Origin of the sequence: Mesorhizobium sp. M1322, assembly GCF_040318085.1 — a bacterium.
In the GTDB taxonomy this organism is placed as follows: Bacteria; Pseudomonadota; Alphaproteobacteria; order Rhizobiales; family Rhizobiaceae; genus Mesorhizobium.
On the sequence record NZ_JAMYLP010000022.1, the window covers coordinates 1 to 57,671 of the forward strand.

The 57,671-nt window shown below is 62.3% G+C and carries 48 protein-coding genes and 4 pseudogenes (1 of these 52 running past the window's edge); 36 read left to right on the top strand and 16 right to left on the bottom strand.

What is annotated here, in order from left to right; translation table 11 throughout:
* Positions 1-381 (top strand): annotated as a pseudogene (locus NKH12_RS11170) (integrase); the annotation flags it as partial.
* Positions 382-622: 241 nt separating this feature from the next.
* On the opposite strand, the gene hemJ reads toward NKH12_RS11170, so the two are convergent.
* A complete protein-coding gene (gene hemJ / locus NKH12_RS11175) occupies positions 623-1,171 on the bottom strand; it encodes a protoporphyrinogen oxidase HemJ (RefSeq protein ID WP_502910777.1) in 549 nt (182 codons plus the stop codon).
* Entirely contained in the window at positions 1,168-2,196 is a 1,029-nt protein-coding gene (gene hemE / locus NKH12_RS11180; RefSeq protein WP_352953160.1) for a uroporphyrinogen decarboxylase, read from the bottom strand. Before hemE ends, hemJ begins: the two co-directional genes overlap by 4 nt.
* Positions 2,197-2,942: 746 nt before the next feature.
* On the opposite strand from hemE, the gene NKH12_RS11185 reads away from it, so the two are divergent.
* The 5 genes from NKH12_RS11185 to dnaQ all read left to right on the top strand — a co-directional run bounded on the left by NKH12_RS11185 (position 2,943) and on the right by dnaQ (position 6,927).
* Positions 2,943-3,764 carry a pyruvate, water dikinase regulatory protein gene (locus NKH12_RS11185; protein WP_352953161.1) on the top strand — a complete coding sequence of 274 codons (822 nt, stop codon included), beginning with the start codon at positions 2,943-2,945 and terminating at the stop codon, positions 3,762-3,764.
* Positions 3,765-4,066: 302 nt separating this feature from the next.
* A complete protein-coding gene (locus NKH12_RS11190; protein ID WP_352953162.1) occupies positions 4,067-4,666 on the top strand; it encodes a Maf-like protein in 600 nt (199 codons plus the stop codon).
* Positions 4,659-5,507 (top strand): shikimate dehydrogenase, encoded by an 849-nt coding sequence (locus NKH12_RS11195; RefSeq protein WP_352953163.1) that lies wholly within the window; start codon positions 4,659-4,661, stop codon positions 5,505-5,507. Before NKH12_RS11190 ends, NKH12_RS11195 begins: the two co-directional genes overlap by 8 nt.
* A gap of 11 nt (positions 5,508-5,518) precedes the next feature.
* Entirely contained in the window at positions 5,519-6,121 is a 603-nt protein-coding gene (coaE, locus tag NKH12_RS11200) for a dephospho-CoA kinase (protein WP_352953164.1), read from the top strand.
* A gap of 86 nt (positions 6,122-6,207) precedes the next feature.
* On the top strand, positions 6,208-6,927 hold the full coding sequence (gene dnaQ, locus NKH12_RS11205) for a DNA polymerase III subunit epsilon (protein WP_352953165.1): 720 nt from the start codon (positions 6,208-6,210) through the stop codon (positions 6,925-6,927).
* A gap of 191 nt (positions 6,928-7,118) precedes the next feature.
* On the opposite strand, the pseudogene NKH12_RS11210 reads toward dnaQ, so the two are convergent.
* The 3 genes and pseudogenes from NKH12_RS11210 to NKH12_RS11220 all read right to left on the bottom strand — a co-directional run bounded on the left by NKH12_RS11210 (position 7,119) and on the right by NKH12_RS11220 (position 8,817).
* Positions 7,119-7,361, bottom strand: a pseudogene (locus tag NKH12_RS11210) (GIY-YIG nuclease family protein).
* 308 nt (positions 7,362-7,669) lie between these two features.
* On the bottom strand, positions 7,670-8,170 hold the full coding sequence (gene secB / locus NKH12_RS11215) for a protein-export chaperone SecB (protein WP_027153623.1): 501 nt from the start codon (positions 8,168-8,170) through the stop codon (positions 7,670-7,672).
* A 146-nt stretch (positions 8,171-8,316) separates the two neighbouring features.
* Complete coding sequence (locus tag NKH12_RS11220) at positions 8,317-8,817, bottom strand: FxsA family protein (protein WP_352953166.1); 501 nt, start codon at positions 8,815-8,817, stop codon at positions 8,317-8,319.
* Positions 8,818-9,016: 199 nt separating this feature from the next.
* Between NKH12_RS11220 and NKH12_RS11225 the strand changes: the two genes are divergently transcribed.
* From NKH12_RS11225 to NKH12_RS11240, 4 genes are read left to right on the top strand one after another with little or no spacing between them, the layout of a single operon-like run.
* On the top strand, positions 9,017-9,718 hold the full coding sequence (locus tag NKH12_RS11225) for a Tim44/TimA family putative adaptor protein (protein ID WP_352953167.1): 702 nt from the start codon (positions 9,017-9,019) through the stop codon (positions 9,716-9,718).
* Between the two features lie 23 nt (positions 9,719-9,741).
* Positions 9,742-10,863 carry a murein transglycosylase A gene (gene mltA / locus NKH12_RS11230; protein ID WP_352953168.1) on the top strand — a complete coding sequence of 374 codons (1,122 nt, stop codon included), beginning with the start codon at positions 9,742-9,744 and terminating at the stop codon, positions 10,861-10,863.
* On the top strand, positions 10,860-11,393 hold the full coding sequence (locus NKH12_RS11235; RefSeq protein ID WP_352953169.1) for a Smr/MutS family protein: 534 nt from the start codon (positions 10,860-10,862) through the stop codon (positions 11,391-11,393). The genes mltA and NKH12_RS11235 overlap by 4 nt, the downstream gene beginning before the upstream one ends.
* A complete protein-coding gene (locus NKH12_RS11240) occupies positions 11,390-11,758 on the top strand; it encodes a helix-turn-helix domain-containing protein (RefSeq protein ID WP_352953170.1) in 369 nt (122 codons plus the stop codon). The genes NKH12_RS11235 and NKH12_RS11240 overlap by 4 nt, the downstream gene beginning before the upstream one ends.
* A 6-nt stretch (positions 11,759-11,764) precedes the next feature.
* On the opposite strand, the gene NKH12_RS11245 is transcribed toward NKH12_RS11240, so the two are convergent.
* The 3 genes from NKH12_RS11245 to NKH12_RS11255 all read right to left on the bottom strand — a co-directional run bounded on the left by NKH12_RS11245 (position 11,765) and on the right by NKH12_RS11255 (position 14,413).
* Positions 11,765-12,379: a transglutaminase-like cysteine peptidase gene (locus NKH12_RS11245; RefSeq protein WP_352953171.1), complete on the bottom strand. Its 615-nt coding sequence runs from the start codon at positions 12,377-12,379 to the stop codon at positions 11,765-11,767.
* Between the two features lie 173 nt (positions 12,380-12,552).
* Positions 12,553-13,830, bottom strand: coding sequence for a polyhydroxyalkanoate depolymerase (locus NKH12_RS11250; RefSeq protein WP_352953172.1), 1,278 nt, complete (start codon positions 13,828-13,830; stop codon positions 12,553-12,555).
* Positions 13,831-14,053: 223 nt separating this feature from the next.
* On the bottom strand, positions 14,054-14,413 hold the full coding sequence (locus NKH12_RS11255; protein ID WP_352953173.1) for a septal ring lytic transglycosylase RlpA family protein: 360 nt from the start codon (positions 14,411-14,413) through the stop codon (positions 14,054-14,056).
* Between the two features lie 301 nt (positions 14,414-14,714).
* Here NKH12_RS11255 and NKH12_RS11260 point away from each other — a divergent pair, with 301 nt between their 5' ends.
* The 10 genes and pseudogenes from NKH12_RS11260 (at position 14,715) to NKH12_RS11305 (ending at position 27,232) form a co-directional block, all read left to right on the top strand.
* On the top strand, positions 14,715-14,900 hold the full coding sequence (locus NKH12_RS11260) for a hypothetical protein (protein WP_352953174.1): 186 nt from the start codon (positions 14,715-14,717) through the stop codon (positions 14,898-14,900).
* Between the two features lie 441 nt (positions 14,901-15,341).
* Positions 15,342-15,792: pseudogene (locus NKH12_RS11265) on the top strand (RrF2 family transcriptional regulator).
* Between the two features lie 37 nt (positions 15,793-15,829).
* Entirely contained in the window at positions 15,830-17,179 is a 1,350-nt protein-coding gene (locus NKH12_RS11270) for an FAD/NAD(P)-binding protein (RefSeq protein WP_352953175.1), read from the top strand.
* Between the two features lie 366 nt (positions 17,180-17,545).
* Positions 17,546-19,006: a pyridoxal-phosphate dependent enzyme gene (locus tag NKH12_RS11275; protein ID WP_502910778.1), complete on the top strand. Its 1,461-nt coding sequence runs from the start codon at positions 17,546-17,548 to the stop codon at positions 19,004-19,006.
* Positions 19,003-20,184, top strand: a complete 1,182-nt coding sequence (locus NKH12_RS11280; protein ID WP_352953176.1) for a cystathionine gamma-synthase — start codon at positions 19,003-19,005, stop codon at positions 20,182-20,184. The genes NKH12_RS11275 and NKH12_RS11280 overlap by 4 nt, the downstream gene beginning before the upstream one ends.
* Positions 20,185-20,586: 402 nt before the next feature.
* Positions 20,587-21,557 (top strand): annotated as a pseudogene (locus tag NKH12_RS11285) (GlxA family transcriptional regulator).
* 294 nt (positions 21,558-21,851) lie between these two features.
* On the top strand, positions 21,852-23,156 hold the full coding sequence (locus tag NKH12_RS11290) for a M24 family metallopeptidase (RefSeq protein WP_352953177.1): 1,305 nt from the start codon (positions 21,852-21,854) through the stop codon (positions 23,154-23,156).
* Between the two features lie 268 nt (positions 23,157-23,424).
* The gene (locus NKH12_RS11295; RefSeq protein ID WP_352953178.1) at positions 23,425-24,105 is read left to right on the top strand and encodes an isochorismatase family protein; all 681 of its coding nucleotides are present in this window, start codon (positions 23,425-23,427) and stop codon (positions 24,103-24,105) included.
* 26 nt (positions 24,106-24,131) lie between these two features.
* Positions 24,132-25,109 (top strand): alpha/beta hydrolase, encoded by a 978-nt coding sequence (locus NKH12_RS11300; protein ID WP_352953179.1) that lies wholly within the window; start codon positions 24,132-24,134, stop codon positions 25,107-25,109.
* A gap of 479 nt (positions 25,110-25,588) precedes the next feature.
* Positions 25,589-27,232: an ABC transporter substrate-binding protein gene (locus NKH12_RS11305; RefSeq protein WP_352953209.1), complete on the top strand. Its 1,644-nt coding sequence runs from the start codon at positions 25,589-25,591 to the stop codon at positions 27,230-27,232.
* A 288-nt stretch (positions 27,233-27,520) separates the two neighbouring features.
* On the opposite strand, the gene NKH12_RS11310 is transcribed toward NKH12_RS11305, so the two are convergent.
* Both NKH12_RS11310 and NKH12_RS11315 read right to left on the bottom strand, forming a co-directional pair.
* Entirely contained in the window at positions 27,521-29,008 is a 1,488-nt protein-coding gene (locus tag NKH12_RS11310) for a pyridoxal phosphate-dependent decarboxylase family protein (RefSeq protein WP_502910780.1), read from the bottom strand.
* Between the two features lie 31 nt (positions 29,009-29,039).
* Entirely contained in the window at positions 29,040-30,128 is a 1,089-nt protein-coding gene (locus NKH12_RS11315; RefSeq protein ID WP_352953181.1) for a PLP-dependent cysteine synthase family protein, read from the bottom strand.
* 241 nt (positions 30,129-30,369) lie between these two features.
* Here NKH12_RS11315 and NKH12_RS11320 point away from each other — a divergent pair, with 241 nt between their 5' ends.
* Positions 30,370-32,442 (top strand): transcriptional regulator, encoded by a 2,073-nt coding sequence (locus NKH12_RS11320; protein WP_352953182.1) that lies wholly within the window; start codon positions 30,370-30,372, stop codon positions 32,440-32,442.
* 62 nt (positions 32,443-32,504) lie between these two features.
* Here the strand turns inward: NKH12_RS11320 and NKH12_RS11325 are convergent, their stop codons facing one another.
* Positions 32,505-32,744 (bottom strand): PA2433 domain-containing protein, encoded by a 240-nt coding sequence (locus tag NKH12_RS11325; RefSeq protein ID WP_352953183.1) that lies wholly within the window; start codon positions 32,742-32,744, stop codon positions 32,505-32,507.
* 588 nt (positions 32,745-33,332) lie between these two features.
* Here NKH12_RS11325 and NKH12_RS11330 point away from each other — a divergent pair.
* From NKH12_RS11330 to NKH12_RS11340, 3 genes are read left to right on the top strand one after another with little or no spacing between them, the layout of a single operon-like run.
* On the top strand, positions 33,333-34,547 hold the full coding sequence (locus NKH12_RS11330; protein WP_352953184.1) for a glycosyltransferase family protein: 1,215 nt from the start codon (positions 33,333-33,335) through the stop codon (positions 34,545-34,547).
* Between the two features lies 1 nt (position 34,548).
* The gene (locus tag NKH12_RS11335) at positions 34,549-35,793 is read left to right on the top strand and encodes a glycosyltransferase (RefSeq protein ID WP_352953185.1); all 1,245 of its coding nucleotides are present in this window, start codon (positions 34,549-34,551) and stop codon (positions 35,791-35,793) included.
* Positions 35,790-36,986: a glycosyltransferase family protein gene (locus NKH12_RS11340; RefSeq protein WP_352953186.1), complete on the top strand. Its 1,197-nt coding sequence runs from the start codon at positions 35,790-35,792 to the stop codon at positions 36,984-36,986. The genes NKH12_RS11335 and NKH12_RS11340 overlap by 4 nt, the downstream gene beginning before the upstream one ends.
* Positions 36,987-37,045: 59 nt before the next feature.
* Here NKH12_RS11340 and NKH12_RS11345 read toward each other — a convergent pair whose 3' ends face one another.
* Entirely contained in the window at positions 37,046-37,720 is a 675-nt protein-coding gene (locus tag NKH12_RS11345) for a class I SAM-dependent methyltransferase (protein ID WP_502910779.1), read from the bottom strand.
* Positions 37,683-38,153, bottom strand: a complete 471-nt coding sequence (locus tag NKH12_RS11350) for a hypothetical protein (RefSeq protein WP_352953187.1) — start codon at positions 38,151-38,153, stop codon at positions 37,683-37,685. The genes NKH12_RS11345 and NKH12_RS11350 overlap by 38 nt, the downstream gene beginning before the upstream one ends.
* A gap of 29 nt (positions 38,154-38,182) precedes the next feature.
* On the opposite strand from NKH12_RS11350, the gene NKH12_RS11355 reads away from it, so the two are divergent.
* The 3 genes from NKH12_RS11355 (at position 38,183) to NKH12_RS11365 (ending at position 42,661) form a co-directional block, all read left to right on the top strand.
* Positions 38,183-40,897 (top strand): ABC transporter transmembrane domain-containing protein, encoded by a 2,715-nt coding sequence (locus tag NKH12_RS11355; RefSeq protein WP_352953188.1) that lies wholly within the window; start codon positions 38,183-38,185, stop codon positions 40,895-40,897.
* Between the two features lie 266 nt (positions 40,898-41,163).
* Complete coding sequence (locus NKH12_RS11360) at positions 41,164-41,613, top strand: cyclic nucleotide-binding domain-containing protein (RefSeq protein WP_352953189.1); 450 nt, start codon at positions 41,164-41,166, stop codon at positions 41,611-41,613.
* A 193-nt stretch (positions 41,614-41,806) separates the two neighbouring features.
* Entirely contained in the window at positions 41,807-42,661 is an 855-nt protein-coding gene (locus tag NKH12_RS11365; RefSeq protein WP_352953190.1) for an MBL fold metallo-hydrolase, read from the top strand.
* Position 42,662: 1 nt separating this feature from the next.
* On the opposite strand, the gene NKH12_RS11370 is transcribed toward NKH12_RS11365, so the two are convergent.
* Positions 42,663-43,427 (bottom strand): polysaccharide deacetylase family protein, encoded by a 765-nt coding sequence (locus NKH12_RS11370; RefSeq protein ID WP_352953191.1) that lies wholly within the window; start codon positions 43,425-43,427, stop codon positions 42,663-42,665.
* On the bottom strand, positions 43,424-44,512 hold the full coding sequence (locus NKH12_RS11375; RefSeq protein WP_352953192.1) for a glycosyltransferase family 4 protein: 1,089 nt from the start codon (positions 44,510-44,512) through the stop codon (positions 43,424-43,426). The genes NKH12_RS11370 and NKH12_RS11375 overlap by 4 nt, the downstream gene beginning before the upstream one ends.
* Positions 44,513-44,586: 74 nt before the next feature.
* Here NKH12_RS11375 and NKH12_RS11380 point away from each other — a divergent pair, with 74 nt between their 5' ends.
* The 8 genes from NKH12_RS11380 to NKH12_RS11415 all read left to right on the top strand — a co-directional run bounded on the left by NKH12_RS11380 (position 44,587) and on the right by NKH12_RS11415 (position 55,505).
* Complete coding sequence (locus NKH12_RS11380) at positions 44,587-45,765, top strand: DUF3095 domain-containing protein (protein ID WP_352953193.1); 1,179 nt, start codon at positions 44,587-44,589, stop codon at positions 45,763-45,765.
* Between the two features lie 111 nt (positions 45,766-45,876).
* Positions 45,877-47,220 (top strand): nucleotide sugar dehydrogenase, encoded by a 1,344-nt coding sequence (locus tag NKH12_RS11385; protein ID WP_352953211.1) that lies wholly within the window; start codon positions 45,877-45,879, stop codon positions 47,218-47,220.
* Between the two features lie 207 nt (positions 47,221-47,427).
* Complete coding sequence (locus NKH12_RS11390) at positions 47,428-48,768, top strand: adenylate/guanylate cyclase domain-containing protein (RefSeq protein ID WP_352953194.1); 1,341 nt, start codon at positions 47,428-47,430, stop codon at positions 48,766-48,768.
* Positions 48,769-48,914: 146 nt separating this feature from the next.
* Positions 48,915-50,810 (top strand): ABC transporter ATP-binding protein, encoded by a 1,896-nt coding sequence (locus NKH12_RS11395; protein ID WP_352953195.1) that lies wholly within the window; start codon positions 48,915-48,917, stop codon positions 50,808-50,810.
* A complete protein-coding gene (locus NKH12_RS11400) occupies positions 50,807-52,705 on the top strand; it encodes an ABC transporter substrate-binding protein (RefSeq protein ID WP_352953196.1) in 1,899 nt (632 codons plus the stop codon). The genes NKH12_RS11395 and NKH12_RS11400 overlap by 4 nt, the downstream gene beginning before the upstream one ends.
* Before the next feature lie 2 nt (positions 52,706-52,707).
* Entirely contained in the window at positions 52,708-53,706 is a 999-nt protein-coding gene (locus NKH12_RS11405; RefSeq protein ID WP_254023574.1) for an ABC transporter permease, read from the top strand.
* Complete coding sequence (locus NKH12_RS11410; protein WP_352953197.1) at positions 53,703-54,884, top strand: ABC transporter permease; 1,182 nt, start codon at positions 53,703-53,705, stop codon at positions 54,882-54,884. Before NKH12_RS11405 ends, NKH12_RS11410 begins: the two co-directional genes overlap by 4 nt.
* 141 nt (positions 54,885-55,025) lie before the next feature.
* Positions 55,026-55,505, top strand: coding sequence for a class I SAM-dependent methyltransferase (locus NKH12_RS11415; protein WP_352953198.1), 480 nt, complete (start codon positions 55,026-55,028; stop codon positions 55,503-55,505).
* A gap of 50 nt (positions 55,506-55,555) precedes the next feature.
* Here NKH12_RS11415 and NKH12_RS11420 read toward each other — a convergent pair whose 3' ends face one another.
* Positions 55,556-56,971 (bottom strand): adenylate/guanylate cyclase domain-containing protein, encoded by a 1,416-nt coding sequence (locus NKH12_RS11420; RefSeq protein ID WP_352953199.1) that lies wholly within the window; start codon positions 56,969-56,971, stop codon positions 55,556-55,558.
* A 204-nt stretch (positions 56,972-57,175) separates the two neighbouring features.
* Between NKH12_RS11420 and NKH12_RS11425 the strand changes: the two genes are divergently transcribed.
* Positions 57,176-57,671 carry the 5' portion of a hypothetical protein gene (locus NKH12_RS11425; protein ID WP_352953200.1) on the top strand. It continues 104 nt past the right edge of the window, so 496 of the gene's 600 nt are visible here — the first part of the coding sequence; its start codon is at positions 57,176-57,178; its stop codon lies off the right edge, out of view.

The window sequence follows — 57,671 nt, forward strand, 5'->3', positions numbered from 1 at the left end:
TTCGAGGCCTTCCGGCATAGCTACAATGAGGAGCGTCCGCATGAGGCGCTGGCCATGGACACCCCGGCGCAGCATTACCGCTCCTCGCCGCGCGCTATGCCCGCGACACCGCCCGAGCCCGACTATCCGGCCGAGGCGGCGGTGCGCAGCGTGCGCCACAATGGCGAGATCAGGTGGAACGGTGGCTTCGTCTACGTTTCCAAGACGCTGGCCGGCGAAGCCGTCGCCGCCACCGAAACCGAGGATGGTCAATGGGCGCTCAGCTTCCATGCCCATCCGCTCGGCATCCTCGACACCAGGCGCATGAAGCTTGTCCGCCGCAGCGCCGCGCCAACCAAACCGCTTGGCGCTGCAGCGGACACTACAGGGGGAAAACTGTAACCCATGTATCCGGTTCAAAGTGTTACCCATCTATCAACTGGACAGGCTCTCATTGATGGTTTCGCCAATTACCAGCGTTGCAGAATGTCCGCCAAGGTTGTCGACAGTCCCTTCTCCCCGTCTCTATACGGGGAGAAGTGCCCGGCAGGGCGATGAGGGGCGGCGCCGACTTCGACAACTGGCGCCCTTTAGCACGAATTGGACAGATCGATTGCCCTGGCCTTTGCGGCCGCACGAAGCGTCAAAACGGCTTCACGATAACCAGCACGACGATGACGATCATCAGCAATGTGGGGAGCTCGTTGACGATCCGCCAGTGCTTCGCGGGCTTTTCGTTGCGATCCTCGGCGAATTTGCGGACCGCGCCGGCCAGATAGCCATGAACGGCGGAGAGCCCGAGCACCGCGGCGATCTTGGCATGCAGCCAGCCGCCCTGAAAACCGAAGCCTTTCCAGGCCAGCCAGAGGCCGAGCACCCAGGTGATGATCATGGCCGGATTGATGATGCCGCGCAGCAGCCGGCGCTCCATCACCTTGAAGGTTTCTGACTGGACGGAGCCTTTCTCAGCATCGGCATGATAGACCAGCAGCCGCGGCAGATAGAGCATGCCCGCCATCCAGGAAATGACGGCGATGACATGGATTGCTTTTGCCCAGGGATAGAAATCATCCGGTCCGAATAGGAACAGAAGTCCGGCCAGGACGAGGAAGATGACGATGGCGATCGCTGCTCGACGCATCGCGCCCGCCCCGCTGTTACCTGCGCTCCCGGTCGTATTCGTGTCGGTCATCGACGTGCCCGCACCAGTTTCACCATCGCCTCGACATGCGCGATCGGCGTCTCCGGCGTGATGCCGTGGCCGAGATTGAAGATCAGCGGCCCATCGCCCAGTGCCTTCAGGATCGCCTCGACGCCGTCGGTAAGCGCCTTGCCGCCAGCCACCAGCCGCAACGGATCGAGATTGCCCTGTACGGCGCCACCGCGCTGCAATTCCTTTGCTGTCGTCAGCGGCACGGTCCAGTCGAGCCCCAGCCCCATCACGCCGGTTTGCTGGCGATAGCGCTGGTAGTGGGCGCCGGCGCCCTTGGGAAAACCGATGATCGGAATGTCGGGGTGCACGGCCCGCACCTGCCTTACGATCTCGGCTACCGGCCTGACGCAGAAGGCCTCGAACGAAACTTCGTCGAGCACGCCGGACCACGAGTCGAAGATCTGCACCACATCGGCGCCGGCTTCGATCTGGCGGATCAGATAGGCGGCCGAGTGATCGACAAGTACGTTCAGCAGCTGCAAGAAAGCCGCCGGCTCGCGATAGGCGAAGAGCCGCGCCGGCGCCTGGTCTGAGGTGCCGTGGCCGGCGATCATATAGGTCGCCACCGTCCACGGCGCGCCGCAGAAGCCGATCAGCGTCGTTTCGTCAGGCAGTTTTGCCCGCAGCCGTCTGACCATCTCATAGACCGGTTCGAGATTCACGTGAAACGTTTCGCCGTCGAGAGCCCTAATCTCCTCCGCAGAGATCGGCGTCAACAGCGGCCCGCGTCCCTCCTCGAAGCGCACATCGCGGCCCAGCGCATGCGGCACGACAAGGATATCGGAAAACAGGATCGATGCATCGAAGCCGAAGCGCTCGATCGGCTGCAGCGTCACCTCCACGGCAAGATCGGGATCGTAGCAAAGATCGAGGAACGACCCGGCCCGCCTGCGTGTTTCCCGATATTCCGGCAGATAGCGGCCGGCCTGGCGCATCATCCAGAGCGGCGGCGGAGACACAGTCTTGCCCTTCAACACGTCCAGCATGATCCGGTTTTCAGGCATTCAGCGCTCGCTTTTCCGGTGTAGTGACCTTCGTCATCCTAGGGCGAAGCAAGGAGCGAAGCGACGCGGCGCAGACCCCGGGATCCATGCCGTGACATCGGAGCGCCGTGGCAGTGCAGAACCTCGATGCCGGCGGACAGAGCAGCTTTAGTTCTGCGCCGCTGCATTCTTCGATTGATGTCACGGCATGGATCCCAGGGTCTGCGCTCCGCTTCGCGTTCGCTCCGCCCTGGGATGACGAAAGCATGGTGACCTGCAAGCAATCGCGAATGTTGGAAATCGGCGGCTGAAGGGCGGTCGGCAGCGAGCTCTCATAATCTCTTCCAGGCCCAGTCAAAGAGTCAAATCCTCCGCCTCTCCAGGCTTCTCTATAATTAAGTATTCTATTTCTAGGAATCTTATGATTCTAAGAGTCTGTTGGTATCGGTGGTTGTCTCCTGTCCCGCTTTGCCCCGGAAAAGGCCAGCCAGCATATTGTCGCGTGCTTCTTCTGCCGGATAGGAGGACTTTGGGGACAGTTGGAAATTTCCGAGTGGAGTCAATGCGTTGCCGCCCGCGCAAAGAAAATGGGCCTGTGGGTAAGGCCGAGTCAAAAAAGCCCGTCCCCGGACTTGTCCCCAGGCGCCCGACGAAGCCGACAGCGCATCGAATTGTGGACAAACTGGCATCTGATACAGTCGCCCCGAACCGGCCGATCTTTCCGGCCGACCTTATCCACATCGGCCCACAGCTTGGAACGTAACCCTGTGAACAAACCCCAGAGCTTCTTTCACCTTCACCTGATTTCCGATGCCACCGGTGAAACGCTGCTGGCGGCCGGCCGCGCGGCCTCGGCGCAATATAAGGATGCGCGCGCCATCGAGCATATCTACCCGCTCATCCGCACCGAAAAGCAGGTGACGAAAGTGTTCGAGGACATCGAGGAGGAGCCGGGCATCATCCTCTATACGGTCGTCGACCAGAAGCTCGCCCGCGGCATCGACGAACGCTGCGCCGCCATGGGCCTGCCTTGCGTCTCAGTGCTGGAACCGGTGCTGACCGTGTTCCAGTCCTATCTCGGCACGCCGGCCGGCCGCCGCGTCGGAGCCCAGCATGTCCTCGACGCCGAATATTTTCGCCGCATCGACGCGCTCAACTTCACCATGGAGCATGATGACGGCCAGCTGCCGGCCAATATGGACGATGCCGACATCGTGCTCGTCGGCATTTCGCGCACCTCGAAGACGCCGACCAGCATCTATTTGGCCAATCGCGGCATCAAGACCGCCAACATCCCCATCGTGCTCGGCGTGCCGGTGCCGGAAAGCCTGGTCAACGCCAAAAGGCCGCTGATCGTCGGGCTGATCGCCACCGCCGAGCGCATCTCGCAGGTCCGCCAGAACCGTATCCTCGGCAACACCAGCGCCTATGAGCCGACCGACTATGTCGACCGCGCCGCGATCTCCGAGGAACTCGCCTACGCCCGCCAGATCTGCACCCGGCATGGCTGGCCGATGATCGACGTCAGCCGCCGCTCGATCGAAGAGACGGCGGCGGCCATCGTTGCCCTACGCGGCAAGACAAGATAACTGAAGTCAGGAAATGGTGAGGTTTTGTCTAGCCGTTCAGCGCTGCAGGCTCGAAGGTCACGGCATGGATCCTAGGGTCTGCGCCGCGTCGCTTCGCTCCTTGCTCGCAACTGCCAATCTCGGACATCTGCGATTGGCCTTACACCACTATGCCTTCGTCATCCTAGGGCGGAGCAGGAGCGAAGCGACGTAGCGGAGACCCTAGGATCCATGCCGTTACTGTCCCCGAGAAGCGCAGCGATCCAGCGACTGTCTGCGCGTCCGTCTCCGATCGGAATCTCAACCAACCTTAGGCGATAAAAATGACCGGAAAAATCATCCTTGCCTCGGGCAGCCCGTTCCGCAAGGCGCTGCTTGTCAATGCCGGCGTGGCGGTCGAGGCGGTTCCGGCGGGAGTCGACGAGCGCGCGCTCGAAGCACCTTTGCAGGGCAGCGGTATCTCGCCGGAGGATGTTGCCCTGGTGCTCGCCGAGGCCAAGGCCACCGAAGTCAGCGAGCGAAAGCCCGGCGCCCTGGTGCTCGGCTGCGACCAGACGCTGTCGCTCGGCGACGAAGTGTTCCACAAGCCGGCCGACATGGAAGCCGCGCGCCGCCATCTTTTGGCGCTGTCGGGAAAGACCCATCAGCTCAACAGCGCCGTGGTGCTGGCCCGCGACGGCGCGGCTCTGTGGCGGCATGTCGGCATCGCCAGCCTGACCATGCGAAAGCTCGACCCGGCCTTCATCGGCCGCCATCTGGCGCGGGTCGGCGCCAAGGCGCTGTCTAGCGTCGGCGCCTACCAGATCGAAGGCGAGGGCATCCAGCTGTTCGAAAGAATAGAAGGCGACTACTTCACCATCGTCGGCCTGCCGCTTCTGCCCGTTCTGGCCAAGCTGCGTGACCTCGGCGCCATCGATGGCTGAGGCCGAAAAAAAGGCCTTCGTCACCGGCCACCCGGTCGCGCATTCCCGGTCGCCGAAGATCCACTCCTATTGGCTGGCGAAATACGGTATAAACGGCAGCTACCGGGCGATCGACGTTGCGCCGGAGGGGTTTGCCGAATTCGTCAAAACGCTCGAGGCGAATGACTACCGTGGCGGCAACGTCACCATCCCGCACAAGGAGGCCGCCTTCGCGCTGGCGACGCGCCGCAACAACGCAGCCGAACAGATCGGCGCCGTCAACACGCTGTGGTTCGAGGGCGAAGAACTGTGCGGCGGCAACACCGACGCCCATGGCTTTGCCGCCAATCTCGACGAGCATGCGCCGGGCTGGGCAGACAATGGCCCGGCCGTGGTGCTCGGCGCCGGCGGCGCCTCCCGTGCAGTCATCCATGCGCTGATTGAGCGCGGCATCGGTGACATCCGCATCGTCAACCGGACACTCGCCCGAGCCGAGGAACTGCGCCACCGCTTCGGCGCCGGTGTTTCCGCCCACGGCACGGCTGCGACCGGCGAGCTGCTGGCCGATGCCGGCCTGCTGGTCAACACGTCAGCGCTCGGCATGCATGGCAATGAAGGCCTGTCCGCCGATCCGGCCAGTCTGCCGGACCATGCCATCGTCACCGACATTGTCTATGTGCCGCTGGAAACGCCGTTGCTGGCCGCAGCCAAGGCGCGGGGCCTGAAGACCGTCGACGGGCTCGGCATGCTTTTGCACCAGGCGGTGCCCGGCTTCGAGCGCTGGTTCGGCATCAGGCCGCAGGTCACTGCCGAATTGCGGCAGATGATCGTCGCCGATCTTGGCGCCCAAGGAATGACTTAGGAGTGAAAGGCATGATCGTGCTCGGCCTCACCGGATCGATCGGCATGGGCAAGTCGACCACGGCGAAGATGTTTGCCGAGGCCGGCGTACCCGTCCACGATTCGGACGAGGCGGTGCATCGCCTCTACTCCGGCAAGGCGGCTCCGCTGGTCGAGGCGGCTTTTCCCGGGACTACAAAATCCGGCTCGGTCGATCGCACCAAGCTGGCCGAGCGAGTGCTCGGCAATGCCGCGGCCTTGAAACGACTGGAAACGATCATCCACCCGCTGGTCCGCGCCGACGCCGACGCCTTCCTGGCCCGCAACCGTGCCGCCGGCGCACCGCTTGTCGTTCTCGATATCCCGCTGCTGTTCGAAACCGGCGGCCGCGACCGGGTCGACAAGGTCGTGGTCGTCACCGCGTCGGTCGAAATCCAGCGCGCCCGGGTGCTGGCGAGGCCGGGTATGAGCGAAGAGAAATTGGCGTCGATCCTGGCCAGGCAGGTTCCCGACGCGGAAAAGCGCAAGAGCGCCGATTTCATCATCGACACCGGACAAGGTTTTGATGCGGCGCGCGCGGCGGTCAATGCGATTGTCGCCGAACTAGCCGGGGATAAGGCCGGCAAGCCTGCTTAACGGCGCTTGCATCCGGCGTAATATGTTGCCAATTTGTTCCCCTCATGATTCGGCTGGAATGACGCCGGAACCAACGGACTGATTCGATGCGCGAGATTATCTTCGACACGGAAACCACCGGCCTCGATTTCCGTGATGACCGCGTCATCGAGCTTGGCTGCATCGAGCTGGTCAATCGGTTCCCGACCGGCCGCACCTTCCACCATTACATCAATCCGCAGGGACGACCGATTCATGCGGAGGCGCAGGCCGTTCATGGCATCAGCGCCGCCGACCTCATGGGAAAGCCGACCTTCAGCGACATCGCCGAGGAATTTCTTGCCTTCATCGAGGGCGCCAAGCTGGTCGCCCACAATGCCACTTTCGATATCGCTTTCCTCAATGTCGAGTTCGGTCGGCTTGGCCACCCGGTCGTTGATCCCGGACTTGTCGTCGACACGCTGGCGCTGGCGCGCCGCAAGCATCCGATGGGCCCCAATTCGCTGGACGCGCTGTGCCGGCGCTACGGCATCGACAATGCCCGTCGCACCAAGCACGGCGCGCTGCTCGATTCGGAATTGCTGGCCGAGGTCTATATCGAGCTCATCGGCGGCAAGCAGGCGGCGCTCATCCTCGACAGCGCCACGGCGCCGGCCGGCGGCAGGAGAAATGTCGACGATATCGACATCAGCATCGGCGCGCGGCCGATAGCGCTGCCGTCTCGTCTGACCGAGGCAGAACGCACCGCGCACGCGAGCATGGTCGGCACCTTAGGCGAAAAGGCGCTCTGGCTGCGCGTCGCCGCGGAAGCGAGTTCCGCGGCATAGCGATTTTGACGGGAGCCGATCGGCAGCGGCGTCGATAGTTTCGTTCGGGAATCGCAGACTTTTGAGATTGGCCGAAAACGACCCCTCCGCTTCGTCATCCTAGGGCGGAGCAAGGAGCGAAGCGACGCGGCGCAGACCCTAGGATCCATGCCGTTACCTTGCGGCAGTGCCCGGCCGACCAGAACCGAGTGCTACCACCCCGTTCCGCGAAAAAGCTCGAACCACTCTGGATTGGTCTTCTCGATCAGGTCGATCTTCTATTGGCGAGGCCAGCGCTTCAGCGACTTCTCGCGCTGGATGGCGTCGCGAATGTCGAAATGTTCTTCGTACCAGACCAGACGCTGCACGCCATAGCAGCTGGTGAAGCGCGAGCCTTCGCCGGATTTGTGCTCCGGCATGCGGCGGCCAAGATCGTTGGTGACGCCGATGTAGATCGTGCCGCGCTTCTAGCTCGCGGTCATATAGGCATAGCCGGTCATGGCGGAAGGGTAGCGAGCGCAGTGGCGCATGCAAGCGCCGTTCTGAGCCGCTGTATTCTTTCGGCTGATGTAACGGCATGGATCCTAGGGTCTGCGCCGGGTCGCTTCGCTCCTTGCTCCGCCCTAGGATGACTAAGTGGAGGGATGCTTCGGCTAATCCTAGAGGTTTGCGACTGCCGATCGGCTTCCAACCTGTCCCGCCGGCACCTCAAACAAAAAACCCGGCGCGAGGCCGGGTCTTTAATGTCTGCTCTACACTCGCCTCAGCTCACCTTGACCTTGCTGGCGGCCTGGTCTTCGGCCAGCTTCTGCTGGAACATCTGCGCGAAATCGATCGGATCGAGCATCAGCGGCGGGAAGCCGCCATTGCGCGTCGCCTCGGCAATGATCTGCCTGGCGAACGGGAACAGCAGCCGCGGGCATTCGATGAACAGCAGCGGCAGCATGTGCTCCTGCGGGAAGCCACTGATGGCGAACACGCCGCCATAGACCAGCTCGACATTGAACAGCACTTCCTTGTCGAAGGACGCCTTGGCGTTCAGCGTCAGATTGACGTCGAACTGCTTGTCCGAAAGCGGATTGGCGTTGACATTGACGTTGATGGCGATGCCGGGAGCCTTGTCGCGGCCGCGCAGAGAGTTCGGCGCGCCGGGGCTTTCGAAGGAAAGGTCCTTCACATATTGGGCAAGCACATTGAGCGAAGGCTGCGTCGCGTCGCCGTTGCCACTGGCCGCGCCGGTCGGCGCGTCGTCTTTGCTGGCCATAAGCCTTTGTCCTTTTGCCTGGGCAGCCTTGCTGACCGGATTGAAATCGGGCGTTCGCTACCATGGTCGGCATGACAAGACAAGGTTTGCTGACCTAGCCGTCCCTGAAGCGTTTGCCGACCTACACGTCCCTGAGGCGTTCCGACCTACTCGTCCTTGAGGCGGCGCCAGGGGGAATTGTGATCGGGGCCGCGGTTGTAATCGTCGCCGCGCGAATAGTCGCTGTCGTCGAGGTCAATGGTCTTGTCGCGTTGCCGGGCCCGGACTCCGCCGGTGCCGAAACTGGTGGCCAGCACGATGCGGCCTTTCAACAGGCGCCAGGCGAGGTCGCGGACCGGCGGCAGGAACAGCAGAATGCCGAAAACGTCGGTGATGAAGCCGGGAATGATGAGCAGGATCGCCGCCAGCACGATCATCGCGCCGTGCGCGAGCTGGCGGCTTGGATCACGTCCGGCGTCCATTTCGGCACGGACCCGGGTCATGACGCCGAAACCCTGGTATCGCAACAACAGCGCGCCGGCGATGCTCGAAGCCAGCACCAGGCCGACCGTCGCGAGCGCGCCGACCTGGCGGCCGACAACGACGAAACCGGCGATCTCCAGCAACGGAAGCGCGAGAATGAACAGAGGAAGCAGCGAAATGCGCAAATCTTGACCGATCGTTACCGTGTTTTGCCGGCCGGCGGGCAATCGCCGCTGGCACTGGACCTTTTAGATAGGTATGGCTGCCTTTAATTTGAATGATTGCAGCTTGCGTTCTATATGCTTTGGATGTTGAACGCTACGCGACCGCAGCCATTGCCTGGCCGGGCGGTCCGGCCGGGGTAGGGATTGATTGGCGGAAGATATGGGATTCTTCGACTTCGGCACGATTTTCTTTCTGGTTGCGGCGGTTGTGATCTTTTTCCAGCTGCGCAATGTGCTCGGCCGCCGTACCGGCAGCGAACGCCCGCCCTTCGATCCCTATACGGCGGGCCGGACGCGCGACGACGCCCAGAAGCCCGAGAATGTGGTCTCGCTGCCGCGCAAGCGAGCGCCGGGAGAGCCGGCAATCGACGCCTATGCGGCGATCGACGCCTTCGCCAAGCCTGCCACCGATCTCAACAAGGGCCTGCGCGCGATCAAGGACAATGACCCGTCATTCGACCCGAAGACCTTCGTCGACGGCGCCAAGATGGCCTATGAGATGATCGTCATGGCCTATGCCGATGGCGACCGCAAGACGCTGAAGAACCTGTTGTCGCGCGAGGTCTATGACGGCTTTGTCGCAGCCATCGGCGACCGTGAGGCGAAATCGGAGAAGATCCAGTCCTCCTTCGTCGGCATCGACAAGGCCGACATCGTTTCCGCCGAGATGAAGGGCAGCGAGGCGCATATCACGCTGCGCATCGTCAGCGAGCTGATTTCGGCGACGCGAGACAAGGCCGGCGCCGTCATCGACGGCGATCCCGAAACCGTCGCTGAGGTCAAGGATGTCTGGACCTTCGCCCGCGATACGCGCTCGCGCGACCCGAACTGGAAGCTCGTCGCCACCGAAGAAGAAGACTGAGCCCGGACCACGGCGAGGCTCCGGTGTCGCTATCTCAGGCGTTCCGCGAAAAATCCTTTGACGATCTGCCCGGCTGGGACGAGGACGACCATCTGGCCGCGTTCGCCGCTTTCCGGCGTTCGGCCTTCCATGCCCTGGTAAAACCCTATCGCTCCGGCAGGCTCGGCGTCGAATTCAAGGCCTTCACCGGAGCCTACGCTGCAGCCCGCACCGTTTCGCCAACGGACCGGCGCCAAGCCCGCGCTTTTTTCGAGCGGCATTTCATCCCGGCGCACATAACGGCCAAAAACGGCGGCGCCGGCCTCGTCACCGGCTTCTATGAACCAGTGGTCGACGCCTCACCGGTGCGAACCGAACGATTTACGGTGCCGCTGCTGTCGCGTCCGGCCAATCTCGTCGACATCGACGACGCCAACCGGCCGCCCGGCATGGATCCCTATCTCGCCTTCGGCCGCGCCACGCCGAACGGACCGGTCGAGTATTTCGACCGCGGCGAGATCGAGCGCGGCGCGTTCATCGGCAACGGTCTGGAAATCGCCTGGCTCGCCGACAAGGTCGACGCCTTCTTCATCCACGTACAGGGTTCTGCGCGGCTCGCTATGACCGACGGTCGGCTTTGCCGCGTCACCTATGCCGCCAAATCCGGCCAGTGCTTTACCGGACCGGGCAAGATCCTGAGTGAGCTAGGCGAAATCCCGCTCGAAGCGGTGACCATGCAGTCGATCCGCGCCTGGTTCAGGGCGCATCCGGAGCGCATCGATGAGATCCTGTGGCGCAACCGCTCTTATATTTTCTTCCGCGAGACTTCCGCCAGCGAGGCGGGGGTCGACGACCCGGAACTCGGCCCGATCGCTGCCGCCAAAGTGCCGCTGACGCCGGGCCGCTCCGTCGCTGTCGACCGTTTGCTGCATACATTCGGCACGCCGTTCTTCATCGACGCGACGTCGCTGACCGCTTTCGACAACAAGCCGTTCCGGCGGCTGATGATCGCGCAGGACACCGGCTCGGCCATCACCGGCCCGGCCCGCGGCGACCTGTTCGCCGGGACGGGAGATGCGGCCGGCGAGATCGCCGGCACTGTCCGTAACCCTGCCGATTTCTACGCCCTGATCCCGCGTCCGCTTGTACCGGGAGCGGGGCGATGACCCGGCGCATCGACAGACTGAGCGAGGACGATCGGGTCCTGTGGAACCTGGTGGCGCGCACCGCCAAGCCGCTGAAGGGCAAGTCCGCCATCGGCATCCCGGATATCGGCCCGGAGATCAGTGATGACACGAAGCCACCGCCGCGTGTCCAGGCCATGGCTCCGGCTGCGGCGGCGAAAGCCAAGACGCAGCATGTTTCGCATCCGCTCGACGAACCGACGCTGGAAAAACTGTCGAAGGGTCGCTTGCCGATCGAAGGCCGCGTCGACCTGCATGGCCTGAGCCAGGACGAAGCCTATTCGCTGCTGTTTTCCTTCCTGCACCGGGCGCATGCCGGCGGCATCCGTTACGTCCTGGTCATCACCGGCAAAGGCTCGTCGTCGGGCGGCGACGGCATCTTGCGGCGCGCCGTGCCAGCCTGGCTGTCGACACCCGCGTTCAGGCCGCTCGTCTCCAGCCACGACCATGCTGCCCGCAACCATGGCGGCTCGGGCGCGCTCTATGTCCGCCTGAGGCGCGCGCGCGGATGACCCCGTTCGGCGAAAAGCTTCGCGCCCTGCGAAGCGAACGTGGCGTCAGTCAGAAGGCGATGGCCGCGGCGATCGGCGTCAGCGCCGCCTATCTGTCGGCGCTGGAGCATGGTCGCCGCGGCGCGCCGACCTGGACGCTGATCCAGAAGATCATCGGCTATTTCAACGTCATATGGGACGATGCGGAAGAACTCGCGCGGCTGGCCGAGACCTCGCATCCACGGGTGAAGCTCGACACGTCGGGCCTCAGCCCCGCCGCCACCGAGCTTGCCAATGTTTTGGCCGAAAACATCGAAAAGCTCGACGAAGCGGAGCTTCGCCGCATCACCGCATCGATCCGCGCCGCTTTGAAGCAGCCAAAGTGACGCCTGCTACTGAACCGCGCCGACCAGAACCGGCTGGCCATCACGGATCGAGACCCAGCGGCCGGTATTGTCGATCGCCTGCCGCTTGAGGAAGCGGTAGCCGGTCCGGTCCCATGAGCGGACCTTTCCGTCCAGATTGTCGAGGATGTAGTCGCCCTTGCTTGTGCGCACCGTCAGCACGGCATGGCCCTCACCGTCCGGCTTGCGCACGACGGTCATCAGAAGATTGGCGAACGACACGCCCAAGCGGTTCAATTCGCGGCGCTTTTCCAGGACATAGTCCTCACAGTCGCCAACGCCCTTGACGGGATAGGCCCAGACCTCGTCCCTGCCGTAGATGTCGATGTCGCTTATCGGCTTGACGGCGGTGTTGACCCTGGCGTTGACGCTGAGGATCTTGCGCCAGAGCGCACCGCTCATGGTGGCCGGGGCGAGATTGCCCGGGTGGATCGAGCATTCGGCCGGACTGGTCTTGCAGAAATCGTAATGGCCGATCGGCTGCGATGTCGGGCCGCCGGTTGCCATTGGTCCCGCCGAAGCCGCCGTAGACCAGCCTGCCGCAAGTAACAGCCCTAACAGGGCGCACGCGCGCAGCCTTCTCGCCATTGGTGAGGAAATCATTGTCCCCCTCGTCCCTTTGTTGTTAACGAAAGGTTAAGGGCGATCTACAGTCCCTGTCAATTATACCAACGGCCAGATTTGCGACATGGTTACCCGCGCGGCCGAAACAGCGGCTATTGTGCAACAGGTCGACTTGCACGGGGCTGCCATCCGGGATTCACAAGGCTACATCTTTACTTTTTGGCGGTGCGAACCAGCTTCGGCTTCACCGCAACGCGGCTCTGGCGGCCATAGCTGGTGATGAAGTCGACGATGCGCGGCACGATTTCGGAGCGGAAGCGCGAGCCGTTGAAGACGCCGTAATGGCCGACCGCCGGCTGCACGTAGTGGGCGTGCCTGTCCGCGGGGATGTTGATGCAGAGGTCGTGCGCGGCCTGGGTCTGGCCGAGGCCGGAAATGTCGTCGTTCTCGCCCTCGACCGTGAACAGGGCGACATTGCGGATATCGGAGGGATCGATGGCGACGCCGCGATGCATCATTTCGCCCTTGGGCAAGGCATGGCGAACAAACACCGTGTCGACCGTCTGCAGGTAGAACTCCGCCGTCAGATCCATAACCGCCATATATTCGTCATAGAAGTCGCGGTGCTTCTCGGCATTATCGCCATCATGCTTCACCAGATGCATGAAGAAGTCCTTGTGGGCGATGATGTGGCGGTCGAGGTTCATGCTCATGAATCCCGAAAGCTGCAGGAAGCCGGGATAGACCTCACGGCCGAAGCCGGGCACCGGCCACGGCGCCTGCATGATAACGTTGTCGCGGAACCAGTCGATGCCCTTTTCCTCGGCCAGAAGGTTGACCGCGGTCGGATTGCGGCGGGTATCGATCGGCCCGCCCATCAGTGTCATTGTCGAGGGAACGAACGGGTCGCCGCGCGTTTCCATCAGCGCCACCGCCGCCAGCACCGGCACCGAAGGCTGGCACACCGCCATGACGTGGGTATCGGGTCCCAGCGCATGCAGCATGTCGACGATGTAGTCGATGTAGTCGTCGAGGTCGAAGCTGCCATCCGCCAGCGGCACCATGCGGGCGTCGACCCAGTCGGTGATGTGCACATCGGCATGGGGCAGCATTGCCTCGACCGTGCCGCGCAGCAGCGTTGCATAGTGGCCTGACATCGGCGCCACGATCAGCAGCTTCGGATCAGGCCGGCGGCCGGCGGGAACCGCCCGCTCGAAACGGAGCAGATTGCAGAACGGCCGCGACCATACCGTCTTTTCGGTGACATCGACGCTTTTCCAGTCGACCACGGTCTTGGTCAGGCCGAATTGCGGCTTGCTGTAGCGGCGCGTCGTGCGCTCGAACAATTCGGCCGTTGCCGCGATCGAGCGGCCCCAGGAGGTGTGCGTGAATGGATTGAGCGGATTGGTGTAGAACATACGCACCGCATCGGCATACAGGCGGGCCGGTTGCACGGCGGCGTGGTTCAATTCGTAGAACTGGTAGAACATCGAGAACCCCGCTGCTTCGACCGAAGGGACGACAGCAGTGCCGAGCCTTGAATCTCTCGCGGGGAAGTTAACAACAAACTGCTGCGATGCAATACGTCAAGTGCCGTGATTTATGCTCATACTTTCGTTTAAGGTGTTGAAAACCGGCTTTGAACGGCGGCAGCCGGCTCATTGTGCGGTTGCGAAGGCCGTGCGTGTCCAGCTCTGGCCGGACACAGAGGCATCACACGCGGGCCGTGCACACGGATGTATGGCCCGAACTGATGAAGCCGAGCCGGCTGGCGGCGCCTTTCGACAGGTCGATCACGCGCCCCTTGATGAACGGGCCGCGGTCGTTGATGCGCACGACGACGCTGCGGCCGTTGTTGCGGTTGGTGACCTTCAGCTTGGTGCCAAAAGGCAAGGTGCGGTGCGCGGCGGTCAGCGCTGACGGGTTCATCCGCTCGCCGGAAGCGGTCTTCGAGTACAGCGCGTACCAAGAGGCGCGGCCGCATTGCGCGGCGGCAGGGGAGGTGGATGCGCCGACCAACAGGCCAGCCGCGATCGTCACCGCGGCAAGCGCGGCCTGGTGGGGTTTCTTCATCTGTGGCTCCGTTTGACAGGCCCCGGCCGTTACGGATCGAATGTGGCACGAAATGCGGCAGTCATCTGGCGGTTCCATGACTACAGTACACGTTTGGAGTCGGCGGGAAACAGTCCGTCAGGGAGGGTTGGGACTGCCACGATGTATGTCTGGTGATCTTCGAACCTGCACCGGGAGTGTTTCCGCCATGACATGGGCTCTACTATGCAAGTAGATGTGAGAGCGATCGGGTCGCTTCCTTTCGCTTTGTCGTCGCGGTCATGGCTGAATTGACGATCGACTTGGGAAGGAAATTTCGGCGATGAGATTTATCAAAAATCTGCTGGCGTTGATTGCGCTCGCCATCGGCGCGCTCTGGTCGCTGCAAGGCGTCGGCCTCGTCGGCGGCAGCTTCATGACCGGCCAGTCGCAATGGCTCTATATCGGTATCGTCACCGCGCTGGTCGGGCTGGGCGGCCTGGTGTGGGCGAACCGTTCGCGCCCCTGACACTCGAACCACCTCAGGACTTGGCGGCGTTTCGGTCGACCGGCGAAAGCGCGCCCACAAGCATTTCCTGTTTTGCGCCCACCTTAGGCAAATCAATGCTGCGAATGGCCGAGGATTTGAAAACCGGTCCCTGTATGCGCGGTTAGTATAGTAGTCTTATCAACATTGCAGGAATTGAGAGAACGATCAGCGATGTCCATATCGCGGCGATTGCCTGCAGCATGAGTGTCGAGCGCTGGCCGTCCAATTGGAGGATGGGAAAGAACGTTGGTCAAAATGACCGCAGCGGGTTGAAAACGAAGCAAAATCAACGGTGCACGGCTTGTATATCATGGAACTAGAAATTATGTGGCATACAAGCTTGGAAGCGGTGGGGACGCACGCCAGGGGTTTCGCAACCGATGGCCTTGCGCCATCGCATGACAGAGAAACGTTCGGTCTATGCTCACGAAAAAGGGCAAGTACGGCCTCAAGGCGCTCGTCCATCTTGCGCGGCTGCCGGCTGGACAGCTCGCCTTCGTTGGCGATATCGCCACCGGAAACAACATCCCGAAGAAATTTCTCGATGCCATCCTGGTCGAGCTGCGCAACGCCGGTTTCGTCCAGAGCCGCAAGGGCAAGGAGGGCGGCTATCGCCCTGGCGCGGCCGGCGGATGAAATCAAGATCGGCCATGTCGTGCGCGTGCTTGACGGGCCGCTTGCTCCAATTCCCTGCGCCAGCCGCACCCGGTATCAGCGCTGTGAAGACTGCAACGAGGCGACATGCCAAGTCCGACATCTGATGCTCGAGGTCCGGCAAGCGATCGCCGAGGTGCTGGATCAGCGCAGCCTCGCCGAGATGCGCGATATCGCCGGCGACGACCTTTCGGCTGCGTTGAAAATTCAGGCCTGAGCCGGAACCGACGGCTCCTAGGGCAATTGGTGCGCGCATGACCGGCCGCGCAAATTCGATTATCCCAAATTCGATCGTTATCGTCGGTGGCGGCGCCAGCGGCGTCGTCCTTGCCGCGCATCTGTTGAAATCGCCCAATCCCGATCTCCGCGTCACGCTAATCGAAAAGCGCCCGCATTTCGGCCAGGGCATCGCCTATTCCACGCTGCTGTCGGCGCATGTGCTGAATGTCAGCGCGGCCGGCATGAGCGCCTATGCCGACGATCCCGGCAATTTCTGGCGCTGGCTGCTTGAACGCCGCCTGGCAACCGCAGAGCAGGCGCCGGTCTACGCACCGCGCAGCGTCTATGCCCGCTACCTGAAGGAACTGCTGGACGAACTCGAGGCCCGTGAGACGGGGCGTCTTCGCCTGATCCGCGAGGAAAGCCTGTCGGTCTCGCCGACCGCGTCCGGGGCCGAGGTGACGCTGGCCAACGGCACCAGCGTCGTCGCCCACCTTGCCGTGCTGGCGACCGGGCACGACGAGGAGCCGGGCGCCGGCCAGGGCCATGCGATCAGGATGGGATCGGAAGCTGACACCGCGCTCGACCCGGAAGCCCGAGTCCTGCTGCTGGGCACCGGCTTGAGCATGGTCGATGCCTTCCTGTCGCTCGAACAGCGCGGCCATCGCGGCGAGATCATCGCGGTGTCACGGCGCGGCCTGCTGCCTTCGCCGCACCGCAAGGGCAATCCGATCAAGCTCGACGTCGCCGACATTCCGCTCGGCACCCAGCTTTCCTATTTCGTCGGCTGGTTCCGCGACCTGATCCGGGAAAACCAGGAGGCCGGCATCGACTGGCGCGACGTCGTCGATGGTCTCAGGCCATTCAACCAGAAGATCTGGCAGAACTGGCCGTCTTCGGCCAAGCGCCGCTTTGTCGAGCACACCAAGGCGTGGTGGGACATCCACCGCCATCGCATGGCACCGGAAGTCTACGCCCGCGTTACCGAGGCGGTCCAGTCGGGCCGCATTCGGCTTGTCGCCGGGCGCGTCGTCAGCATCGCCGCCGGCGATGGATTCACCGTGCAGGTCCAGTCGCGCCATACGCAGCGTCTCGAAACATGCGACGTCGCCCGCATCTACGACTGCACCGGCATCGCCAGGGACATCTCGACCACCTCGAACAGCGTGGTGCGGTCGCTGGTCGACCGCGGGCTGGCCCGGCCGGATCCGCTGCGCCTTGGCCTCGACGTATCAGACAATTGCGAGGTCATCGCCGGCGACGGCACCGTATCGGCCAAGATACTGGCGGTCGGACCGCTGACGCGCGGCACGTTTTTCGAGATCGACGCCATTCCGGATATCCGCGTCCAGTGCGCGCGGCTGAGCCGGCGGTTGCTGGGGTGAGGCAGAACCTGTTGATGCCGGAGGGACAGCACCCCCCTCTGGCCTGCCGGCCATCTCCCCCGCAAGGGGGGAGATCGGCAGTTCCGATGCCGCGCGCACTCTTGCGACGGTGATGATTGGCGAAAGCAGCCGAGCGCTCAATCTCCCCCCCTTGCGGGGGAGATGGCCGGCAGGCCAGAGGGGGGTGGGAAGGATCGCTGCAGAAGGCATTTGGGTTGGGACCACCGGCAGCGAAAGCTGGAATCCCATTCCTCGTCTGGCCAACGGATTGGCACGATCTATCTTCTTTCAGACTGCAAACGGCTGGAAAAGAAGATAGGCTGACAGCCTGCCCAAGGCGGTCGCTTGACCACGGAGCATCTGAATATGAGCAAGCACAAGATCGCCGCACCTGACGTTGCCCCTTCGGAGATGGCCCCATCTTCTGACAGGGCAATGTCCCGTCTGCGCCCGCCCTATGCATCGGTTCTCGACCTGATCGGCCAGACGCCGGTCGTCGAGCTGACCAAATTCGACATCGGCAAGTGCCGGCTGTTCATCAAGCTCGAAAGCCAGAATCCCGGCGGCTCGATCAAGGACCGCATTGCGCTGTCGATGATCGCCGGCGCCGAAAAACAGGGCAAGCTGAAGCGCGGCGGCACGATCGTCGAGGCGACCGCCGGCAACACCGGTCTTGGCCTGGCCCAGGTCGGCATTCCCAAGGGCTACCGCATCATCCTCGTCGTGCCCGATAAGATGTCGCGCGAAAAAATCCAGCATCTGCGCGCGCTCGGCGCGGAAGTGCGCATGACCCGCTCCGATGTCGGCAAGGGTCACGCCGAATACTATCAGGACATGGCCGAAAAGATCGCCGCCGAATTGCCCGGCGCCTTCTATGCCAATCAGTTCGCCAATCCGGCCAATCCGGACGCCCATGAAACCACGACCGGTCCCGAGATATATTCGCAGCTCGACGGCGATGTCGACGCAGTGGTCGTCGGCGTCGGCTCCGGCGGCACCCTGACCGGGCTTGGCCGCTACTTCGCAAAGGGCTCGCCGAAGACCGAGATGATTCTCGCCGATCCGGTCGGCTCGGTGCTGGCGCCGTTGATCAAGACCGGCAAGATGCAAGAGGCCGGAAGCTGGACCGTGGAAGGCATTGGCGAGGATTTTGTGCCGCCCAATGCCGATCTGTCGCTGGTCAAGAAGGCCTACTCGATCACCGACAAGCAGAGCATGCTGGCGGTGCGCGACCTGCTTTCCAAGGAGGGCATCCTCGCCGGCTCGTCATCCGGCACCCTGCTTTCGACGGCGCTGCGCTATTGCCGCGAGCAAACCGTGCCGAAGCGGGTCGTCACCTTCGTCTGCGACAGCGGCAACAAATATCTGTCGAAAGTGTTCGACGATTTCTGGCTGATCGAGCAGGGCCTCGCCGAGCATGAGCAGCATGGCGACCTGCGCGATCTGGTGATGCGCACGCACCGCACCGGCGACATCGTGTCTGTCGGCCCGGACGAAAGCCTGCTCAACGCCTATGGCCGCATGCGCCGTTCCGATGTCTCGCAACTGCCGGTGCTGGACGACGGCAGGCTGGTCGGCATCGTCGACGAAAGCGATATCCTCGCCCACGTCGAAGGCCCCTATGACAGCCGTTGGGACCGCTTCAAGGCTCCGGTGCGCACGGCGATGACAGCCAATTTGCACACGCTGCAGGCCAGCCAGACGCTGGACGCGCTGCTGCCGGTGTTCGACCGCAACGAAGTCGCGATCGTCTTTGACGGCGACGAGTTCATCGGCCTGATAACCCGTATCGACCTGATCAACCATCTGAGGCGCCGCGCAAAATGACCATTAAAGCCACCGTATCGGGCAGCAACCGTCTGGCCTTTTCGACGCGCACGATCCATGGCGGCCAGAGTCACGACCCGACGACGGGCGCGGTGATGGTGCCGATCTACGCGACCTCGACCTATGGCCAGCAAAGCCCGGGCGTGCACAAGGGTTTTGAGTACGCGCGCAGCCAGAACCCGACCCGCTTCGCCTTCGAGCGCGCGGTGGCCGATCTCGAAAGCGGCGCAGCCGCCTTCGCCTTCGCCTCGGGGCTGGCGGCGATCGCCACCATTTTCGAACTGCTCGATTCGGGCGCCCATGTCGTCGCCACCGACGACATCTATGGCGGCACGTTTCGGCTGCTGGAGCGGGTGCGCAAACGCTCGGCCAACCTCCAGGTCGACTTCGTCGACTTCACCGATCTTGACGCCGTCGAGGCGGCGATCCGCCCGGAAACCAAACTGCTGTGGGTCGAAACGCCGACCAATCCGCTGTTGCGCGTCGTCGATCTCGAAGCGGTCGCGGCACTGGCAAAGCGCAAAGGCGTGCTCTCGGTCGCCGATAACACCTTCTGCAGCCCCTATCTGCAGCGGCCGCTGGAGCTCGGCATCGACATATCAGTCCACTCGACGACGAAATACCTCAACGGCCATTCCGACATGGTCGGCGGTGTCGCCGTGGTCGGCGACAACAAGGATCTGGCCGACCAGCTAAAGTTTCTGCAGAACGCCGTCGGCGCCATATCAGGGCCGTTCGACAGTTTTCTGGCGCTGCGCGGCCTGAAAACGCTGGCGCTGAGGATGGAGCGCCATTCGTCGAACGGCCAGAAGATCGCGCACTGGCTGGAAAGCCGCCCCGACATCCGCCGCGTCATCTATCCCGGTCTCACCAGCCACCCGCAGCGTGCCATCGCCAGGCGGCAGATGCATGCCTTCGGCGGCATGATCACGGTCGAGCTCGACCGCGACCTTGCCGGGACAAAACGCTTCCTCGAACACACGCAGCTGTTCACGCTGGCCGAAAGCCTCGGCGGCGTCGAAAGCCTGATCGAGCACCCGGCGCTGATGACGCACGGCTCGATCCCGGCGCAAAAACGCGCCGAGATCGGGATTTCCGATTCGCTGGTGCGGTTGTCGGCGGGGATCGAGGATGGCGATGATCTGATTGCGGATTTGGACCAGGCGCTGGCGAGTTGAGGGGGGGAGCGAATGCTACCGGCACTCGCTTCAGGACTAGGCGCCTGTCGGTGAAGCTGCCGATCTCCCCCCTTGCGGGGGAGATGCCCGGCAGGGCAGAGGGGGGTGCTGTCCCGCCGACCTGTCAATCAATGGGGCCACGCCTCAGGCTGATTTCGGTGGGGAGCTGAAGTCGGATGTTGGCGATCCTTCCCACCCCCCTCTGTCCTGCGGGCATCTCCCCCGCAAGGGGGGAGATTGGATGTCGCTTCGGCTTTCGCCAATCACCAACGCTGAAACACAGCGGATGTGGGCAGCGCAAGCATGAAGGGATTGTTCTGGGACCTGTTCGATAGCCGTTGACCTCCGCTGCATCTGGCGAAATTGTGACTTCCTGCAATTGCCGACAGGCCGGTTGAAGCCATGACCATTCGCGAGCGCGACCAACTAAAACCCACCGAAGCCCCGCTCACCTTCGCCATCCTCGTCTTCCCGGGCTTTCCGATGATGGCGTTCAGCTCGGTGATCGAGCCGCTGCGTGCCGCCAACGTGCTGGCCAAGAAAGAATACTACCGCTGGATCATCGTCGGCGCTGCCGCAGGTCCGGTCGAGGCCTCGAACGGCGTTGTCATCCAGCCCGGCTTCTTCGCCGGCGATGCGCCGAAGGTCGACTGCATCGTCGTCTGCTCGGGCGGCGATGCCGATCATCTTGTCGCCGACGATGCCGTGAGCTGGATCCGCAGGAGCCTGCGCGGCGGCGCTCATATCGGCGCGGTGGCGGATGCCGCCTTCTTTCTGGCGCGGGCTGGCCTGCTCGACGGCCATGCCTGCACCTTGCATTGGACCAGCCAGGCGGCGTTCACCGAGGCGTTTCCGGACATCGAACTGAGGCGCGATCTCTACGTCATCGACCGCAGGCGCTTCACTTCGGCGGGCGGCGTCGGCAGCCTCGACATGATGCTGGAGATCATCACATCGGACTATGGCGCCGAGCTTGCCGCCGGCGTTGCTGAATGGTTCGTGCACAGCCCGCTGCGCTCCAGCGTCGACCGCAAGCTGATGCCCTTGCGGCTGCGCACCGGCGTCCAGAACGAACTGGTGCTGTCGGCCATTGCCATCATGGAGGATGCGGTGGAGGAACGGCTCGGCATGGCAGCGCTGGCGGAAAAGCTCGGCGTGTCCTCCGACAAGCTCGAACGAAAACCGAGCTCAGCATCTCGCCCAACGGCTATTACCGCCGCCTGCGGCTGAAACGCGCCGCCGACCTCCTGGCGCATTCGACGCTGATGGTGCGCGACGTGGCGCTGGCCTGCGGTTTTGCTTCGATGTCGAGCTTTGCCCGGGCGTTTCGCGAGGAGCATGGGCATGCACCGAAGGTGGCGCGGCGGCAATAGATCTTGCGAGACGTTGGCGGGACAGCGCCCCCCTCTGCCCTGCCGGGCATCTCCCCCACTTGGGGGGAGATCGGCTTGTCATCCCGGCTTTCGCCAATCTCCAGCGTCGCAAGGGTGAGCGGAGCGCCGCAGCTGCCAATCTCCCTCCTTGTGGGGGAGATGTCCGGCAGGACAGAGGGGGGCGCCGTGGAGCGCTACGGAGCGACTTCAAGCGGCGTTCGGCACAACATATGCGGTATCCTGCACAGCCCCTGATCGATGCATGGCCCATCTTCCTGCTTCCAGGAGGCACTCATGAGCATCGTCGTGTTCGACCCCGACAGCACCGAGGACGTCGACTTCAAAGACCGTATGCGCCACCCGGCGGCGGCCGATCCGGCCGGCGGCATGTGGCTGTCCGACACCGAGCCATCCTTCATCGATGCGGACGCGCTGCGCAAGGGGCGGCTGGCGAAGCTGCGCGCCTGGATGCGCGAGTCCGGTTATGGCGCCGTCGTGCTGTTCGATCCCTATAACCAGCGCTACGCCACAGGCTCGCGCAACATGTTCGGTTATTTCCTGCGCAACTCGACCCGCTACTTCTTCATCCCGACCGAAGGGCCGATCGTGCTGTTCGAATATCCGCAGAGCTATCATGTCTCGATGGTGCTCGACACCATCGACGAGGCGCGGCCGTCCAAGCTGGTGTGGTCTTCGGTGTCGGGCCGCGACGACGAAACCGCAGGTCCCTTCGCCGACGAAATCGCCGAACTGCTCAAGGCGCATGGCGGCGGTTCGATGAAGCTCGGCCTCGACCGTTGCGGCCATCTGCAGGCGCTGGCGCTGGAGAAGCGCGGCTGCGAGGTCAGGGATTGCCAGGGCGAGATCCTCGCGGTGCGCGCGGTCAAGACGCCCGAAGAAGTAAAATGCCTGCAGGTGTCGATGGCTGGCGCCGAGGCTGCCGTCTACGCTGTGCGCGAGGCGATCAAGCCCGGCGTGTCCGAAAACGAGCTGTTCGCCATCATGTATCACGAGGTGATCCGCCAGGGCGGCGAGTTCATCGAAACCCGGCTCTTGACCTCGGGCCAGCGCACCAACCCTTGGTTCAACGAAGCCAGCGGCCGCAAGATCAGGCCGGGCGAACTTTTGGCGCTGGATACCGATACGATCGGCTGCTACGGCTATTATTCGGACTTCTCGCGCACCTTCCGCTGCGGCCCGGGCAAGCCGACGGATTATCAGAAGTCGCTCTACCGCATGGCCCACGACCAGGTTCAGCACAACATCTCGATCGTGAAGCCGGGCATGGCGTTTCGCGAGATCGCCGAAAAGGCCTGGAAGATCCCGGACCGCTTCGTCGACCAGCGCTATACGTCGGTGATGCACGGCGTCGGCATGCATGGCGAGACGCCGTTCATCGCGCACGCCATGGACTACGAGACCTATGGCCGCGACGGTTTTGTCGTGCCCGGCATGGTGGTCAGCGTCGAGAGCTATATCGGCGAGAAAGGCGGACGCGAGGGTGTCAAGCTCGAGGACGAGATCCTGATCACCGAGACCGGCACCGAGCTTCTGTCGCGCTTTCCCTATGAGGACGATTTTCTGGAGAAACAGGTTTGACCCCAGCATCCACCACTGGTCGCGGTGCGGTATCGCAAACCTTCGGGACTAGCCGCAGCGCTCATGCTTTCGTCATCCTAGGGCTGAGCAAGGAGCGCAGCGACGCGGCGCAGACCCTAGGATCCATGCCGTTACATCTAGGCTTCGAACCGGTGCAGAGCTCTGTTCCGTTGCATTCTTCGCTAGAGGTAACGGCATGGATTCCAGGGTCTTCGCGACGACGCTTCGCGGCTGCTTCGCCCGGGAATGACGAAGTTCAGCTATCCGCATGAAGAGCCCGGTCTCGATCGAGCGCGGCACGGCGGCCGCGGTCTTCGTCGACCTCCAGGAGGAGCATCGGCAGGACAAGCGTTACCTGGTCGAGGGTTTTGCCGACATCCTCGCCAACGTCCAGCGCCTGCAGGCAACGGCGCGGGCCAACGATGTGCTGCTCTATCATTCGGCCTATATCGTCGACCTCACCAAGGAGGCGCGGCGGTTCCACCCGGTCGATGCCAATGGCAGGTCGGCCTTCTCCGACAAGGACGATCCGCTGACGGCGATCTGTCCGGAAGTGGCGCCGGTCGCCGGCGAGATGATGCTGGTCAAAACTGAGGCCAGCGCCTTCGGTGCCGGCCCTGCCGCGGGGCGGCTCAAGGCCGAAGGGATCGAGTGGCTGGTCGTTGCCGGCGTGTGGACCGAGGCCTGCATCGACGCCACCGTCAGGGATGCGGTATCACTCGGCTTTCGCGTGCTGCTGGTCAAGGATGCCTGCGGCAGCGGCAGAACGGCGATGCACCAGACCGCCATCCTCAACCTTGCCAACCGGCTCTATGGCGGCGCCGTCACCACCACCGACGGCGCCTGCCGGCTGATGGCAGGCGAGACGGTCGATGCATGGCAGGTCCAGGGTTCCGTGCCTTTGCGCTTCACCTATGAAAATGCGGCCCGGCTCTACGACGAGCTCTGACGCCTCCAGCGGATTGATGGGACCGGATGGCGATGGTCAGTGGCGCCGAACAGCCCGAGACAGCAAAACGGGGAAAATACGCAACTTTGCTCGAGCCGGCGCTGTGGATCTATATCGACCGGGTCAATGCATGGTATCCGCCCGAAATGGACCTGCCGGTCGATAAGCAGCGGGCGGTCTACGACGCGATGTGCCGGGCGTTCCACCCGGGTTATCCCGCAGGTGTCGAAGCCAGCGACGGCACGGTTGCCGCCGGCGGCCATGCGATCCCGATCCGGCGCTACCAGCTGGCTGGCAAGGCGCCGCAGGCGACGGTCGTCTACTATCACGGCGGCGGCTTTGTGCTTGGCGGGCTCGACAGCCATGACGACATCTGCGCCGAGATCTGTGCCGGCACCGGCTTTGCAGTCTTGTCCGCCGACTACCGGCTGGCGCCCGAACATCTGCATCCGGCCGCTTTCGACGATGCGCTGGCGGTGTTCGAATGGGCGGCTGCCAAAACCGGCCTGCCGGTCGTGCTGTGCGGCGAGAGCGCCGGCGGCAATCTTGCCGCCGCGGTGGCGCATGCAGCGCGCCGCCACCCTCGCCCCGCGATCGGCCAAGTGCTGATTTATCCCGAACTGGGCGGCGACGAGAGCGCCGGCTCCTATGTCGAGCACGCCGCGGCGCCGCTGCTCACCCTCAGCGACATCGAATTTTACAGACAGGTCCGCTCCGGCAAGGCACAGTCACCAGACGACCCGACCTTCCTGCCGCTGCGCGACACCGATTTCTCCGGCCTGCCGCCGACGGTCATCGTATCAGCGCAATGCGATCCGCTGTCATCGGACGGCGAGGCCTATCGCGACCGCATCCTTGCCGCCGGCGGCCGCGCCTGGTGGTACGAAGAGCAGCGCCTCGTGCACAGTTTCCTGCGCGCCCGCAAAACCGTGCCACGGGCCGGCGAAGCCTTCACCCGCATCGTCGCCGCCATCGCCACGCTCGGCAAGGGCGACTGGTTGTAGGGGCTGTTCCGCTGCTCCTTCGATCCCGAGGAGTTCGCCAACGCTAGCGCCATCGCCTTCTGCACCGCTGCGGTACTCATCAGCCGAAGAATGCGGAGATGCGGGATGTACGCGCTATTCACTCTGCTTCGCATTGTCTTCCAACCAGTTGCGCCCGAGCCAACTCCCCTTCCACCTCTGCGGAACAGCGCACAACAACTGCGGAAATCCGAACACTTCCCCGCTTAATCCCGCACTATCATTGCCCATGGCCAAAGGCGCCCCGCCCCCCCCCAACCCCCCCCCGCCGCGGGGCCCCCGGGCGGCGCCCCCGGGCGACGCCCGAAAAAATAATGCCTTGTAGTTTTAAAAAAAACCCCCCCCCCCCCCCCCCCCCCCCACCACCCCCCCAATTCACATCCCCCCCCCCACCCCCCCCCCCCCCCCCCCCCCCGCCCCGGGGGCGCGGCGCCGGGGCCCCCCGACAGGGAGGATCGACGATGAAATTCATGCTGACCGAGAGAGCGTTGCATCCGCAGGCTGAGCCCGTCGCCGACGGCTTCAAGGAAGGCAGCATGAACCGGCGCGAATATCTCGCTACCATGGCTGCGCTCGGCGTCAGCGCCGCCGGCGCGCTGGCGCTGGGCGGCCTTGCGCCCTCCCCGGCCAGGGCGGCGGAGGAGCCGAGGCGCGGCGGCGTCCTGCGCGTCGCCATGAACGTCAAAGGCTGGAAGGACCCGCGCACCTTCGACGGCGTCGAAATGTCCAATGTCGCCCGCCAGTGCAACGAATATCTGGTACGCTGGAACCGTGATTTCACCTTCGAGCCGTGGTTGCTCGAGAGTTGGGAGACCAGCGACGACGCGCGCGTGCTGACGCTGCACGTCCGCAAGGGCATCACCTGGTCGAACGGCGACACCTTCAACGCCGACGACGTCGTCCACAACCTGACGCGCTGGTGCGATGCGAGCGTTGCCGGCAATTCGGTCGCCGAGCGCATGGGGGCGCTGGTCGATGCCGCCACCAAGAAACCTATCGACGGCGGCATCGAGCGCGTCGACGACTTTACCGTCCGGCTCAATCTGCCGAAGCCCGACATTTCGCTGATTGCCGGCATGACCGACTATCCGGCGCTGATCATGCATCGCAGCTACGATGGCGACGGCGATCCGCTGAAGGCGCTGGCGATCACCACTGGACCTTGCGAGCTGGTGCAATGGGACGCCGAGGTTGGCGCCGAGGTCCGCCGCAAGGACAAGCCGTGGTGGAAGGGCGATTTCTGGCTCGACGGCATCCAATGGGTCGACTACGGCTCCGATCCCAATGCGATGTTCTCGGCTTTCGAATCGGGCGAGATCGACACCAACCACGAAACCGCCGCCGATACCGTCTCGCAGACCGACTCGATGGCTCTGAGCAATTCCGAACTTGCCACCGGCTCGACCATCGTCGCGCGTTTCAATGTCGGCAATCCGCCCTATGACGACATCAGGGTGCGGCGGGCCGCCCAGCTCGCCGTCGACAATGGCGCGATCCTGAAGATCGGCATGGACGACCGCGGCAAGCCGGCAGAGAACCACCATGTCGGGCCGATGCATGCCGAATATGCCGATATCGGCCCTGCCGTCCGCAATGTCGATCAAGCCAAGGCGCTGCTTGCCGAGGCCGGCAAGTCAGACCACGAATTCGAGCTCATCTCCGTCGATGTCGACTGGCAGAAGAACACCGGCGACGCCATCGCCGCGCAGATGCGCGACGCCGGGCTGAAGGTCAAACGCACCGTGCTGCCGGCGGCGACGTTCTGGAACGACTGGAGCAAGTATCCCTTGTCCTGCACCGAATGGCTCGGCCGGCCGCTCGGCGTCCAGGTGCTGGCTCTGGCCTACAGATCCGGCGCCGCCTGGAACGAGACCGCCTACGCCAATCCGGAGTTCGACGCCTTGCTCGACAAGGCGCTGGCTACGCCCGACGCCAGTGCACGCAAGGAGATCATGGCCAAGATCGAGCAGAACCTGCGCAACTCCGGCATCATCATCCAGCCCTATTGGCGCTCGGTCTACCGGACGTTCCGCAAAGGCGTGCATGGCTGCGAGCAGCACCAGTCGCTGGAGCAGCATTTCGAGAAGGTTTGGCTCGAGGCGTGATCCTCGTTGCGGGGCACAGGGGCAATCGTTTTCAGGTTGGCGCCGCCCCTCATCCGCCTGCCGGCACCTTCTCCCCGTAAACGGGGAGAAGCCCGCTGGCCGCAACCTTAGCGCTCCTTCTGCAACGTTCGAGATGGGCGAAGCGATCAATGACAGCGCCCCTCTCCCCGTTCTACGGGGAGAGGATGCCGGCAGGCAGGTGAGGGGCAGCGCCGACATCAACAGTCGATCACCCACGCGAATTGGGTGCTGCGATTTGTCTGAAGCGATTGCCTTGGGCGAGGCTCCTTAGCCGGCGACGCCAGGCCTCGAAATCTCCTGCCCAAGCCGCACCGTTTCCCGCACCAGCAGGTCCAGATCGTCGCGCCGGGTGCGGTGGTTGTTGATCGCCACACGCAGGCAATGCTGGCCGTGTACCGTCGTATCCGAAAGGGCGGCGATGCCGTCTTCCTGCAGCCTCAGCATGATCTCGGTGTTAAGTGCCTTCTGCCGCTCTCCCGTCAGCCCGTCGCCGCGGTAGCGAAAACAGACGATGTTGATGCTCGGCGGCGCGACGAGTTCCAGCAACGGCTCGGCCTCGATCAGCGTGCCGAGCGTGTGGCCCTGTGCGATGTTTTGGTCGATCAGCCGGCCGAATTTCTCGATGCCGTGCTCCTTCAGCGCCATCCACACTTTCAGCGCGCGAAAACCGCGTGACGTCTGCAGGCCAAAATCATGCAGCCACTGGCCCGACGCGAGGCCGCGCGGCGTCGATTCCAGATATTCCGGCGTGACCGCGAAGGTTTTGCGATGCGCTGAAGCATCCCTCACCAGCGCGCAGCCGACCTCGAACGGCGCATGCAGCCATTTGTGCGGATCGAGCGCGACCGAATCGGCCCATTCGATACCGGCGACGCGATGAGCATTCTCTGGCGCGATGGCGATCAACGCGCCGATGCAGCCGTCGACATGGAACCAGACGTCTTCCTCATGCGCCAGCTTGGCAAGCGCCTGCAGATTGTCGATCGCTCCGGTGTTCACGGTGCCTGCCGTGCCGATAACGCAGGCCGGCCGAAAACCTGCCTTGCGGTCCTCGGCGATCGCCGCTCGCAAGGCTTCGATGTCGATCCGCAATCCGGCATCGGTCGGGATGCGGCGCAGCGCCCGGTTGCCGAGGCCGAGCGCCTCCATCGCCTTGCGGTGGCAGGAATGCAGCTGGTCCGAACCATAGAAACGCAGCGGCTTGTCGATGGCGGCAACGCCAAGCTCGCGCACGTGGATGCCTGCCCTAGCGTTGCGCGCCACGGTCAGGCCGATGATGTTGGCCATCGAGCCGCCGCTGACCAGTGTGCCGCTGGCCGATTGCGAAAAACCCATCATCTGCTTGCACCAGTCGACGACCTGGCTGTCCATCAGCGCGGCGGCATGGTTGCCGCCGCCGAGGTTGGAACCCTGGACCGCCGCCAGGAAATCACCGAGCGCCCCGGTGAAATTGCTCGATCCCATATACCAGGACCAGAAGCGCGGATGGATGTTGCCCATCGGGTAGGCCATCACGTTCTCGGCGACCTCGCGATAGACTTGGGCAAGCGGTCGAGGCGATCGCGGCAGGGGCGCGGCGAAGAAGGCTTTCACTTCTTCGGGCATGTCCTGCCACACTGGACGTTCGCGGACGTCGCGCAGATAGTCGACGGCATCGTCGACGATCCGGTGCGACAGCGCCTGCACACCGGCCCAGTCGACCGGATCGAGCGTTTCTTCGGCAACCACACGGGCCGTGCCGGTGGCCTTCAGCATAGTGTCCATCCGCGTCGCTCCCGATGCGCCGTTATTCAGCCGGGAACTGGCAGCCCGGCGTCGAGCGCGAAAGGGCTGTCTCCTCCGCGTCCATCTCGGCTTCGATGCCGTCGAACAGCGGCGTCGTCATGTAGCGTTCGCCGGTGTCGGGAAGCATGCACAGGATCACCGAGCCGGGTGCAGCTTTTTCCGCGATATGGCGTGCCACGGCAAAAGTGGCTCCGCCGGAGATGCCGGTGAAAATCCCTTCCTTTTGCGCCAGCGCCTTGGCCCATTTGATGCCTTCAGGCCCGGGAACAGGCATGACCTCGTCATAGAGGCTGGCATTGACCGCCTCCTGCAACACGTTGGGAATGAAATCCGGGGTCCAGCCCTGGATCGGGTGCGGCTCGAAAGCCGGATGGCTGGCGGCGGGCGCGCCGTCGGCGGCGCGCTCCTGCGCCTTGCCGCTGCCGATAAGTTGGGCGTTGGCGGGTTCGGCCAGCACGATCCGGGTCTCGGGACGCTCGCGGCGCAGCACGCGCCCGACACCGACGACGGTGCCGCCGGTTCCGTAGCCGGTGACGAAGCAGTCGAGCCGGGACCCGGCGAAGTCGTTGATGATCTCGCGCGCCGTCGTCGCCTCGTGAATGGCGGCATTGGCCTTGGTCTCGAACTGGCGGGCCAGGAACCAGCCATTGGCCTCGGCGAGCTCGACCGCCTTGTTGTACATGCCAAAACCCTTCTGGGTGCGCGGCGTCAGCACCACCTTGGCACCCAGCATGCGCATCAGCTTGCGGCGCTCGATGGAGAAACTGTCGGCCATCGTCACCACCAGCGGATAGCCCTTCTGCGCGCAGACCATGGCCAGCCCTATGCCGGTGTTGCCGCTGGTCGCCTCGACGACCGTCTGGCCCGGCTTCAAGGCGCCGCTGCGCTCGCCCTCCTCGATGATATTGAGCGCCAGCCGGTCCTTCACCGACGCCGCCGGATTGAAAAACTCGGCCTTCACATAGATCGTCACGTGGTCGGGGCCGAGATTGTTGACCCTGATCACCGGCGTGTCGCCGACCGTGTCGATAATGCTGTCGAACAGGCGGCCGCGGCCGGCCGTGGTCCTGATTTTCCGTTGCTGCAACATGTCTGCTCTCCTCTTTTGTTGTTGTCACGAGTTGTTGTCGTCACAAGCCGGTTACAAACCGGCGGCTTGGGCGGCGAGATTTCGAGACCTTGCCGCGGTAAGGTGCTGTGCCGGCAATGCGGCCCGGAAAGGCGGCAATGCCGGCGTCCGGCGCGGAAATTCGTTGCCGGATGCACTCTATCGCTTTCGATGGTAGAACACAGGACAACTGGCCAGCGTGGGAGCAAGCGTGGAAACGCACGTGGAATCCGCTCGATCGAGCCTGGACGGCGCAACGGCCGGGCTGTCCGTGCGGCTGCTCGGACCGCTGACGGTCATCCGCGACGGCGCCACCGTGCAACTGCCGGCATCGCGCAAGCTGCGCGCGCTCTTCGCCTATCTGGCGCTTGCGCCGCGTGCCGTCGGCCGCAGCCGTCTGTGCGAGCTGCTGTGGGATGTGCCGAACGATCCGAGGGGCGAGCTTCGCTGGTGCCTCAGCAAGCTCAGGGGCATTCTCGACGAACCGGATCGCCGCAGGATCGAAACGTCAGGCGACACGATCGCGCTTGATCTGAAAGGTGTTTCCGTCGACGCGATCGACGTCGCCTCGGCCGCCGCTGGAGGAATCGAGATGCTCGATCTTGAGCGGCTGCAGGCCCTGTCCGGACTGTTCGTCGGAGATTTCCTCGACGGGCTGGAGATCGACCGCAGCCCGCATTTCAACAGCTGGCTGATCGCGCAGCGCCGCCGCTTCAGCTCCTGGCACGCCGCCATTCTGGAACATCTCGTCAACAAGCTCCCGGCGGATGCCGACGAAATGTCCGCGCATCTGGAAAAGTGGCTGGAACTCGCTCCCTTCGACGGGCGCGCGCATGTGGCTCTTCTGGCAAGGCTGGCGCAGCGCGGCCAGATTGCCGCGTGCGAGGAACATCTCGCTTCTGCGGCGCAGCTGTTTGCTTCGGAGGATCTGGATTTCGAACCCGTTCGTGACGCATGGCGGACGATCCGCAGCGAACGACCTGCCGCGACGCTCCAGGCGCGACCGGCACCCTTGCCGGCGGCCCCGCAGGCGTCAATTGTGCTTCCCGATTCCGGTGTTGCTGCATCGTGCAAGACCTCGCTCGCGATAATGCCGTTTGTCGAGGAGGCGGCTGTTTCTGGTGTTTGTGGGGACCCTCGCGGAGGCCCCCCACGTGGTGGCCCCACTCGCGGCGGATTGGCCGACGGTCTCACCCACGACATCATCACCCGCCTGGCCAAGCTCCGGGACTTCTTCGTCATCGCCCGCGGCTCGGTCTTTGCGCTGGCCGAGAAAAACATCGCGCCGGAAGATGCCGGCCGGCGGCTCAATGTCGATTATGTGACCACCGGGACAGTGCGCAGCCAGGCAGGCCGCGTCGTGGTCAGCATCGAACTTGTCGAGGTTCGCACGGCCAGGATCGTCTGGGCCGACACGTTCGAACGCAAGCCCGACGATATCTTTGCCGTCCTCGACGATATCGGCAACAGCATCGTCTCGTCGATCTCGGCCGAGATCGAGATGGTCGAGCGCAACCGCGCCATGCTGAAAGCGCCCAACTCGCTGAATGCCTGGGAGGCCTATCATCGCGGTCTCTGGCACATGTATCGCTTCACCCGCACGGAAAACGAGCAGGCCCGGCATTTCTTCGACATGGCCTTGAAGCTGGATCCGACCTTCGCCCGCGCTTATGCCGGCCTGTCCTTCACCCACTGGCAAAACGCCTTTCAGCGCTGGGGAGACCGCGATCAGGAAAGCGCGCTCGCCTTCGAGGCAGCCGGCCAAAGTCTTCTGGTCGACGATCACAATCCGGCCGCGCACTGGGCTATGGGCCGGGCGCTGTGGCTGCGCGGCGAGCAGGACGGCTCTCTCATCGAGCTGGAACGGGCCGTGGATCTCAGCCCGAACTTTGCGCTCGGTCACTACGCGCTTTCGTTCGTGCACTCGCAGGCGGGCGATCCGAACGCGGCGATCGGTTCATCCGATCACTCGCGCCATCTGAGCCCGTTCGATCCGCTGCTGTTCGGCATGCTTGGCGCCAGGGCGATGGCGCATGTCCGTCTCGGCCAGTTCGACGAGGCCGCCGAATGGGCGCTGAAAGCCGCCGCCCGCCCCAATGCCCACGCCATCATCCTGGCGATCGCAGCCCACTGCCTTGCGCTGGCGGGGAGGCTTGACGAGGCCCGCACTTTCGCGGCCGCCATCCGCAAGACGGTGCCGAACTACTGTGCCGACGATTTCATCGGCACCTTCCGCTTCGAGCCGGACGCCGCAGGCCTGTTCCGGCAAGGCGCAAAGCGCATCGGGCTGGGGTGATCCAACCGGACCTGAGAGTGCGTCAACCGGTCAGCCGGTCAAGAAAGCCGCGTTCATCGCAGCTATATGCCGAGCATCATCTTGGCTTGGTTGAGCGCAGCCTCTGACCCTGCATGATCGCCGGCGGCGTGCAATTTCTCGCCTTGAGCACGCAGTTCCTTGACTTTGGTCTTATCGGCCTCGGCGATGGTCGCTGTCGGCAACGCCGCGTCGATCTCGGCCATGATGGTCGGGCATGAATTTGCAAAGGCTGTCGCAGGAACGACCGCCAGGAAAACCGCAAGCGAAATTGATCGTAACATGGACGTTTCTCCCTCGCCGGAACACGCCACGTCGACGACCGGCGTAGGAATGGTACAGCTAATGCCCGAATGTGCCAATCACGATGATGGCGCTGGGTTGAGGCAAGCTGCGGTCGGCCGGGCTTTTCTCGGGGTTTCTGAACCTTCACCACGGCTGGTTGTCACCAACGTCATCACGTCCGAAGTCGACGCCAGGTTCGCAGCAATCGTCAGATCGCCGCACAATTCTTCGATCAGAGCGGATCGAGGCCGGCAAAGGCAATAAGCGTCCCCATCTCGCGCACATCGGCATCGATACTTCAAAACGCGGCCGCCGCGCCCAATGTCTAGGATGTCCGCGGTGGCGGTCAAGGCCGCCGAGAATCCGAGATGGTCAATAGCAGTGAAATGATGCAGGTTCTTCTGGACCACGTGGCAAGCAGGCCGCTAAGTAGACGCAGCTTCCTGGTTTCAGCATATGGCCCTCTTGGGTAATACAAATTGAAAATTGCGCCCTCATGTTTCAAAACAGGTCGGTAGGCTCGCGAGGATGGTTTCGTGCGGGCCACCGACGGTCCTCAAGCCGAGAATTCTAAAAGACGTTCAACAATGACCCAGCACGTACCAAATGCTCGAATTCTCATGTACAGCCACGACACGTTCGGGCTCGGCCACTTGCAGCGCTGCCGGACGATCGCGCATTCGCTGGTTGAGGATTTCCGCGGACTTCAGGTGCTTATCATTTCGGGTGCGACTATCGCTGGCGCCTTCGACTACCGCGCCCGTGTCGACTTCGTGAAGATCCCCAGCGTCATCAAGTTGCGCAACGGCGAGTACACCTCGCTGGAAAAGGATATCGATCTGCATGAGACGCTAAGGATGCGCCAGTCGATCATCCGCCATACAGCCGAGACCTTCCGGCCGGATATCTTCATCGTCGACAAGGAACCGCTCGGCCTGCGCGGTGAGATCGAGGACACGCTGTCCTACCTCAAGACGCGGGGCACCACACTCGTGCTAGGCCTGCGCGAGGTGATGGACGCGCCGCATCTGCTCGAAGCAGAGTGGGCACTCAGGGATGTGATGCGCAAGATAGGCCTGCTCTACGACAAGGTCTGGGCCTATGGTCCGCCGGATTTCTACGATCCGTTGACCGGCTTGGATGTGCCGCCGGCCGTCAGGGCAAAGATGAAGTTCGTCGGTTTCCTGCAACGGAGCCTGCAGAAGAACGAGTTGCCGGGCCACCGGCCCGAGGGCGACTATATCCTCGTTACCACCGGTGGCGGCGGTGACGGCGCCGAACTGATCCACAACGTCATTGATGCCTATCAGCAGGATCCGCAATTGCAGCATAGGGCGCTGCTCGTGCTTGGGCCTTACATGCCGGCGCGCAAGCGCAACAAGCTGATCAAGAAGGGGTCCAAGATCCCCTATATCAAGATCATCGAGTTCGACAACCGCATGGAAGAGCTGATTGCCGGCGCCAAAGCGGTCGTGGCGATGGGCGGTTACAACACCTATTGCGAGATACTGTCTTTCGACAAGCCGGCGCTGATCGTGCCGCGCGTCAAGCCCCGCGAGGAACAACTGATCCGAGCACGGCGCGCAGCCGAACTCGGCCTCATCGAGATGCTTTTGCCGGAAGAAGCTGGGGATTCCCAGCGATTTGCCGATGCACTGAAGGTGCTGCCGGACCGGCCCGGCCCATCGCAGAGCCATCCGCATCTGACGCTGGAAGGGCTGCCTCACATTTCCGAAATCGTCGCGGAACTGTTCGACCGGCGGGCCGGCCATCACCTTTCAGTCATCGAAGGCATGAACTGAGTTGCGCCATCGCAAGATCGTCGTGGTTCTGAAGGGCTACCCGCGGCTGTCGGAAACCTTCATCGCGCAGGAACTGCTCGGTCTGGAGCGTGCGGGGTTCGACCTGATACTCGTCGCGCTCCGGCGGCCGACCGACGCAAAACGCCACCCCGTGCATGACGAGATCAAAGCGCCCGTCCATTATCTGCCGGAATATCTGCATGAAGAGCCGCTGCGCGTGGTTCGCGCGCTGTTTGCTTATCTGCTGCGGCCGGGCTTCTGGCGCGCGCTCCGATCGCTGGCTACCGATATCCGCCGCGACTTTACGCGCAATCGCGCGCGCCGCTTCGGGCAAGCGCTCGTGCTGGCGGCCGAATGGCCGGAAGGCGCGGGCTGGCTGCATGCACATTTCGCGCACACACCGGCATCGGTGACGCGCTATGCCAGCCAGCTTCGTGGCCTGCCCTGGAGCTGCTCGGCCCATGCCAAGGACATCTGGACTTCGGCGGACTGGGATCTGGCTGGCAAGCTTTCCTCGGCGCGCTGGACGGTCACTTGCACGAAAACCGGCTTCGACCGTCTGAAAAAACTCCCTAACGCCAGCTCGCCTGTGCATCTGAGCTATCATGGGCTCGACCTTGATCGCTTCGGCAGTTTCGGCGAGGCGCGAAAACAGCATGACGGCTCGGCGCCGGACGAACCGGTTATCGTTCTGAGTGTTGGGCGCGCCGTTGAAAAGAAAGGTTACGATACCTTGCTGGCGGCCCTTGCCCTCTTGCCTGGTGATTTGGCGTGGCGCTTCGAGCATATCGGCGGCGGTGAGGAACTGGAACGGTTCAAGGCGCTGGCGCAAAAGCTCGGACTGGATGGTCGCGTCTCTTGGAAAGGCGCGCTTGCGCAGGAGGAGGTGCTTGAGCACTACCGCTGCGCCGACATCTTCGCCCTGGCCTGCAGGATCACCGCAAATGGCGACCGGGACGGTCTGCCGAATGTTCTGGTGGAGGCTGCTAGCCAGCGGCTTGCCTGCGTATCGACCGATATTTCCGGCGTGCCGGAGCTTTTATCGCCGGATGAAACCGGGCTGCTGGTTCCGACGGAAAACCCGATTGCCCTGGCACAGGCGCTGGAGCGCCTGATCCGTGATCCCGTGTTGCGCGCCCGCCTCGGCGACGCCGCAGAGCGGCGCGTGCGCGGCAATTTCGATCATATGGCAAGCATTGGACAGCTCAAGGAACTGTTCGAGCGGGAGTGGCGGGCCGCCGAATGAAGCGGCTGCGCGCTTTCTTCTATGTCCAGCACCTGCTCGGTATCGGCCATCTCGCGCGCGCTAGCCGCATTGCGGCGGCTCTGGTCGATGACGGGTTTGACGTAACCGTCGTGACCGGCGGAGCGCCGATCGCTGGGTTTCCGGGACTGGGTGTAAAATCTGTAACCCTGCCGCCTGTCACCTCCGGTGATGAAGGATTTTCCGGACTTGTCGACCTGCAGGGCAAACCCATCGACGATGATTTCAAGAAATGGCGTTCAGAGATGCTGCTGCAGGCATTCCGGGATTGCAGGCCTGATATCGTCATTGTCGAGGCGTTTCCATTTGGACGCCGGCAGATGCGTTTCGAACTCCTGCCGCTGCTCGAGGCCATCGACGCGACGTCGCCCAGACCGCTGCTGGCGACGTCCGTCCGTGATATCCTTCAGGAGCGCGTCAAGCCGGGCCGAAACGAGGAAACGGTCGATCTGATCAACAGGCATTTCGACCTTGTTATGGTCCACGGCGATCCGGCTTTCGCGACCATTGACAAGACATTTCCGCTGGCTGGGGCGATCAGGGCCGAGGTCACCTACACAGGGCTCGTTGCCGCGCCGCCATCGCCCGCGGCCTCCGAGCGCTTCGACGTTCTGGTGTCGGTTGGCGGCGGGGCTGCCGGAAAGAGCCTTGTCAGGTCCACCATCGCAGCGGCGCGGAATGCCAACAACGCTTGGAAATGGTGTTTGATCACCGGCCCAAACCTGCCGAAAGACGAGTTTGACTCGATCGCACGCAATGCGACGCCGGTCCTGTCCATCTTCCGGTTCCGCGAGGATTTCGCCAGCCTGCTGACCAGCGCCCGCCTGTCAGTCTCGCAGGCGGGTTACAACACGGTCTGCGATGTCCTGCGCGCGGGTTGTCGCTCTCTGCTCGTTCCATTTGCAGCCGGCGGGGAAACCGAACAGACGGTTCGCACCCTGATGCTCGAAGAACTCGGTCTTGCAACGGTGCTGATGGAAAAGGACCTAACCCCTGAAGGTTTGGCGCAAGCGATCGAACAGGCGCTTGTGGGACCGACGCCAGCCGCGCATCGTCTCGATCTGGAAGGCGCGCGTCGCTCGGCGCAAATCCTGCGCGAGCGGTATCGAACATGGTCCCTAAAAGTGGGGCCTGCTTTCGGAGAAGTTCATGATCAAACAGAGGATAGATTCTAACGCGCGTCGCGTCTGGCGAGATTCGTGCGACGCGCTACGCGCTTCTGGGCGAAATCCGTTCAAACAGTTCCAATCAGCATGAAGCGCGTATAATTTTTTGTCGGCAGTTCGCCGGAGAACCGCACCTCCCGTAGCGCCGCCATTTCTTCGAAGGCTGCAAGTGAAGCCACGCAGTTAATGTGCGTCGGCTCACTGAAATAATCGTTCGATTGCAGCAATACATTCGTGCCCCGCGGAAGCAGAGCAAGCCAGGCGCGCAGGTCGGCTATGTGTTCGCAGCTCGTATTGACCACCAGGTCGGGCCGAACGGCCGCATAGTCGAGTGCGTACATATCTGCCGTCAGCGCCCGGAACCGGTCGCCGGCTTCCCGGTTGAGGGTCCGGGCGACCGGCGCGACTTCGGGATCGATGTCGATGCTGTCGACCGCCGCGACGTCGAAGCGGGCGTCGTTGAAAAGCATTGCCGGCAATACGCCGTACCATCCACCCAGAACCCATACGCGCCCGAACCGGCCGCCGCAGCCTTCGAACAGCCTGTCGAGCGCCCACATCTTGCAGGCGACCTGCTTGTGGTTGAAGGCGTTTGCGATATCGGCATTCGGATGCTTGGCGATGACGCGCGCCAGCCCCGCCACTAGAGGGCAGTTGACATAGGCAGCAATTCCCCGCGTGAGGTCCAAGGCTTGCTCGTGCCAGTCAATGCCGGCATTGCGTGGTTGCGTGACATCCATCATATTTGTCTTGTATGTTGGGATTTCGGGCGACACAACGCAATCTTGCCTCCCGCAAGGCTGTTGATTCGCGGACGTGATTATGCAGCAAGCCGCTTCGCCATTGCCCGGTGCCGGAGAGAGCTTGTTGCATCTGTCCGGACCATCGGCGTCCATCCGCCAGCACCAGCGGCGCAGCTGCGGCCTCGTGCTGCTCGGCTATTCGCCAAAACCCTACAGAAGCCGCGAACCGTTTGGCCGGCTGCTTTCTTCGCTGATCAGCAATGCCCATGGCGTTGTCATAGACCGTGCGCCGGAACTGGATCGCGCCGCCTCGCAGGTTCATTCCATTGTCGAGCGCAGGACAATCTCCGTGCGCTGCAGCTTCGAGCTTGTCGTTGGCGACGAAGAAATTGCCGATACGCCATTCGCCGGCAGGTGCTTTTACATCCTGCATGCTTTCAACTGAAGGGTCCACAGCCGCTTATGGAACCCAGCCTAGCCCGCTATATCTGGACGCACACCAAGAAGCAGCAGCTCTGGATATTGATGATCGTCATGCTTTCGATGATCCCGTATTTCATGTCCTTCGACCTGCCGAAGCTGATCGTCAACGGCCCGATCCAAGGTAGCGGCTTCGAGCAACCGGGCGCGACCCAGCCATTCATGAGGCTACACTACAACCTGCCGTTCATCGGAGAGGTCCAGTTCTTCTCCGGTTTTCAGCTCGACCGCAAGGAGACGCTGTTTGCCCTTAGCATTGTCTTCCTCTTGCTAGTCGTCATCAACGGCCTGTTCAAACTCTACATCAACACCTACAAGGGCCGCCTCGGCGAACGCATGCTGCGGCGTATCCGCTTTGATCTTCTCGATCGTGTCCTGCGGTTTCCGCCGGGTTACTTCAAGCGGGTGAAATCCGCCGAAGTGGCGACCATGGTGAAGGACGAGGTGGAGCCGCTGGGCGGCTTCATAGGCGATGCCTTCGTGCAGCCGGTGCTGCTCGGCGGCCAGGCGCTGACGGCCATGCTGTTCATCATGATCCAGAACTTCTGGCTCGGAATGATAGCCGCCGTGATCGTGGCGTTCCAGATCGTGCTCATCCCGCGAATGCGGCGGCGGCTGATCGTGCTCGGGCGCCAACGGCAGTTGACGGCACGCGCGCTTTCGGGCCGGATTGGCGAAATCGTCGACGGCATCGGCGCGGTTCACGTCCACGATACATCAAACTACGAGCGGGCCGACATAGCTGCCCGGCTCGGGCTCATCTTCAAGATCCGCTTCGATCTTTACCAATGGAAATTCATGGTGAAGTTCCTCAACAATTTTCTCGCGCAGATCACGCCTTTTCTGTTCTACATGATCGGCGGGTACCTGGTTATCCAGGGGCGGCTGGACGTCGGCCAGCTCGTGGCCGTGATCAGCGCCTACAAGGAACTGCCCGGACCGATGAAGGAACTGATCGACTGGGATCAGGCGCGGCAGGATGTCCAGGTCAAATATCAGCAGGTCGTTGAACAGTTCACCGTCGAGGATCTCATTGCGCCGAGAATCGGGGCATTGACGATCGACGCTCCCGAGCCGATGACCAAACCCCTGTCCGCGATCGGTCTGTCCATAGCAGACGATGGCGGTGCAATGCTCCTCGACCGTATCTCCCTCCGGGTCAAGCCGGGTGAGACGGTGGCGCTGGTCAGTACCGCAACAGGTGGAGCCGAGGCGCTTGCAGAAGCCTTCGCGCGGCTGAACTGGCCGGATAGCGGAAGGGTCGTTTCGGGCGCCGACGACCTGCTTGAACTCCCCGAAGCAGTGACCGGCCGGCGCATGTCCTATGCCTCATCGGATGTTTTCCTGTTCCAGGCAAGCCTCCGCGATAACCTGCTCTACGGGTTGAAGCATGCGCCGCTGACATCGGTGACTTATGACGGTGCCGCGGCAGACCAGCACCGCTGGAACATCCACGAGGCGCGCCGGTCGGGCAATCCGGAGCTTGATATCCACAGCGACTGGATCGACTATGCTGCCGCCGGCGCTACCGGTCCGCACGACCTTTTTGAAGCCGTGCGCCGGGTGCTCGACGCGGTTGTTCTGTCGCGCGACATCCTGGATCTCGGCTTGCGCTCTTCGGCCGACCTCACGCGCCATACGGAGCTTGCCAGGCGGATCGTCGAACTGCGTGCGGCGCTGCGAACCCGGCTGGAACGCGAAGGGCTGAGCGGACTGGTGGTTCCTTTCGAACCGGGCGCCTACAACAAGGAAGCGACAATCGGCCAAAACCTGCTCTTCGGCGCTGCCGCCGGCCCCGAACTGGCCGACAGGGCTCTAGCGGCCAATCCCTATTTTGCTTCTGTGCTGAGGCAAGCCGGCCTCGACCGCACGCTCTACGAAATGGGCATGGAGATCGCCGAACAGGCGATCGAGCTATTTGCCGACCTGCCGCCCGATCACCAGTTCTTCCAGCAGCTCGCCTTCATGAGCGCCGAGGAGATCCCCACCTACGAAACCTTGCTGCAACGGCTCAAGAACCGGGCCTACGAGGCGGTTTCGGAGAGCGACCGCGCCATGATCGTCTCCTTGAGCTTTGCCTATATCGAGCCCCGGCACCGTTTCGGACTGCTGAGCGACGAACTGATGAGCAAGATCGTCGCTGCACGCAACCGGTTCTATGAAAATCTGCCGCCCGAGCTGCAAAATGCGATCGAACGGTACGATCCTGCCAAATACATTGCCGCGGCCACCGTCATGGATAATGTCCTGTTCGGGCGTGTGGGCAACAACCATCCCGACGCGCCGGACCGCATACGGACCATCGTCTATGACATTCTTGACGAACTGGGGCTTTATGCCGAACTTCTGGATGTCGGCCTGGACTTCAACGTCGGAGCCGGCGGCAGGCGGCTGACCGGTGGACAGCGACAGAAGCTCGATGTTGCCCGAGCCCTGCTCAAGCGTCCCGATTTTCTCATTCTCAACCGGCCGCTGTCGGCGCTCGACCAGCGCATGCAGGATAAGGTGCTGCGAAACGTGATCGAGGAAGCCAGGCGCGACGGCCATTCGCCGGCAATTGTGTGGGTCCTGACGAATCCGGCAATGGCGATGATGTTCGATCGCGTTATCGTCTTCGACTCGGGTCAATTGGTGGAAGACGGAACACACGAGACACTTTTGGCAGGGAACGGTATCTTCAAGGAACTGCTGTCATAGAGCAACGAACATTCAGATGGGATCATTCTGCCGGTGGAATTTGCTGCAAGGTCAAGGGATTCGGCGAAGGGGCGTAGCGGCCGCAAATTCACCCGGCTCTTCGGGTTTCCGGCTGGCGGACGCCATTTTGTCAGGCGGCATCGCCCGATCGCTCGACATCGGGCTCGCCACCTTTCGCGTGGTTCGTCTCGCCACCGGAAACAGAATTCCATCTGGGCGGCCGTTGCTCTAGTCTGGCAAAGGCGAAGTTGGGAAGGTTTGCGACAATGCTGCTCAAGGACGAAGTTGGAATGCTGCAACGCGTTCCCTTGTTCTCTGCCATCGAGCCGACAAAGCTCAAGCTGCTTGCGTTCACATCCGATCGTGTGAGCTACAGCACCGGCCAGATCCTTTTCCGGCAGGGCGACGAGGGAGACGCCGCCTATGTCATCCTTTCAGGCAGGGCGGATATTCTGGTCGATTCCGACCGCGGACCGATAAAAGTTGCCGAACTGCAGCCAAATTCGATTGTTGGCGAGATCGCCATATTGTGCAACAGCTCCCGCACTGCCACCGTCAGAGCGGCAAGTCAGCTGGAAGCCTTGAGAATCCGCAAGGATCATTTCCTGAGGCTTATGAGGGAGTTCCCGGAAATGACCATCGAAATATTGCGGGTTCTTGCCGATCGCCTAAGCCATACGACCGCGGATCTGATCGACGCACGAAGCGCCAAATAACGAATGACGTGCGCTCGATCCTCGCCGTCGTGATGGCACTGTCCTCTTGCTGAGAAGGTCACCCGGAGAAAACCTGTCTCGCCTGTTTGTTTTGACGCAATTCCGGACGGAAAACCGTTTCACACTTTTCCTGGAATTGCTCTAGCAGCAGTTGTTTGGCTACTATGGGCGGCGGGGACTGCGAAGGGGTAGCATGGACGACGACGTTTTCCTGGTCAGGTTTTGGGGCGTTCGCGGCAGCATTTCGGTATCGGGGCCAGAATTCTCTCGCTATGGCGGCAACACAATCTGCATTGAGATGCGATGCGGTAAGCATACGCTTCTGTTCGATGCAGGCTCTGGCCTACGGCCTGCCGGCGGGGCGCTTCAGGCGTCGGGCGTGACCGATTTCGACCTGCTTTTCACCCATTGCCATTACGATCACATCATTGGGTTGCCGTCTTTTGCGCCGATTTATGACCGGAGCGTCAAGGTTACGCTTTGGTCCGGGCATCTTGCAGGACACATGACGACCCGGCAGATGGTCGATGAGTTCATGCGGCCGCCGTGGTTTCCGATGAAACTGGAGTTCTGCAAGGCAAGGCTCGACTATCGCGATTTCGTACCCGGGGACGTGCTTCGGCCGCGCGAAGGGGTGGTGGTCCGAACCGGCAGTCTTATCCATCCGGGCGGCTGCATAGGCTACCGGGTCGAATGGGGTGGCCGCGTCGTGGCGGTGATCACAGACACTGAGCACGAGCCGGACAAACTCGATCAGGCGGTGCTCGGCCTGATCGAAGATGCCGACCTCGTCATTTACGATTGCACCTACACCGAGGAGGAAATGGAACACCGCCGCGGTTACGGGCACTCGACATGGCAACAGGGCGTCAAGCTCTGTGAGGCGGCCGGTGCGCGGGGACTCGCGCTGTTTCACCACGATCCGACACGCACCGACGAGGAACTGGACGAGATCGAGAAACTGGCCAAAGACAGGTTTGCCGGTGCTTTTGCCGCGCGGGATGGCCAGACGCTCAAATTTCCAGTCTCATTGCGCAAAAAGCGCTGAGCTATTTTCCTCTGCCGGCGCTGCGCCCGATCAATGTCCTGATCGAAAGCCATGCGCAGGCTTCAGTCTGTGCGGTGACTGTGAACAGCCGTTCGAGGAAAAGCCAGGCCGATTCATCATGTACGAGATGGTGGGTGAGCAGGCCGACCGGTTCGCCGCCGTCGAATGCATGCTGTAATTGCGCGATGATAGCCTGAACCAATAGGCCATGATCGCGGCAGCCGCGCGTGCCATGCCAATCCACGATATCGACATTGCTGTTGATGACCGCCAGTGGAGCCGGCTTCGGCGGCCCATAGGCCGACAATGCCGCAAATCCTATCGATCCAAGGTCGGTTACCAAGCCGGCGTCGATCCTGTTCCAGGGGGGCACCAGCATCGGAACGGCACGTGCGCCGTGCAGGGCGGTTAGGTGCGACAGCCCGCGAGCCAGATCATCGAGTACCGCCTTGCGCGGCCGATGCGCGCCGAGCTCCTGCTTTTTCTGGCCCTCGGGCGCATGATTTCGGTGCGCCCAGCCATGGATGGCGACCGTGGCATGCGGCGCCTCGTCAAGCCGGGCGACAAGCCTCTCACCAGTCAGGGCCGGAATGACGGCCAGAGTGACCGGAACCGCGAATTCACCGGTGAGGTCGAGCAGCCGATCAAGCGCAGGCGTCGGATCCACGGCGTCGTCGTCGCGCAGCCAGAACTCTGCCTTACGGTCCGCCCGTTGCCGGAACGCCAGTTCTTCCACCAAGGGCTGCCAGATCGGATCGGATGTCATGAAACCGGGATCTTCGCAAGAAGGTCGGCCAGACGCCCCGCTGCAACACCGAGGGAGCGTTCTTCGAGGATGAAACGTCTGGCTTCCGCGGCCATGATGGTTCTTTCGTCGTTACGGGTCAGAAGCCTTTCAATGGCAGAAGCGAACGCCGCCACATCGCCCGGCGGGGTGAGAAACCCGGTCTGGCCATCCCGCACGACCTCCGGCACGCCGGCGATGTCCTGAGCCACCACCGGAAGGCCGGCGGCCTGTGCTTCAAGATAGGCAACGCCATAGGCCTCGCCGTAACCCGGCCAGACGTAAATTCCCCCACTGTAGAGGACATCCGGCACGGCGGCCGGCTCAATCGCACCAAGCCATTCGATACGGTCGGCGGGCAAGCCGGCGAATTGCGCTTTGACCTCGTCACGGGCAGGCCCATCCCCGACGACCGACATGGTCCAGGGCAGGTGGCCGATCGAACCGAGCGCCTGCGCCAGCATGCGATAGCTTTCGACTTTGTCGCCCGGGCGCATCATGGCGACGGTAACGAGGCGCGTCGGACAACCCCGTGCCGGCATTTCCCGGAATGCCGATGTGTCGATGAAGGGCGAAAGCATACCGAGAGCGGCCTTGGGAATCGCATCCGTCAGTCCCTGACGATCCCTTTGCGTGAAGCAGATGTTCAGCGCTGCCTGTTCGACGGCTCGCGCCACCAACGCTTGCGTATCGGCCCACAAACCGGCGTTGCGCCGCCTCGAATAGGAGGCTTCCGCTGTCACATAGGGGATAGCAAAGGCCGACGCCAGCTCGGATCCGATCAGGTCGGGCGCCTTGTAATAGGGATGATAGGAGAACCAGAGATCGGGCTTGCCGTCACGATCCCAAAGCTTTGTCAGCCGCGCGGCTTCCTCTCGGGCATCGAGCTTGAGCGCATCGAAACTTTTCTGCTCCGGTTCGCGTAGATAGAAGCGCAATTCGGATGCTAGTTCGACGCTATGCCCTCCATGCTCCAGCGCCTTGATCAGCATCCGTGCCATCTGGCGGTCGCCGGAGGCAACGGGATGATTGGGCGACTTCAGCGGCGCGTGGAAGGCAATTCGCATCGCCGGACCCTATCATCGGAAAGCCTGCGCAAGTCAATTTCGAAGCATGATCGACTTCACCTTCAAGCCGTGGAATGTGCTATCTGATGCTCATGGAAACAGCTGCCGCGTCCGATCCGTTTGTCGCTTCTTTGCCGGTCTTCGCAAAGTTCGAAAGCGTTACCGATATCGATAACTATCGGCCTCTGCCGGATGGCTGGGCGCTGGCCACCGCCGACATTGTTGGCTCGACCAAGGCGATCGAGGCTGGGCGCTATAAAACCGTCAATATGGCCGGCGCCAGCGTCATTTCGGCACTGCTCAATGCGCTGGGTCGGCGAGATCTTCCTTTTGTCTTCGGCGGCGACGGCGCGCTCGTGGCGTTTCCCGGCTCGGCGCTGGAGATCACCCGCAACGCGCTGGCGGCCGTCCAGAGATGGGTGGCGGACGAAATGGGCCTGACCTTGCGTGCCGCAATCGTGCCGATAAAGGATATAAGAGCGCAAGGCCTCGACGTTCGCGTGGCGAGGTTCCGGGCCTCCGAAGCGGTCTTCTATGCCATGTTCGCCGGCGGTGGCGGCAGTTGGGCGGAAGCCGAGATGAAAGCGGGGCGCTACCGCATCGATCCTGCGCCAGCTGGCGCGCGGCCGGATCTGACCGGCCTCTCCTGCCGCTGGAACCCGATCGAAGCCCGGCATGGCGAAATCGTCTCGATCATAGCCATACCGGGGGCGTCGCGCGACTTGCGCGGTTTTCAGTTTCTGGCTTCCGACATTATCGCCCTTGCCGGCGGGCAGGAACGCGATGGCCACCCGGTGCCGGTGAACGGGCCGGGCTACAGTTTTCCGCCCGCCGGCCTCGATATCGAGGCGCGGGCCATGGCGCCGGCAGGATGGCGATGGCTGTCGAAGCTGTGGATATTGTTTCTGATGACACTTACGGCTATCACCGATAGATATGGCTGGACGATCGGCAGTTTCGATCCGAAGGTCTACAAACGCGACGTGGCCAGCAATTCGGATTTCCGGAAGTTCGACGACGGCTTGAAGATGACCATCGACGTTGACGCGGATGTGTTGCAACAGATCGAGAACCGGCTGAAACAGGCGGAAGAGGCGGGCATCTGCAACTATGGCCTGCACCGCCAGAAATCGGCCTTGATGACATGCCTCGTCGCCTCGCCGCTGCAGCGCGATCACGTTCATTTCATTGACGGCGCCGCCGGCGGCTATGCGATGGCCGCCGCAAGCCTGAAGGCGAAGGTGCCGGTCTGACGACGGCTTGCGGAAATCGATTTTCCGCAATATGCCTCCGGGTTCTTGGCGAGCCAGGTGAGCCTCGCCATGGGAGCGGACGGCCTGTCCGAATTGACGGAAAGCAGATTTTTGGACGCCTCACGATCGGCACATGACCGTCTTCTGAACCGGATTTCGACGCGCGCCGCGCAAGTCGGCGTGATCGGACTGGGCTATGTCGGGTTGCCGCTGGCGGTTGCGATCGCACGCGCCGGCTTCCCGGTTTCCGGCTTCGACATCGAAGCCCAGAAGGTCGAGAGCCTGAACAACGGCCAATCCTACATTGAGGCGGTGACGCCGACAGTCCTTGCCGGCCAGGTGGCGAGCGGACGGTTCCGCGCCACTGCGGATTTTGCCGAACTGGCCGTCTGCGATGTCATCATCATCTGCGTTCCGACACCGCTGACGAAAAACCGCGAGCCCGACCTCTCCTTTGTCAGGAACACGGCAGGCACCATCGCGAAGCATCTGCGTCTCGGCCAGCTGATCGTGCTGGAATCGACCACCTATCCCGGCACCACCGACGACGTGCTCAAGCCCATACTGGAAGAAGCCGGCTTGCAGTCGAAGATAGACTTCTTCCTCGGCTTTTCGCCCGAACGCGAGGATCCCGGCAACCGCAGCTTTGAAGTCGCGACGATCCCCAAGGTCGTGGCAGGCGACGGCGTTGAAGCGGCGACGCTCGTGCAGGCTTTCTACCAGAGCGTGGTCAAGACCGTCGTTCCGGTTTCCACCACGGCGACCGCCGAGGCGGTCAAGCTGACGGAAAACATCTTCCGCTCGGTCAACATAGCGCTGGTCAACGAGTTGAAGGTCGTGCTCGGTGCGATGGGCATCGACATCTGGGAGGTGATCGAGGCGGCAAAGAGCAAGCCCTTCGGCTACATGCCTTTCTATCCTGGCCCCGGACTTGGCGGGCACTGTGTTCCGATCGATCCCTTCTACCTGACGTGGAAGGCGCGCGAATACGAACTGCCGACCCGCTTCATCGAGCTGGCGGCAGAGATCAACACGGCAATGCCGCGTCATGTGGTCGATGAACTGGCGAAGGCGCTGGACCGGCGCTGCGGCAAGGCGCTCAGCCGCTCGCGCATTCTCATCATCGGGCTCGCCTATAAGAAGAATGTGCCCGACATCCGCGAAAGCCCCTCATTGCGGCTCATTGAACTCATAGAGGAATGGGGCGGCAAGGCGGAATTCCACGATCCGCATGTTACCGAGATCCCGACCACACGGGAGCATATGGCGATCAAGGGGCGCCGCTCGGTCGAATTGACCGAGGCGGCCCTGAAGGATTTCGATGCTGTCGTCGTTGCAACCGACCACGACGCGATCGACTATCAGGCGATCGCTGATCACGCTCTTCTGATCGTCGACACACGCAATGTTTTTGGCCGCCTCGGGCTAGCCCGGGAGACGGTGATGAAGGCCTGAGGGTTGTCTGAGCCGGCGAATTTTTTGCCTGATGTCAGGATCGTGATTGCACTCCGTCGGCAGCCTCGCCACATAATGCCCCTTCGCCGGCTTTTGCCGCCGAAGCGGCATTATAGACTTCGAGAGTCTTAATCTTTGGATCGTTAGTGGACCGTGTTGTGGCGGATCAAAGGAGAATGGCTCGTCTTCGACGGGTCTCAAGATAGCATGAGCACAGCGCAAGCAGAAATTTCCACCATTCTCATGGATAAGGTTGCCGATTGGCTGACCCAATCGGCACTGGCGGGCAACGACCTGGAAACATTGGTAAAAGGCTTTTGTGAACGGCTGGCTGCTGCCGGCCTGCCGCTGAAGCGGGTGCATTTGAGCTTTTCGATGCTTCATCCGCTTTATGACGCGCTTGGCTTCACCTGGCTTCGCGGCCAGGGCATGGAAGTGGAAGGCTTCCGCAAAGAGGACGGCGTTCATTCTGACAGATTCCTGACCAGCCCATACTACCATCTGCTCAGCAACAAGCTCGACCATCTGCGGCGCCGGCTCGACCCGTCGGTGCCATCGGAATTTCCTGTTTTCGATGAATTCAGGCTTATGGGCGTGACCGATTACATGGCTTTCGTCCATCCCTTCAACGGCAATACCAGCCAGGGCATGATGGGGTCCTGGTCCACCGACAGCGCTTCAGGCTTCAGCGACAGCATGATTTCAGCGCTGCTGCGCATCCAGAACCATCTCGCTATCGCAACCAAGATGGCGGTGCTCACCAAGCTGGCCGACAACATGATGACCACTTATCTCGGCGGCGACGCCGGCAGGCGCGTGCTGGACGGCCAGATCAAGCGAGGCGAGGGCGATACAATCCGGGCCGCACTGGTCATGGCGGATATGCGCGGGTCGACAAGGCTTGCCGAAACTTCCGGCCGCGAAATCTACATCGATACGCTGAACCAGTTTTTCGATGCCATTGCTGCACCTTTCAATCGCGGAGGCGGGCAGATCATGAGTTTCCTGGGCGATGGCTTCATTGCCGTCTACCCTTGCGAAAGGCACCGCTCGCAGTCCGAGATCGCCTGCCAGGCTGCTCTTGCGGCAGCGCACAAGGCCACAGCGCGCATGATAGATCTCAATCTGCGCAGAAAGGAGCAGGGATTGGCCGACATAAACTTTGGTATCGGCCTGCATGTCGGCAATGTGATGTTCGGCAATGTCGGGCTTACCGACCGGCTCACATTTTCTGTCTTCGGCTCGGCTGTAAACGAGGTCCAGCGCCTCCAAACCCTGACCAAGAAATATCCGCACAGCGTTCTCGCCAGCAAAGACTTCGCCAGCTATTGCGGCGCCAACAGCTGGCTGACGCTCGGCAACGAGGAACTGGCGGGCATCAAGCAGAAGCTGACGGTGCTTTCACCCGATCTGTCGGGTGCTCTCGCACTCGATGAGGACGGTGCGCTGGAGCCGATTTACGACCGAATATCGGACGCCGAACAGGTCATGCTGCTTCATCGCGATGCCGCGCGGCTGTCGGCGGGCGACCCGAGAAAGCTCCAGTAACCGCCACGATCTGATCCGAACGCCTTTGGTATGCAGTCCGGTCGCCGTTCCGCCAGGGAACTGGCGATTGTTTCGAATCCAAGTTGCTCTAGGCTGGCAATGCGCTAGTCTCGCCTTTTGGACCTGCCAGAGTGGGGCTGGTGAGAATGAATTCGGGCGTTGATCTGCTGCGGATCGAGGATGTTGGCATCTCTTTTGCCATTGTTGGGGGACCGTTGCATGCCGTCAGGCGTGCAAATCTTCGCGTCCTGCCCGGCAAGGTTACCGCGCTTGTGGGCGAGTCCGGCTCCGGAAAATCGGTTATCAGCCAGGCAGTGATGGGCATTTTGCCGAACACGGCCCATGTTCGCGGCCGTATCCTGTTTTCCGATCCTAAAAAGCCCGGCACGACGCAGGATATCCTGCAGATGCCGCGTGACGGACCCGATATCCGGGCGTTGAGAGGCAGCCGCATAGGCAAGATCTTTCAGGAGCCGATGACATCGCTGTCGCCGCTGCACACGATCGGCAACCAGGTCAGCGAATCCCTGCAGATTCATACGCCCATGGCTCGGGCGGAGCGCAAGGCGCGGACCGAGGAAATGCTCGGCCTTGTCGGCTTTCCCAATCCCAAGCGCGCCTATGACATGTATCCCTTTGAACTTTCGGGAGGATTGCGTCAACGTGCCATGATCGCGATGGCGCTTATCTGCCGGCCCGCCTTGTTGATCGCCGACGAGCCGACGACGGCGCTGGACGTCACCATCCAGGCGCAAATCCTGCAATTGCTGCGCGAGCTTCAGACCAAGCTGAACATGGCGATGCTACTGATCACGCACGACCTTGGCGTGGTCGCCAATGTCGCCGACGAGGTGGTGGTCATCTACCATGGCGAGATCATGGAAGCGGGACCTGTCGAGGCGATATTCCGCCGGCCAGGTCACCCTTACCTGAAGGGCCTGATGGCAGCCGTGCCGCATTTCGATCTAAAACCTGGCGAAAGGCTAAAAGCGCTCCGCGAGGTGCCGGTGAATGTCGGGAACCTGCTCGGCAAGCAGACGGCGCCGGCGTCGAAGGGGCCGGACGACATCCTGCTGTCGGTCAGGGATCTGAAAAAGACCTTCACCACCCGCAAGTCCGGATGGTTCAGCGGGGCTCATCAGACCTCTGTGCGCGCCGTGGACAGTGTGAGCTTCGATATCAGGCGGGGTGAGTGCCTGGGTCTGGTCGGCGAAAGCGGTTCCGGCAAAACCACCGTCAGCAAGATCCTCATGCGGGCTGTCACCCCTAGCGGCGGCTCTGTGATCTTCAACGGCCGCGATGAACCGATCGACGTGTTGGCAGCCGAGGGAGACGCCCTGCGCATGCTGCGCGCGAAAATCCAGATGGTCTTCCAGGATCCGGTTTCGTCGCTTTCACCTCGCATGACGGTGGAGAACATCTTGAGCGAGCCGCTGGAAATCCATCAACGTGGCAATGCCGCGTCCCGACTCGCCACGGTCAAGAGCCTGATGCAGGCAATCGGGCTCGATCCGCGCTTCATCAAGCGTTATCCGCACAGTTTCTCCGGCGGGCAGCGTCAGCGTATCGGCATCGCGCGCGCGTTGGCGCTGGGCCCTGAACTCCTGATCTGCGACGAGCCGGTTTCGGCACTCGATGTCTCTGTCCAGGCGCAGATCCTGAACCTTCTGAAGGATCTGCAGAAGGAACTGGGCCTGACCTACCTGTTCATATCCCACAACCTGGCGGTGGTGGACTACATGGCAGACCGCATCGCGGTGATGTGCGGCGGGCGTATCGTCGAGCTTGCGCCGCGCGAAATCCTGCTTAGGAAACCGGTCCACCCCTACACCCGCTCATTGGTTGCCGCAGTACCCTTTCCCGATCTCGACAGGCCGATGGATTTCAAGACGCTGCAGCTCAGCGGCGCTTCCGACACCAGCGCATGGGGACCGCAATTCCGCGACGAGGGCGACGAGGATATGCTGTCGCCGCTCGATCTTGGCGGCGGCCACCTCGTGCTGGCCCGACGTTCGGCCGATGTCAGCGAGCTACGCCATTGATTGGCCGGCGCACCGTCCTTGGCCTGATGGCTTCGGCATTTCTGCCGGGCGCGTTGCGCGCCGGCGATCTGGAGCCGGAATTTCTTCAGCCGCTGCTGAAGGCCAAGGCGCTGCCGGCACTTGCCGAACGCCTGCCCAAGAGCCCGCGCGCATTGAACCTCGCCGCGATGGGCCGGCAGCCCGGCCAGTATGGCGGCACGCTGCGCACCATCATCGGCAGCCAGAAAGATATCCGGATGATGACGATCTACGGGTATGCTCGCCTGGTCGGCTATGACGAAAAGCTTAACCTGCAACCCGACATTCTCGAAAGTTTCGATGTAGCGGATGATCGCGTCTTCACTTTCAAGATTCGGGAAGGGCATAAATGGTCCGACGGTAGCCGGCTGACGCCGGAGGATTTTCGCTATTGCTGGGAAGATGTCTGGCTGAACGATGAGCTTTCGCAAGGCGGGCTTGCCCCGGCCCTGCTGGCGGACGGCAAGCCGCCACGCTTCGAGATAGTCGATCCGTCGACGGTCCGCTATAGTTGGGATGCGCCCAATCCCGACTTCCTGCCCAAGCTTGCTGCTGCTTCGCCGCTGCCGCTTGTTCTGCCGGCTGCCTATCTCAAGCAGTTCCACAAGAAATACCAGGATCAATTCCGGCTCGCCGGCCTAATGAAGGAGAACCGGGCCAAGAAATGGACGCTCCTGCATATCCGCATGTCGCGGCAGTACCGGCCGGAGAACCCGGAACTGCCGACGCTCGATCCCTGGCAGAACCGGACCAAGCCGCCGGCCGAGCAATTCGTCTTCGAGCGCAACCCGTTCTTTCATCGAATAGACGAGAATGGCCGGCAACTGCCCTATGTCGACCGGATCGTCCTGAATGTCAGCTCGTCGGCGATCATCTCCGCCAAGACCGGCGCGGGCGAGAGCGACCTGCAAAGCATGGGAATTGACTTCAGCGATTACGCCTTCCTGAAGGACGCGGAGAAGCGCTACCCGGTGAAGATGCATCTCTGGAAACGCACACAGGGTTCGCGGCTGGCGCTGCTGCCCAATCTGAATTGTGCCGACCAGACGTGGCGTGGCCTTTTGCGTGACGTGCGCGTGCGCCGCGCACTGTCGCTCGCTGTGGACAGGCGCGAGATCAATATGGCCGTGTTCTACGGACTGGCGCAGGAAAGTGCCGATACGGTCCTGCCGGAGAGCCCGCTCTACCGGCCGGAATTCGCGAAAGCCTGGGTCGCCCATGATCCCGACCAAGCCAATGCCCTGCTCGACGAGGCCGGGCTTCAGACGCGTGACGATGACGGCCTGCGGATACTTCCCGATGGACGCCCGGCGAAGATCATAGTGGAAACGGCCGGCGAAAGCACGCTGGAAACCGACGCGCTCGAACTCATCACCGATCACTGGCGCAAGATCGGGATCGCCCTGTTCATCCGGACTTCGCAGCGCGATATCTTCCGCAGCCGCGCGCTTGGCGGCCAGATCATGATGTCGATGTGGTCGGGCATCGACAATGGCGTGCCGACCGCCGACATGAACCCATACCAGCTGGCCCCCACCGTCGACGACCAGCTGCAATGGCCGCTCTGGGGTGCTCACTACTTGTCTCACGGCAAGGTCGGTGAGGCGCCCGATCTTCCTGAAGTGGTCGAGCTGATGTCTTTGCTCAAGCGCTGGAGCGGATCGACCAAAGCCACGGAGCGCGCCGAAATCTGGAATTCGATGCTGTCTATCTACACCGACCAGGTGTTTTCGATCGGCACCGTGAACGGAACGCATCAGCCGGTTCTGGTGTCCTCACGGCTGCGCAATCTGCCTGACAAGGCGCTCTACGGCTACGACCCGACCGCCTATTTCGGTGTCTACATGCCGGATACATTCTGGCTTGGAGAGTCCTGAGCGTGCTTCGATATTTTGTCTGGCGCATCGCCGTGATGGTTCCAACGCTGCTGGTCATATCGGCACTGGTGTTCACGATCATCGAACTTCCACCAGGCGACTATTTCGACAGCCATGTTGCGGAGCTTCGGGCTCTGGGCGAGGCGGTGGATTCCGATCGCATCGAGATGATGCGTAAGGACTATGGTTTCGACCAGCCACCGGTCATTCGCTACTTCTACTGGGTCGGCGGGATGCTGCAAGGCGATTTCGGCTATTCCTTCGAATATGAGATGCCGGTTCGCGACGTCGTCGGCGATCGAATGTGGCTGACCGTGCTGGTTTCCTTCGTCACGATCATCTTCACCTGGCTCATCGCCTTTCCGATCGGCATGTACTCCGCCACGCATCAATACAGCTGGGGCGACTACGGCCTGACGTTCTTCGGCCTTCTCGGCCTTGCCATTCCGAACTTCATGCTGGCGCTGATCCTGATGTATTTCGCCAACATCTGGTTCGGCACATCCATCGGCCATCTCATGGACCAGCAATATCTCGGCGAGCCGATGAGCTGGGCCAAGGCGAAGTCGATCCTCGCCCATCTCTGGATTCCGGTCTTGATCATCGGCACCGGGGGCACGGCAAGCATGATCCGGCGGCTGCGCGCCAATCTTCTCGACGAGCTACACAAGCAATATGTCGTGACCGCGCGCGCCAAAGGACTTCATCCGTTCAAGGCGCTGGTCAAATATCCACTGCGCATGGCGCTCAATTTCTTCATTTCCGACATCGGCTCCATCCTGCCGGCCATCATCTCCGGCGCCGAAATCACGGCGATCGTGCTGTCTTTGGAAACGACCGGGCCGATGCTGATCAAGGCGCTGCAAAGCCAGGACATGTATCTGGCAGGGTCGTTCCTGATGTTCCTCGCCTTCCTGACGGTCATCGGTGTCCTGATTTCCGACCTGGCGCTGGCGCTGCTTGATCCACGAATTCGTTTGCAGGGCGGCAGCACCAAATGAACACGCTTTCGCCGCTGCCCGCTCCAGGTGCTCCACTGCAACACTACGTTTCCATCGCGCCCATTGACCTGCAGTCGGTCGAGGCGATGACGCCGGAGCAGTCGAAGGTCTTTCAGGCGTCGCAGTTGCGGCTGATGTGGTGGAAATTCCGAAAGCACCGGCTTGCCGTTGTATCCGGCATATTCCTGGCAGTGCTGTATTTCGGGATACTGATCTGCGAGTTCCTGGCGCCCTACGATCTGCACACGCGCAACATGGACTACATCTATTCGCCGCCGCAGCGGGTGCACCTGTTCCACAACGGCCAGCTCGTCGGGCCATTCGTCTATGGCCGCCAGATGACGCTGGATATGGACACGCTCAAGCGGAACTACATCGAGAATCAGGATGATGTTCAGCGGATCCGTTTCTTCTGCAAGGGCGACAGTTATCAGTTCTGGGGCCTGATCGAAGGTGACAGGCATTTTGTCTGCCCTGCCGAAAACGGCCAGCTCTTTCTAGCTGGCACTGACAGGCTGGGGCGCGATGTGCTCTCGCGCATCATCTATGGCGCACGCATTTCACTGACAATAGGCCTCGTCGGCATCAGTTTCAGCTTCCTGCTCGGCATTGTCATCGGCGGACTGGCCGGCTATCACGGCGGTATCTTCGACCTGATCGTTCAACGGATAATCGAAGTTCTGCAATCGATCCCCAGCATTCCGCTATGGCTGGCTCTGGCGGCGATCATGCCGATAACCTGGAGTCCGATCCTGATCTATTTCGGCATCACCGTCATCCTCGGGTTGCTCGACTGGACCGGACTGGCGCGAGCCGTGCGTTCAAAGCTTCTAGCCTTGCGCGAGGAGGATTACGTTCTGGCCGCGCAATTGATGGGCGCCAGAAGCAGCCGCATCATCGGGCGGCATCTCATTCCCGGCTTCATGTCGCATCTGATCGCGACGGCGACGATCTCCATACCCGGCATGATCCTGGGCGAGACGGCGCTGAGCTTCCTGGGGCTCGGGCTGAGGGCGCCGATAACCAGCTGGGGCATCCTGCTCACCGAGGCGCGCAGCGTCAGCGTCATCGCGTTCTATCCATGGCTGCTTTTGCCGATGCTCCCCGTCGTTCTCGTCATCTTGGCGTTCAACTTCCTCGGCGACGGCCTGCGGGACGCCGCAGACCCCTACAAGTGAGATCGCTATTCCGCCGCGCGGCCTGCCGACGACTCGTATGATGCTTTGTCGGCGGCCGGTTGCGTTATTGCAAGGTTCGTCGTTCGCCTCTATATGCGGCAAGCCTCGATCGGGGCTGCTGGTTCAGGACATACAATCGCTATGAGTCGCCTCGATAATTTCATCAGCAGGATGACCGCACAGCGCGACATTCTCAATCAAATCTGCCCCGAGGTGGCGAAGATGGAGGGGCTTGTGCTCGAGCTCGGCCTCGGCAATGGCAGGACGTTCCACCATCTGCGCGAGCGCCTGCCCGGGCGCCGGATCGTGGTGTTCGACCGCGAAGTTGGCGCACACGCCAGCTCAATTCCCGACGCTGAAAACCTCGTGCTCGGCGAAATACGCGAGACGGCCCGCAAGTTCATTGGCATCGACGCCGCTCTTGTTCATGCCGACATCGGCACCGGCTATGACGATCGCGATGCAGTGACCTCTACCTGGCTTCCCGATCTGATTGCGCGCCTGCTTCGCGTCGGCGGCTTCGCGGTCAGTGGCACGCCGCTCGATCACCCGCTGCTGCAACGCCTCCCGCCGCCGACTTCGGAGCCCGCCGATCGGTATTTTGTCTCCAGGCGCGTCTGAGGGAGACGAGACGACCCGAATCAGGGGCCAAATCTTCAGGGGCCAAGTTTTCAGGGGATCGTATAGACTGCTATCTCCCGTTCAATGCCGCGCAGCGAAACCTCGTGGGGCACCGGCGTCAGCGCATTTCTGTGCAACAGATCGGCGGTGAGATTGTCGTCGACCACCGTACGAGTGGCGAAGATCGCCTGCGCGTTGGCAAGGTTCTGGACCCGCGAAGCAATGTTGACCGTCTGGCCGAAATAGTCCTGTCGCTCGTTCATGGACACGGCGATGCAGGGGCCGGCATGGACTCCAATCTTGAGCAGCAGATCCTCGCGACCGCTCTTGTCGTTGAGCGCACGCATGGCATCGCGCATCCTGAGGGCCGCAGCAATCGCGCGATCAGGCGTCGCGAAGGTCGCCATCACCGCATCACCGATCGTCTTCACCACTGCGCCTGCCTCCGCCGCGACGATCTCATGCAGAATCTGGAAATGCTCGCGCACGAGATCGAAGGCTGAAAGATCGCCCACCCGCTCGTAAAGCTCGGTCGATCCGCGCAGATCGGTGAATAGGAAGGTCAGGCTGGTGATCTTCAGGCGCTGGTTGATGTCGAGCGTATCCGTGCGATAGAGATCGCGGAACGTCTGGTTGGTGAGCAGGCGCTTGGCGGTCAGGAAGGGCCGGCGTTTGCCCAGGAAATCATGCAATAGCTGGCCGGCGATGAAGACCGTCGGCAGCACGCGGGTGTCGGTCCTGTTCTCCAGCGAAATGCGCAACGGCCCGGGTTGCATCTCCAGCGTCTGGTTCTGGACATGGTCGCGGTCGAAGACCAAAGAGAGGCTTCGGCGCTCTTTTGTTGGTTCGCCCTTCCCGTCGATGAACTGCACTGAATGGGTGACCGGCTCGAAGACGATGATGAATTCGGACGGAATCTGTATGGGCAGAACCGCCTTTTCACCGGGCGCAAGCTCGATATCCTCCAGCGAGAACGCTTCTATCTTTTTCGGGAAATCCTCTTCCGGCAGATCGACGCCGGACCCCCAGTAGATCTGGCGGAAGTATTCCATCAACGGCAGTTCGTGTGGATTGTGAGCGGCAATCCTGCGCACGCGGGGACTGACGGTGAATGTCACCTCGACCATCTCGTCGAGGGTCGGCGAATAGCCCTCGGAGCACAGCGCGCAGGTGTATTCGTCCTTCTGCAGGGTTTTCAGCGTGGCGTTGGTGTCGAGCACGCCGCCACAGCCGGGGCACAGAACATTCCAGGAAATGTCGAAGATGCCCACCCGTGCCGCATGGAGAAAGGCGCTTATGGCGCGTTCTTCGTCGAGGCCATGCTTGCTGGCGAAGGCTGGCGCATTGATGCGGCAAAGTTCGCGGTCCTTGCCCTCCGCGATGGTTCGCTGGATCGCGTCGATTGCCTGCGGATCGAGATCGGTCGATTGCCGCAGAAGCGAGAACAGATCCTGAGCTTCGTTCATCGTGCAGGCTCCGGAAAATGCGCCCCCGAGGCGTGTTGGCCGGACCGGTCTTTGGTCCGAGTGCTCCATCTTACTTCGAAACGGGCCGTACGGCCATTCGAATGGACAAGCCTGGTGACAGTTCAATTTCCATTCGGCGGATTTCACCGGCCGCAAGCGACACTATGATGTTCCACGAGGCATTCATCTTTGGGACTTTCTCCCATGCCGGCATCCAACAACCCGCCATTTCCCGCGGTCCTGCGCCTTTTCTCTGTGATGGTCATCATCGTCCTGATCATAGGCGCCGGCCTGTTTTTCGCGCCTGTGCTGGTCAAGCCGCGCTGGCCTTGGGCCGTCACGCCGTTCAATGCCCGCTTCCTCGGCGGCTTCTACACCGCCGAAATGGTCGTGATGGCCGCGCTGCTGGTCTGGAATCGCTGGTCGCCCGGCAGGCTCGTGCTCGTCATGGCCTTCATCTTCACCGCCATCGTGTCGGTGGCTTCGTTCATCAATCTCGGCTATTTCAACTTCGCGCGCAAAGCGCCCTGGCTCTGGTTTTTGGTCTATCTCGCTTCGGTCGCGGTATCCGGGCTGTTCCTGTGGCGGGCCCAGGCCCGTCCTTCTGCAGAAGGCGTGACCTTAAACCCCGCATGGCGCGGCTACATGCCGGTGGAATTGGCGATCCTTGGGCTCTATGGCGTCGGCCTGTTGCTGTTTC

Bases quoted from the DNA above. Each gene is read 5' to 3' on its own strand.
- NKH12_RS11250 (WP_352953172.1), bottom strand. From the start codon at position 13,830: ATGTTCTACCAGTTCTACGAATTGAACCACGCCGCCGTGCAACCGGCC.
- NKH12_RS11390 (WP_352953194.1), top strand. From the start codon at position 47,428: ATGAGCACAGCGCAAGCAGAAATTTCCACCATTCTCATGGATAAGGTT.
- NKH12_RS11415 (WP_352953198.1), top strand. From the start codon at position 55,026: ATGAGTCGCCTCGATAATTTCATCAGCAGGATGACCGCACAGCGCGAC.
- NKH12_RS11310 (WP_502910780.1), bottom strand. From the start codon at position 29,008: ATGCTGAAGGCCACCGGCACGGCCCGTGTGGTTGCCGAAGAAACGCTC.
- NKH12_RS11340 (WP_352953186.1), top strand. From the start codon at position 35,790: ATGAAGCGGCTGCGCGCTTTCTTCTATGTCCAGCACCTGCTCGGTATC.
- NKH12_RS11270 (WP_352953175.1), top strand. From the start codon at position 15,830: ATGACCGGCCGCGCAAATTCGATTATCCCAAATTCGATCGTTATCGTC.
- hemJ (WP_502910777.1), bottom strand. From the start codon at position 1,171: ATGACCGACACGAATACGACCGGGAGCGCAGGTAACAGCGGGGCGGGC.
- NKH12_RS11410 (WP_352953197.1), top strand. From the start codon at position 53,703: ATGAACACGCTTTCGCCGCTGCCCGCTCCAGGTGCTCCACTGCAACAC.
- secB (WP_027153623.1), bottom strand. From the start codon at position 8,170: ATGGCCAGCAAAGACGACGCGCCGACCGGCGCGGCCAGTGGCAACGGC.
- NKH12_RS11325 (WP_352953183.1), bottom strand. From the start codon at position 32,744: ATGTTACGATCAATTTCGCTTGCGGTTTTCCTGGCGGTCGTTCCTGCG.
- NKH12_RS11290 (WP_352953177.1), top strand. From the start codon at position 21,852: ATGAGCATCGTCGTGTTCGACCCCGACAGCACCGAGGACGTCGACTTC.
- NKH12_RS11225 (WP_352953167.1), top strand. From the start codon at position 9,017: ATGGGATTCTTCGACTTCGGCACGATTTTCTTTCTGGTTGCGGCGGTT.
- NKH12_RS11345 (WP_502910779.1), bottom strand. From the start codon at position 37,720: ATGATGGATGTCACGCAACCACGCAATGCCGGCATTGACTGGCACGAG.
- NKH12_RS11195 (WP_352953163.1), top strand. From the start codon at position 4,659: ATGGCTGAGGCCGAAAAAAAGGCCTTCGTCACCGGCCACCCGGTCGCG.
- NKH12_RS11375 (WP_352953192.1), bottom strand. From the start codon at position 44,512: ATGCGAATTGCCTTCCACGCGCCGCTGAAGTCGCCCAATCATCCCGTT.
- NKH12_RS11190 (WP_352953162.1), top strand. From the start codon at position 4,067: ATGACCGGAAAAATCATCCTTGCCTCGGGCAGCCCGTTCCGCAAGGCG.
- NKH12_RS11300 (WP_352953179.1), top strand. From the start codon at position 24,132: ATGGCGATGGTCAGTGGCGCCGAACAGCCCGAGACAGCAAAACGGGGA.
- dnaQ (WP_352953165.1), top strand. From the start codon at position 6,208: ATGCGCGAGATTATCTTCGACACGGAAACCACCGGCCTCGATTTCCGT.
- NKH12_RS11365 (WP_352953190.1), top strand. From the start codon at position 41,807: ATGGACGACGACGTTTTCCTGGTCAGGTTTTGGGGCGTTCGCGGCAGC.
- NKH12_RS11330 (WP_352953184.1), top strand. From the start codon at position 33,333: ATGACCCAGCACGTACCAAATGCTCGAATTCTCATGTACAGCCACGAC.
- NKH12_RS11370 (WP_352953191.1), bottom strand. From the start codon at position 43,427: ATGACATCCGATCCGATCTGGCAGCCCTTGGTGGAAGAACTGGCGTTC.
- NKH12_RS11255 (WP_352953173.1), bottom strand. From the start codon at position 14,413: ATGAAGAAACCCCACCAGGCCGCGCTTGCCGCGGTGACGATCGCGGCT.
- NKH12_RS11260 (WP_352953174.1), top strand. From the start codon at position 14,715: ATGAGATTTATCAAAAATCTGCTGGCGTTGATTGCGCTCGCCATCGGC.
- hemE (WP_352953160.1), bottom strand. From the start codon at position 2,196: ATGCCTGAAAACCGGATCATGCTGGACGTGTTGAAGGGCAAGACTGTG.
- NKH12_RS11305 (WP_352953209.1), top strand. From the start codon at position 25,589: ATGAAATTCATGCTGACCGAGAGAGCGTTGCATCCGCAGGCTGAGCCC.
- NKH12_RS11355 (WP_352953188.1), top strand. From the start codon at position 38,183: ATGGAACCCAGCCTAGCCCGCTATATCTGGACGCACACCAAGAAGCAG.
- NKH12_RS11235 (WP_352953169.1), top strand. From the start codon at position 10,860: ATGACCCGGCGCATCGACAGACTGAGCGAGGACGATCGGGTCCTGTGG.
- NKH12_RS11280 (WP_352953176.1), top strand. From the start codon at position 19,003: ATGACCATTAAAGCCACCGTATCGGGCAGCAACCGTCTGGCCTTTTCG.
- NKH12_RS11350 (WP_352953187.1), bottom strand. From the start codon at position 38,153: ATGCAGGATGTAAAAGCACCTGCCGGCGAATGGCGTATCGGCAATTTC.
- NKH12_RS11240 (WP_352953170.1), top strand. From the start codon at position 11,390: ATGACCCCGTTCGGCGAAAAGCTTCGCGCCCTGCGAAGCGAACGTGGC.
- NKH12_RS11380 (WP_352953193.1), top strand. From the start codon at position 44,587: ATGTGCTATCTGATGCTCATGGAAACAGCTGCCGCGTCCGATCCGTTT.
- NKH12_RS11360 (WP_352953189.1), top strand. From the start codon at position 41,164: ATGCTGCTCAAGGACGAAGTTGGAATGCTGCAACGCGTTCCCTTGTTC.
- NKH12_RS11275 (WP_502910778.1), top strand. From the start codon at position 17,546: ATGAGCAAGCACAAGATCGCCGCACCTGACGTTGCCCCTTCGGAGATG.
- coaE (WP_352953164.1), top strand. From the start codon at position 5,519: ATGATCGTGCTCGGCCTCACCGGATCGATCGGCATGGGCAAGTCGACC.
- NKH12_RS11245 (WP_352953171.1), bottom strand. From the start codon at position 12,379: ATGATTTCCTCACCAATGGCGAGAAGGCTGCGCGCGTGCGCCCTGTTA.
- NKH12_RS11420 (WP_352953199.1), bottom strand. From the start codon at position 56,971: ATGAACGAAGCTCAGGATCTGTTCTCGCTTCTGCGGCAATCGACCGAT.
- NKH12_RS11395 (WP_352953195.1), top strand. From the start codon at position 48,915: ATGAATTCGGGCGTTGATCTGCTGCGGATCGAGGATGTTGGCATCTCT.
- NKH12_RS11315 (WP_352953181.1), bottom strand. From the start codon at position 30,128: ATGTTGCAGCAACGGAAAATCAGGACCACGGCCGGCCGCGGCCGCCTG.
- NKH12_RS11295 (WP_352953178.1), top strand. From the start codon at position 23,425: ATGAAGAGCCCGGTCTCGATCGAGCGCGGCACGGCGGCCGCGGTCTTC.